This is a genomic window from Psychrobacter coccoides (assembly GCF_017498085.1).
In the GTDB taxonomy this organism is placed as follows: domain Bacteria; phylum Pseudomonadota; class Gammaproteobacteria; order Pseudomonadales; family Moraxellaceae; genus Psychrobacter; species Psychrobacter coccoides.
This window is the reverse complement of sequence record NZ_JAGBKM010000002.1, coordinates 1-57,671: the sequence shown is the minus strand read 5'-3', so window position 1 is coordinate 57,671 and position 57,671 is coordinate 1. Positions and strand designations below refer to the sequence as shown.

Sequence of the window (57,671 nt, the reverse complement as noted above, 5' to 3'; positions counted from 1 at the left end):
AGCTACATTATGCAAAAGCACGTCAGCTAGCAGACTCGCAAGATTGCCAGTTAGCATTATTACGTCCGCCTCTTGACCCTTATTATGCCAACGCACCTTTAAGCGCTGAAGAGGAGGCGGCACAAAAAGAAAACACCAGTGCTTGTCTTATCAACTATCAAACTCAGCTTTTTGATGCCATTAAGTCCAGCTATACCTATCTGTTTTTTGACAACCTAGCTCATGACTTTGAAGAGGTTGAAGAAGAGGATACAGACCAAGCCGTCAGACGCCAAACACACAGTATCCCAAGCGATGTCGATATCCAAACACAAGACATCTACCATGCAGCCAGCAACGATGTCATTACCCAATTATACGAGTCAGCCGACAGCCCTAACAAGCTGACCGGTCACATAAAAAAGCAACACCTGCAGATCAGTACCGATATCAATGATAGTGACACCGCCACTGTGGCCAACTTGGCACCTTTAAGCGGCAAACCTACCGATCAAATCAACGTCATGACGATGAAAGTTGATAACTATAGGTTAGATATTCACTTGCCTAATGAAAACAACTACCTACAAAACGCACAAAACCAAACCTCTGCGCTTGCAGAGCTGGTATCCACCTCACAACTTCGTCTTAACGGCTTAAACTCGATCAGCAAACGTCCTGGGCTCGGGGTTACCTTGGTAGCATCATTGAATGAACGCTATACCACCACCGTACGCCAACTGCTGGCCTCATCTTTATCAGGCAGACTGTCCAAGACAGTACATGCTGCCAGTAGTGATGACAGCGACCCTAGTACTCGCATCTACCCAACTGGCCATCTGTTGATAACAGGACTCATAAAACCCAAAGGCGATAGCGTCTTAGATGTGCTTAGCAGTGACCAGCTTGATGTTCACTTATACAACCCCTATCGCAGTAATAGCATAAATATCTTGGGTAACGACTACCCACTTGCTGCGAACTTTTCTGCCGGCTATGGACTCTGGCTAGCAGAAAACCAGCTTGACAGTGTCGGCTACTTAAACCTAATCACTCGGCGACCAGAAACCACTCTCCCTCGATTATTCATGCTTGAGCCTTATGATCCTGATAAACGTGTGCTGATCATGTTACATGGATTGGCCTCTAGTCCTGCCACTTGGGTAAACCTCACCAACGATATTTTGAACGACGATGCTTTGCGTGATAACTATCAAGTGTGGCAGATTTTTTATCCAACCAATCTGCCTATTTTAGAAAACCGCTATCAAATTCAGCGTTTGATTAATACCACTTATGAGCAGACCGACCCCACAGCACAAAACCGTGCCAGCAAAAATAGTGTCATTATTAGTCACAGTATGGGTGCCATCATCGCTCGCATGATGCTGTCAGATGACAATTTGCTCAACGATTTGGATAGGCTGGACAATCAAGGCATGCTCTCAAGTAGCGAAAAACGCCAAATCCGTGAGGCACTAAAAGCATCGTTTGGCAAGCAGCAGCTACAAGAGCGCTTCAAACTACAAGCATTACCACAAGTGGATACAGCCGTGTTTTTGTCGGCACCTTTTAGGGGCACAGATTATGCAGATCGATGGTTTACTCGTGCCTTACGTCGTATCGTCTATTTGCCCGTCGGTCTGGTAAAGACCATCACTGACAATCTAGCGACTATTGCGACCCAAGGTGAGCTAGCAGAGAGTCCGCTTGGCGCTTTGTATCTAGAAAATGGTGCCAGCCAGCTGAGTGACAAATCATCCTTCATTCAGCTAACCCGTGACATCACCATCAATGAGCGCATCACCTATCATTCTATCATTGCTAACAACGATGCAGATATCACGAAAGGGTTGGCGCAAATGCAGTCCGGCAGTATCAAAATTGATTTGTCCAAAGCTGCAACTGCTGCAAAGAGCGATGCAGAAGACACAGAAAAAAACAAGCCACTTGTCGCCGCCGTATCAGTAAATGAAGACATCAGCCAAGCACTTACTGAGCGTCTATCGGACGGTATCGTGCCTTATACCAGTGCTCACCTCGATGGTGCCGCATCGGAGACCATAATTAATGGCGGCCATAGTATCCAAACCAATCCGCAAACCATCCTTACTTTGCGGCGTATTTTGCATCAGCAGTTACAACAATAACGCTCGGTAACAGCAATCAAAACGTTCTTCACACCTTACTGCCATACATTATTAATACATAATAATGTATGGCGTGTTTTCGCCTGAAACTGCCAACTTGTCGCCTTGCTTGACGTAGACAGTCCTATAGCGGTCATCGCCAGATGCTTGCGCATCATTATCTTGAAGCGCATAATATTTAGATATTTCATGGACTATAGTCAGTTTTAAGCAAAATCGACGCCTAAATGACCCTGCGCTACAGCTATAAATATTTTTTATGAGCTGCGATTCAAAAGTTGCGGGCGATGACTGGGTCGTATGATGGAAGCTAACGCTATTTGGCCAACCAATAAAGGCAAGCGCTTATGTTCGCTACACTTATGATAGACCAACTCGATGCCTTAATGCTCGCACGTATCCAGTTCGCTTTTGTTATTTCATGGCATATTATTTTTCCAGCTTTTACGATTGGCCTTGCCAGTTGGTTAACGGTTCTTGAGTTCCGCTGGCTCAAAACAGGCGACTCTATTTATGCCGAAGTGTATAAACATTGGGTAAAGATTTTTGCGGTGACTTTCGGCATGGGCGTCGTCTCAGGCGTTGTCATGTCCTACCAGTTTGGTACCAATTGGGCCGTGTTTTCTGATAAAGCTGGTAACGTCCTAGGACCTTTACTCGCTTATGAAGTATTGACTGCGTTTTTTTTAGAAGCGTCATTTTTAGGTATTATGCTCTTTGGGTGGGGCCGTGTCAGTAAGCGCATGCACTTTGCGTCGACCGCTATAGTAGCTGTCGGCACACTTATTTCTGGATTTTGGATTTTATCCGCCAACAGCTTCATGCAGACACCACAAGGCTTTATGATTGGTACTGACGGTCTGCTCTACCCAGTTAATTGGCTTGAGATTATATTTAACCCCTCTTTTCCTTATCGCTACGTCCATATGATAACCGCTGCGTTTTTGACGACAGCTTTTGTGGTGGGTGGTATCGGTGCCTATTATTTACAGTCCAAGCGCCATACTGAACACCGTAGACATGGCCAAGTGATGCTTGGCATGGCAATGATCATGGCTATATTTGTGGCGCCTGCACAGGTACTGATTGGTGATGAACATGGCTTAAACACCCTAGAGCATCAACCAGCAAAAGTCGCTGCCATGGAAGGCATCTGGGAGGACGAACGTGGCGCAGCTTTACGTCTTTTTGCTATTCCTGACCAAAAAAACCAAACCAATAAATATGAGATCAGCATTCCTTATGTATCCGGATTGATTTTGACTCATTCTTTTGATGGAGAGGTAAAAGGCCTTAAAAACTGGGCACCAGAAGATCAACCGCCAGTTGCTATTGTGTTTTGGGCGTTTCGCATCATGGTCGGTATTGGCACGCTGATGGTGTTGGTCGGATTATTTAGTCTTTATAAGTATTTCAAAAAACAACAGTTTAGCCCTAATAGCAAGACTTTTCACCGTGTCTGGATGCTGATGACACCGATGGGGTTCATAGCATTACTGGCTGGTTGGTTTGTCACCGAAGTTGGCCGTCAACCATGGACGGTTTATGGGGTGATTCGCACAGCAGAAAGCATCTCTCCTGTGGCAGCTCAGCAAGTAGCAGCAACTTTGATTGGCTTTATTGTGCTCTATGTTTTTGTTTTTGGTGCAGGCAGTTTTTATATCCTGCGTTTGATTGCTCAAGGCCCCAAGCCGTATGAAGACCCCGCTGATGATAACTTCTATGAACATTCAGTTACTGAAGGTCAAGGTCGTACCTTAAGTGGTGACAGTCGCCCAGCAGCGCACTCTAAAAAAGAGCCAGAGGATTTAGATACCCCTGCTAATGACAGCGATGATGGAGGGTTACGCTAATGTTTAACTACGGTGATGTATTAGATTTGCCCTTAATCTGGGGCGGGCTCATTGCACTTTCGGTTTTTATCTATGTGTTACTCGACGGCTTTGATTTAGGCTGTGGTATTTTATTTCCATTTGCAGGCTCAGATAAAAACCGTAGTCGCATCATGAACTCTATCGCTCCATTTTGGGACGGTAACGAGACCTGGCTGGTGCTTGGGGGTGGTGGGTTATTTGCAGCCTTTCCTGTGGCTTACGGTATTATCATGTCGGGTCTTTATTTACCCGTCATTTTTATGTTGTTTGGGCTGATCATGCGCGGAGTGGCATTTGAGTTTCGCTTCAAATCTTCTTCTATGCGCTACGTATGGGACAGTTTCTTTTTTGTTGGCTCCATTGCTGCTGCATTTTTTCAGGGCGTGATGTTAGGCGCACTGATAACAGGGCTTGAGGCGAGCAATCGCTTGTATGCTGGTGGCGACTTTGATTGGCTCACGCCGTTTTCTTTACTTTGCGGTGTGGCCGTCATCATAGGTTATGCGTTGCTTGGTTCTACTTGGTTGATTATCAAGACTGAGCACAGCTTACAAGCATGGGCACGCAAAGTCTCAGGTTGGTTGTTGACGGCGCTGCTTGTCGCTATGGTGGTGGTTACCATAGCCACTTATTTCTCTTATATTGAAGCGCTTGAGAGCTGGTTTACTTTGTCTACCTTAGTTTATGTGGCGCCCCTACCTATTATCGCTGTGTTGGTATTTATCCTGATGCATAAAGACCTAAAAACTGAGCGTGAGTACCGCCCTTTTCTATTGACCGTGGCACTATTTTTGACCGGTTACTTGGGTGTGTGTGCGGCGATATTTCCTTATATCGTACCGTACCAGATGACGATATATGAAGCCGCTGCTGCTGACACTTCGCTATCTTTCATGTTGGTGGGCGCGCTCATCATGCTACCGATCATCCTAAGTTATACTGCTTATGCCTATTATACGTTTAAAGGAAAATCTGATCATAAACCTATGTATTAAGAATCAGCCACAAATACTTTTTTATATCGTTATGAAGCAGGTAGGTGCCATGAAAAAGCTCAGTAAGAAGCAAGCACAATGGGCATGGTTTATTGGTCTATACTTAGCAGGGTTTTTGGTTGTGTTTACTATCGCTCAGCTGATTAGACTAGCGATGGGGGTTTAATGAACTATTTAAACTAAAAGCTATCTTTGTTTAAGACCATCAGCCGACAGCCTTATATATGGCTTACTAAAAATCCCTAACGACAGCTTTCACTATCGTTAGGGCTGTTATAGTAGATACAATTGAAAAATGTATACCAGTAGCGCTTTCGGGCTAATCTATATACCGCGATGAGCCACTGCATCTTGAGTGGCGAGAAACGCATTTATCTGCTCTAAGCGTTCAGGCGTACCAACGTCTACCCAGTTATCGTCAATGACCTCAGCAGTGATTTGCAGCTTTAGCATCGCCTGCTTAAGCAGGGGCGCAAGCGCCGCAGGTTGACCTTGCACCAACCCATCGACCAATCGTGGTGACATGACGCTGATACCTGCAAAGGTAAACTTATCTGCATCGGCAACTGCTTGTTCGCTAGCCAGTCCACTATTGATCGCAAAATCGCCACCGCTGTTGTGCGCTGGATTATCAATCAATAATAGATGTGCTTTTTGATCATGACTGAGGTCATAATTGTGCAGTTTAGCAAAGTCATAAGTCGTCCAAACATCTGAGTTTACTAAAATAAACGGCGCATCCTTTAGTTTGTTGTTTTGTAGCGCTTGAAAAATACCACCAGCAGTCTCTAACGGCTCGTTTTCTTCTATCGACCAATGCAAATTCACCCCATACTGTGTCCCATCACCAAGCACATTGATCAGCTTGTCAGCCAACCATGATGCATTTATGGTGATATCAGTAACACCTGCAGCTTGTAGCGCTTTAATATGCCATACAATTAGTGGCTGCCCGCCTACCTCCACTAAAGGCTTAGGCGTCTCAAGCGTCAATGGACGTAAACGTGTCCCTTTACCTGCAGCTAAGATCATGGCTTGCGTGATTACGGACATAGTCTTTCCTTTTTTAAAGCGTAAAAATATAACCCTAAGAAGCAGCTTATTTGCAAGCTACTGAGCAAACGTATCTTGATAAGCTGGCAATACAGTCTCTTTTAGCCATGCATTAAAAGGCAGCACTGCTTGCTTTATATCATCACTGCCTTGCTCAGCAAGCCAATTGAGCTCAAAAACCAGATCACGCATGACCTTAGGAATATCAGCTAAATAGCGGTCTTTACCATCACGCTCAGACAAGCGAACAAAAATCCCCAGCACCTTAAGATGCCGCTGCACACCCATGACATTTACATCGTTTTCAAGCTGCTCTATATTTTCTGATGTGATTAGACCGGCCTGCTTTTGCATCTGCCAAAAGTCATTTACCCATTGTTTGATTTGACTCTCAGGCCAGTCAACATAAGCGTCCCGCAGTAGTGAGACCAAGTCATAAGTATAAGACCCTATCACGGCATCTTGAAAATCAATCACACCTAAACGCTGATCATCTGCTTGGTCTTGCATCAGATTTCGGCTGTGATAGTCACGATGAACGACCACTGTAGGCTGTGATAAAACTTGTTCAATCAGTGCTGACTTCAAGTTTGTCCATAGCGACGCCTCAACGCTGACACCAATAAAAGGAACAAACCAATCACAAAACAAGTCCATCTCTCGATTGAGCAACACCGTGTCATAATCGGGGAGCTGATGCGCTATGCGTGCCCGCTCTACAGAGATTTTTTGTAGCTCAATGAGTGTTTGCATCGCCAACTGATAGTTGTTATTGACTTGTTCAGGCGTAGCGTTTACCAGCAAATGTGCAAACTCTACTGTCCCAAAGTCTTGTAGTACCAAAAACCCTTGGGTTAAGTCCTGGGCAATAAGCTCTGGCACATTGACGGCTGGGGCCATGAGTGTAGTGACATTGATAAATTGTCGCATTGCATCTTGTTCATCAGCAGAATCCATGACAATATAGCGCGCCGAAGGTTGTTGCTCTACACTGCTATCAAATAACGCTATGCGATGATATCGTCGAGCACTAGCATCCCCTGGTAAGCTGTCTAACTGAAATGTCTGATGAGGGAACTGTTGTTGTAGCCAATACTCTAACTGCTGCTGACGAGTATTGACATGAGCGCTATCTATAGACGGTGAATTTTTGGGCGATAAGATGGTATTATTTGTCATAAGTGGCATCTCAGATTAATAATAAAAATGATAAGCATGGCGTATGATTGTGACAGTTTTAGACGATACTATTTGATACTGTATGACTCACATAACAATTACGACAAATACTTGCTAAAAAACTGCTCAATAGTGTAGCTGATTTGGTTTTTTTTGACTATGATAAGTCGTCAATATATGTAATATCGATAAACTTTACACTTCACCCTATTATATAGTAGCCAAATATTAAACCATTTTTAGAGCGAGTGCGGTATTATAGCCCTAGTCTGCACATAGTAAAAACAAACAGTGAATCGTTAGAGCGTTATAATTATAATATTAAGTTGCTTGACTGCGCTCCCTGCTGACCGATATGACCTCTTATGCTTAACAGCTTAATACATATTATCAAACCCAATAGCGCAGCCCCATAGGCTCGGCAATCATAGGTGTGCCCTTGTTATATTCTCCGCTCTATCAAAGTATTCGTTTGATTTTATTTGGTGCCTTAAGCGTGACAGGCTTAGCAATAAGCTCTGTTGCGGTAGCAGACAGTCATCCACAGACGGCCGCACCTTTGGTTGCTGATCGCCCTAATATTATGGATGACAGTGCCGCCACCGATCAGACAGTCGATAGTGATATCTTCGATGCTGACGCAGTTGCTACACATAATCTAGAAAACAGCCGCCCTATCAATCAAGCTGAACTGGCGACTGGTAGCACAAACATTCACATCACACGCTCCATAGTGAGTAAGGCTAAGGATCATACCACCACAGCAAAGCCGGTAGAACCAAGCTTAGACCAAGACATAACGCTAGATCGCCTTGATGACCCAAGTACAGACTATCAGACTACGCCTCAGCATCTTGATACCCCTACCTATGCCACGACAGTTCAGGATACTGATGTTGCAAGTGTCGAAACGAAAAATATTGAAGCAGAAAATATCGAAACAGGCAGTTTGAACCATACTTCTGCCAATGATGTGAGTGACTCAGACCATAGCTTGACCCGTGCTCAATATAGTAAAACCACAGATCCTGCGATTGATAACAGTCGCCTTGATGTTAGTGATGAAAGCATACAAGAAAGCCTGATGCGTCTGGCAGAGTTTTATGAGCTGACGCCAGATAGCGATACCTCCTCATCAGCACAGACTCAAGAGACTGTAATCGATACAGCGCCTTCATTAGACCATAATCTAACCGCTACGGACCTAGCGCTCACTAACAGTCAGCGCATTAATAAACGTGGCACTAACTTAGACTTGTTTTCTCATAGTGTGGATAGCTCTCAGCGCTGTGAAGGCCGCTGGGTCTACCCTCAGCGTAACCCGAACTATCAGCGTGCGGCACATGAAGCTGGCTATCAGACAACCAAGGGACAGCAGGATATATCGTCAAGCGGTAATGTTGATGATAATAGCCAAGCACCTTTATTTGCAGAGTCTGATTATGGCTATTACGACAATGTAGATTACGCTGAGCTTTCAGGCAATGTCATATTAAACCAAGGCACTCAGCATATCGAAGCTGATAAAATCGTACTGGATTTGACCAATGGCATCGCTGGTGCACAAGGCGAAGTGATGTTCACCGATCAGGCGATTGGGCATAGTCAGACGGCGGCAGTGTTCAGTCAAGACCATAGCGCTTCTCTGACTGAAAAAGCGGCTCAAGGAGGACTTATTGGGGTAGCAGATAGTCTGGCTTATAGCACGGAATCTGGACAAAGCACGGCTTACGGCGTGGCTTTTGCGAGTGTGCCATTACAATCCCATGGTTATGCTAAGCGTTTAAATCGTCCTAATGAGAGCGAGTATGAGCTTGATGACGTGATGTTTAGCACTTGCCCGCCGACCAATCGCAAATGGCAGTTTGATGCCAAAAGCATTGATTTAGATATGGATACTGGCCGTGGTAAGGCTTACGACACAACCTTTAGCATTGCTGACGTTCCTGTGTTTTATTTGCCTTATTTTAACTTTCCCATTGATAGTCGTCGCAGCAGTGGGTTTTTATTACCCAGTGCTAGTATTGATAGCGAAAGTGGTCTGGAGCTTGATATTCCCTATTACTTTAATTTAGCCCCCAACTATGATGCGACATTAAACACACACCTCTATACCAATCGCAATCCTATGCTCTCAGGTGAGTTTCGCTACTTAACCGAAAATTATGGCGAAGGAATACTGACAGGCTCATACTTACCAAATGACAGACAATATGACGACGAAGATCGAAGCAGCTTATTCTACGATCATTATTGGTCATCCAAATATATACCACGGTTAAGTGCGGATGCTAAATATAGCTATGTCTCTGATGCCAGCTATCTCGATGATTTTGATACGCTTGGTTTATCGGATACGACGCTGAACTTACCCAGACGAGCCCGCCTAAACTATTACAATGACTACATCACAGGTGGCCTTAAGGTTGAAACCTTCCAGACCCTTGACGGGCTTCTTAGTACAGGTGAGCCTTTGGAGGATAAAGACAAACCGTATTCTCGCTTGCCTCAGCTGGAGCTTAACTATCGGTTGCCTTGGCTAAAAAACTTCGATATCACGGGCGTCCATGACTCCGCTTATTTTAAGAAATCTATTGATGACGGTTCAGAAGCAGAAAAAAGTGGTGTACGCGTCTATAATAAACTCAGTACCAGCTACCCTCTTGAGTCTTCGTGGGGATATATAAAGCCTAAAGTCAGCTTACAGCACTTATATACTTCATATGACCAAGACAGTCTGGCTGACAACTCGCTGAGTAAAGAAGATGGCAGTCAGTCCGTTTTTGTGCCACAGGCCAGTATCGATGCAGGTCTAAATCTATATAAGAGTGGCTCACCATTTGGCGCATTTGATGACACCATGGGCGGCTATCAAATCCTCAGTCCAAGACTCAAATACATCTACTCTCCATATGAAGATCAAAACGAGCTTCCTAACTTTAATACTCGCATTGCCTCTATCAATTATGAGCAGCTTTATTCAGACAGCTGGTTTTTGGGGCATGACCGTTTGCAAGATTTGCACGCCATTACGCCAGGTGTTAATTATCGTTACATCGATGCAACGGGTGTGACACGTTTTGATGCTAGCATTGCAGAGCAGTTTTATATCGATGATGGGCGTGTCACTCTCGATGATCAGCAATCTGTGTTTAACAGCTCGTCATCAGGGATGGTATGGGACGCTAGCACACAGCCCTACAATAACGTTTGGTTCGATGTGAGTGGTGCACTGACCAACAGCTATGACCTGAATTATGTCACTACTGAGATACGCTATCAGCCATCTGACAACAGCCTATTTAATGTCGGTTTTGTCAAACGTATGCGTGATGACAACACCAATCAGCTGCCACTGTCTGCATTTACTGCCTCGGCGATATTCCCCTTTGACAATAACTGGCGCGTACTGGCACAGGGACAGTACGACTATAACAGTGATAAAATGCTTGATGCCCTAGTTGGCGTCGATTACGAAGATTGTTGCTTCGGTTTTGCTGTTTATGGTCGACGTTATTATAATGACCTGAATACTAGAAACAAGCCAACGCAGGCGATTATGGCCGAAATTAGATTAAATGGCTTGGGCAGTAATAATAGCCGCCTAACCAGACTGCTAACAGACAAGGTACTGGGGTTTGAGCCGGTACAGACCGCTTGGAAGGATGAATAGCCATTTTTCAAGTGATCAGCTCAATTTTAAGTAAGCTATATTGTCAAAGCTTAGCGAACAACCATGCAAAAGTATGATGGGTCAGACTATTTAATAGCTGATTACTTACCATAAAGTCATGCATAATATTATGGATAACATTGACCAAACGCCATCCAATGCGATGACATTGATGAGGAGCATCATGAGAGTTTTTTCTTTACGACAAGCCAGCCGTGCTGTATTAGTTTCTATGAGCATGAGTGCAGGTATAGCACTTAGCTTGAGTGTGAATGCAGCGACGTCTACACAGGCTCAAAACGACATGAGTCCTGCTGCCAACCAAACCAATAGCACTCGGTTGACGCCAGCGAACAGCGCCGATGGTATCATAGCACTAGTCAATGACAACGCCATTTTAAAGAGTGATTTGGCGGCGGCTATGGCACAAAGCCAAGCACGTGCACAAGCTGCAGGAGAGCCAATTACTAACCCAGCTCAACTGCAGTCTGAAGTGTTAAATGCGCTTATTTTACGCGAGCTACAATTGTCATTGGTCAACAGGATGGGACTCAAGCCTGATGAAGCCGCTATCAATCAAAGGCTGGCACAAATTGCACAAGCTGAGGGGCTAGACAGTATTGCGACCTTACAGCAGCGCTTAGATAGTGCGCAAGCGGGCAGCTATGCAAATTTACGCAAAAAACTCATTGAAGATGCGGCCATTCAAGCTTTACAGCAACGTCAAATCGCCAATCGTGTGCGCATCAGCGAGCAAGATATCGACGCCTTTTTGGCCTCTCCAGAAGCCAAACGCCTTAATCAAAGTGAATACCAAACCATCCACGTTCGTGTGCCTTATGTAGATGACTATAATCGTCTGTCGGCAGCTCAGCGTAGCGAAGCATTGGCAGTCGCTCAAAGATTACGTACCCGCCTACAGACACCTAATATAGATGTTGAAATGGCCATGAATGACTCTCAAGGTGATTATCCCATAGCTCTACAGGGGGGCGATATGGGTTTTCACAGAGCTGCTGCCCTACCTACTGAGCTATCAACTGAGATAACCAAGCTTGATATTGGCGCAGTTAGTGAGCCGCTCATTACTCCTGAAGGTATTGATGTGATCAAACTTGCCGATAAAAAAACCAGCGACACGATGATTATCCCGCAGTGGCATACCCGTCATATCTTGGTAAAAGTTGATGAGCTACAAACAGATGCGCTCGCTGAGCAAAAGATTAATGACCTGTACGAACAGCTGCGTCAAGGGGCTGACTTTGCAGATTTAGCAGCCACCTACTCTGACGATCCAGGCTCTGCAGGCCGTGGCGGCGATCTTGAATGGGTCAGCGAAGATGATATGGTTGCACCCTTTGAAGCTGTAATGAAAAACACCAGCGTCGGCGACTATTCTGCACCGTTCAAAACCCAGTTTGGATGGCACATTCTCAAAGTTGAGGGTCAACGTCAACATGATGTCAGTGACCAGTATCGTCGCAATATGGCCCGCCAAGCACTGTATCAACGTTTAGCACCGCAAGCTCAAGAAGACTGGTTACAAGAGTTACAAGCCAGTGCTTATATTCAGGTATTAGCACCTTAAGCGCTATTACGCCTATCATAACCTCTATCGAATATAAAAAAGACACGCAGTGGCGTGTCTTTTTTTATGTCACTTGAAAATGAAAGCAGCAGACAAATAAAAACCCGAACCTAGGGCGATTGGTTCGGGTTTAGGGCGCTGCATATTATTGTTATTATTTCTTCCATGACGACTTATCCTAAGTCATAAACAACAGCCTATCATACAGTGGGCTGACCTGTACTGTTAGGGCTGTTTCAACACTGCATCCATGCCTATCCTTGTGTTGATGATGCTATTATATGCTGAACCCAATTGGGTAGATAGACGCCAAAAGCATGATTGTTTGTACGCTTTTGCTTACACTATTACCTAGGCTCTTACATGCGCTCGAATGTCCAACACGCCTTAATCAGTTATTGCTAAGACCGCTGCTCCTTTGCGTGCTCCTTTGAGACTTTATTCCCTTCTTTCTCTCCTTCTTGAATCTTTTTCTCAGTTTCTGCAAAATCCTCTGACTGTGGCGTAGGCGCATTTTCTGCCTGTGTACTCGCCTCTTCTGGCTCATATTGTAAAGTAGTTAGTACAGGAAAATGATCAGAGCCAATAGATGGCAAGCGCTCAATGTCGACTACAGTAAAACAAGCACTATGAAACAGATGGTCCAGAGCCCAGCGTAAAAACGGATAATCAACATGAAAAGTATTGATAAAATGCCTACCCACACGAGGATCTAATAGGCCCGAGATGCGCTGAAAACGGCGGGTCGTCTTTGACCATGCGACATCATTAAGGTCTCCTGCTAGTATCGCCGTTTGACCTTGTTCTTTAATATGACGCCCAACCATCAGCAGCTCAGCATCTCGCGTGGTCGACTTGTCTGCCTCGGTCGGACTTGGCGGCATTGGGTGCAAACAATACAACCAAATCACACGGCCATTTTCCAAGCGTAGCTGAGTATGAATAGAGGGTATATCATCAATCATTAGATATTTAACTGTAGGATCTATCAATTCAAGTTTTGAATATAAATGCATACCATAAAGGTTATCCAATGGCACCTTAACCGTATAGGGATAGTCTGGTTCAATTTCATTTAGCGCATTCTGCCATTTTTCATCTGATTCAAGCGTGATTAAGATATCAGGCTGCTTTTGCTGGATTAAATCAACCAATTTATGAGTCTCATCATTGGGGGTTAACACGTTTGAGACCATGATTTTTAATTGATAGGCCTCTGCTTTAGACTTTTTTTTCGCTGTTTGGACTTCTTTTTTCCACAGCTTGGTATAAGGCAGTACCATTCTTAGCTGAAATATCAAAGTGATGTTCAAAGCTATAAATAAGACCCACTGCACCATTTGCCACTGTGAAAAAAAACTTAGCATACCTAACCAAGCTATCACCCCGAGCACCATAATTTGAATACGTGGAAAATCAACAACACGTACCCACCAATAATCTAGAGGCAACCACCCCCAAACGGTAACAAAGGTAATAAATCCTGCTAATAATTGCATACCATAAAATAGTAAAGATATATCCATAAATTTTATTAACCATTTATTAAGTAGATACTAGATCCAATCGCTGTGGAAACTCGAGTTTGAGTCACTCTTATAAAGTATATTACCCTATCCGAAAACAATACTTTACCTTAACACTTTGTATGATTTGTGCCTAATGCTCATTATACAAAGCAACTTGTATGGATATACTGTCTAACGTCAGATGCAATACCATCAATATACTTGATGATTGGCATGAATATTCGTAAAAATAACCTAAAGTTATGATTAGTATCATTAATAGTCGGATAAAAACAGACAAAACCGTCTAAAACCCCTTGCTTTTTCGGGTCATTCACGGCATTGTTATCGGTTGGCGATGCTACAATTAATTGTAAAAAGGATTAAGTTTCATGAGTAATGTTACAGTAGGTTTGGTAGGTTGGCGCGGAATGGTAGGCTCAGTACTCATTGAGCGTATGCGGGCAGAAAAAGACTTCGATGGTATCACACCTGTGTTTTTTTCAACCAGTAATGCAGGCGGCGATGCGCCAAAATTCGATGGTATAAAAGCCAGCCAACTGAAGGACGCTCATGATATCAAGGCACTCGCTGCTTGTGATGTGATTATTACCTGTCAAGGTGGCGACTACACCTCTAAAGTGCACCAGCCATTACGTGATACTGGTTGGGACGGTTACTGGATTGATGCGGCAAGCACCCTGCGTATGGAAGATGACAGTATCATCATTCTAGACCCGGTTAACCGTCACGTCATTGATGACGCTTTAGCCAATGGCAAAAAAGACTTTGTTGGTGGCAACTGCACAGTGTCCCTCATGATGATGGCGATTGGTGAGCTGTTTAATAAAGGCTGGGTGGAGTGGGTCAGTGCTATGACCTATCAAGCGGCAAGCGGCTCTGGTGCTAATAATATGCGTGAGCTTATCGAGGGTATGGGCGTGCTCCGTGATGCGGTAGCAGATGAGCTTGCCGATCCTGCCAGTGCAATACTAGATATTGATAAAAAGATCGCTCAAACTCAGCGCTCAGATGATTTCCCTAAACAGTACTTTGGTGTACCTTTGGCTGGCAGCTTGATTCCCTATATCGACGCCCAGCTAGAAAACAAGCAGTCAAGAGAGGAGTGGAAAGGCGGCGTTGAAACCAATAAAATTCTTGGCAATAGCGCTGAAAACAATATCCCTATCGACGGTATGTGTGTCCGTATTGGGGCGATGCGCTGTCACGCACAAGGCTTAACCATCAAGCTAAAAAAAGACATTCCGCTAGAAGAAATCGAAGCGGCACTAAAAAACAGCGGTAATAAATGGTTAGACTTGGTCGAAGACGATAAAGAAGCCACTATGAACCGTTTAACGCCAGTGGCAGTCACAGGCACATTGACCGTTGCGCTTGGTCGCTTACGTAAGCTCAATATGGGACCTGAGTATTTAGGAGCGTTTACCGTTGGCGATCAGCTATTATGGGGTGCAGCCGAGCCGCTACGTCGTATGCTAAATATCATCCGTGAGCAAAACAGCTAACGGCTTACTATCGTTTGACTCAAAAAAGACAGCATATGCTGTCTTTTTTAGTTTTAAAGCGAATCAACTATTCTAGCGTCTATTATTTCGACAATCACCCCTCACCCCATAAAGTCGCAAAAATGCTATAATCATCCACATTTTCATGGCTCAGATAGCGATTATTATATGCAATTTATTCTCCATAAAACCGCAAGCGGTAAAACACGTGCACGACGCGGTACCGTTCATCTTAATCACGGTGACGTACAAACTCCAGCTTTCATGCCCGTAGGTACCTATGGTACCGTTAAAGGTATGCTGCCACGCGATATTAAAGACATCGGTGCTGATATCATTTTAGGTAACACTTTTCATTTATGGTTACGTCCTGGTACTGAGATTATTGATAAGTTTGGCGGCTTACATCAGTTTATGCATTGGGATAAACCGATTTTGACTGACTCAGGCGGCTTTCAGGTATTTAGTCTCGGTGCTATGCGTAAAATTACCGAAGAAGGTGTGAATTTTAAATCTCCTATCGATGGTGCGAAAGTCTTTTTATCTCCTGAAAAATCGATGCAAATTCAGTACAGCTTAAATTCAGATATCGTCATGCAGTTTGATGAGTGCACACCCTACCCTGCGACACATGAAGAAGCCAAAAAATCTTTAGAGCTGTCACTGCGCTGGGGGCAACGCTGTCTCGATGAGCATCAAAAACTTGGCAGCACCAACGCCCTATTTGGTATTATTCAAGGCAGTATGTATCCTGATTTGCGTCAGCAGTCACTCGATGGCTTACTAAAAATTGGTTTTGACGGTTATGCAATTGGTGGCCTATCTGTCGGTGAGCCTAAAGATGAGATGATGGATGTTTTAGACTATATTCCTCACGCCATGCCAGCGGACAAGCCACGCTATTTGATGGGAGTCGGTAAGCCTGAGGACATCGTAGAAGCCGTGCGTCGCGGTGTCGATATGTTTGATTGTGTCATGCCTACTCGTAATGCACGAAACGGCCATTATTTCGTCACAGGTGATGCTGATAATGCGGGTGTGGTGCGCATACGCAACAGTCAATACCGAGAAGATGAAGGCCCGCTAGACCCTGAATGCGACTGTTATACTTGTCAAAACTTTAGCCGTGCCTATCTATATCACCTAAATAAGTGTAAAGAGATGCTAGGAGCGCAGTTAGCGACTATTCATAATCTTCGCTATTATCAGCGTCTGATGCAAGGTATTAGAGACGCTATTGAACAAGATAGCTTCGATGAGTTTGTGAGCGAGTTTTACAATAAGCGTGGTCAAAGCGTTCCTGAATTAAACTTGCGTTAGTCGCTTTCAACATCGACTCACAGGTTCACATACAAGTTAGATAAAATCCAAAAAGGGCTTAAGAATCATCTTAAGCCCTCTTTATTATCTATTAATTTTTAGAACTAAGCAGTCAGCTGCTATTGATAGATGTCTATATTAGCTCATTAGTGTGGTAATAAAGACGACGACTACTGCAATTGGCGCAACAAACTTAGCGATAATCTGCCAGATCTGCCAACTACCGTCAGACAATCCAAGCTCTTCTTGGATACTGCGTTGGTCCATTTTCCAAGCAAGGAAGATAATGGCGGCCAGTCCAGTCAATGGTAGAATAAACTTACTGGTGAGCTTATCTAAGGCATCGAAGATACCATTACCCATAATGGTAAAGTCGCTCCATAAATTGAATGATAGCAATGCAGCAATACCAAGCAGCCAAATAACAATACTGGCTGTAATCGTTGAAACCGTTCGGCTCATCGGCGTGCGCTCTTCTAAAAACTCAACGGTAGGCTCAAGTAAAGAGATCGATGAGGTAATGGCTGCAAAGGTAATCAACAAGAAGAACAGCGTACCAATAACAGTACCTGCACCCATGCTGCCAAAGGCTATCGGTAAGCTCACAAAAATAAGACCTGGGCCTGCAGCAGGATCAAGACCATTACTAAAGATAATCGGGAAGATAGCGAGGCCGGCTGCCAACGCAATCACTGTGTCTAAAATTACAACGGTGCGTGCCGTCTTTAGCAGATTCACCTCACGACCCAAATATGAGCCGTAAGCGACCATAATACCCATACCGATAGAGAGCGTAAAGAATGCGTGACCTAGTGCGGCAAGCATCACATCAGCAGTTAATTTACTAAGATCTGGGGCAAATAAATAAGCAACAGCCTGACCGAAGCCACCATTGACAACGTTGTAACCCACAATAACAAATAAAATAAGACCCAATAATGGCATTAAAATTTTGGCGGTTTTTTCGATACCACTTGTCACACCGATACCCACAATAATGGCCGTAATAATCATAAAGACAGTATGCCAAATGGTTAAGGTGCCAGCTGATGCGAGCATGGCATCAAAAGTTGCAGCGACAGAGTCACTACCTTGACCTGAAAAACTCCCGGCTCCAACTTTAGTAATATAATTCAGCGCCCAACCACCAATCACACTATAAAAGGAGAGGATTAAAAAACCGCCTAAGATACCAGAAGCACCAACGATGCCCCAACTTCTTGACTTTCCTTCACTGGCTGCGACATCGGCATAACTGTTTACAGGGTTTTTTTGTCCACGGCGACCGATTAACCACTCTGCGACCAGTATTGGAAAACCAACCAGTGCAATACAGAAGAGATAAGCAATAACAAAAGCGGAACCCCCACTTTCACCGACCATATATGGGAACTTCCAAATATTCCCTAAGCCGACTGCCGACCCTACTGCTGCAAGCACAAAGCCAAAGCTTGAGCCCCACTGTGCATGTTCTTGTTTATTGCTAGCCATTTTTTTGTCCTCGTGCTTTATTTAATATTGTCTATAATCATCCCTGATTATCTTAAATAGCATCATCAATCATAGGCTATTTAAATTACGCATCAATGTGACGCGCTCAGCAACATTACGAAAGAATTGTTTACAATATCGTAGACGCTAAGTTTCTGCTAAGCGACTTAAAAAGTCAAGTAGTCATAAACACAAAAAGCCATAACAATTCGTTATGGCTTAATAAAAAACGACAGATATTGACAACGAGCTAAGCTTTAAATAAAGCCGCCCTACCATATCTACAGGCATACTTTAGCGTACTACCCCACGTTGACTGTTTTGTAAAGAATCAATCAACAACTGGATTTTTGGCTCTTTAGGCAGCATTTCTTGCTGTAGCACTTCAAGTGCTTGCGCTTTTGTCAGCCCCATTCTAAATACGGCTCGGTAAGCCTGTCGTAAGACATCAATAGTATGCTTCGACCAATCCTTACGGCGCATGCCTTCGGTGTTTAGACCATGTGCACTGGCCGGATTACCTGACACCATAGTGAAGGCTGCGACATCTTTTAAGATTAAGCTGGCACCCCCGACTAGGCTATAGTCATCTACTCGGCAAAACTGATGAATACCTGAGTTGCCTCCGATAATAGTGTGATCACCTATGATGACATGGCCTGCAATACCAACGTTATTCGCCACAACGTTGTGATCACCAATCACACAATCATGAGCGACATGGGTATTCACCATCAATAAATTATGGCTGCCAATCTTGGTTATGCCTTCATCTTGCGCTGTACCTCGGTGCAAGCTACAAGCCTCACGAATATTATTGTAATCGCCAATCTCAAGCCAAGTTCGCTCACCAGCATACTTTAAGTCTTGCGGATCTTCACCAATACTCGCAAACTGATAAATCTGATTATGACTGCCGATACGAGTCAATCTCGTCACTACAACATGTCGATGCAAGATGGTATGAGCGCCTATCGTTACCTCATCACCGACGATACAATACGGCCCGATAACTGCGGTTTCATCAATCGTAGCAGACGGTGAAACCAGCGCTGTAGGGTGGATCTGACTCATAATGCAGGCCTTTGTATCATTTAATACCAATAAACTTTAGAAACGAATAATAATCATAGATTAATAATCATAAATGATAATTATAAACACTTTACTAATCAATAAATGACTAATCAAAACTAACCAGTCATTTATTGCTCTTGGCGAGCAATCATCACTTGTGCACTGGCAGCGAGTTCATCGCCCACATGTACCGTACAATCAAACTTATATATACCATGGCGCTGCATCACTGTTTTCGCTCGAATGATCAGCTGATCACCTGGTATGACCCGGCGTTTAAACCGCACCTTATCTACACCAGCAAACAGATATAAGTAACCATCTTCTGCCGTCAAGCCAGCACTGATAAAGCCCAAAACACCAGACACTTGAGCCATCGACTCTACCATCAACACCCCAGGCATGATCGGCTCATCTGGAAAATGACCATTAAAGAATTCTTCATTAATCGTCACGTTTTTGATACCTGTAATACATTCACCTGGCTTACAGGCTGTAATTCTATCTACCAACATAAAGGGATAACGGTGTGGCAGATAGTGCTTCAAGGTATGATAAGTCAACGGCAGTGTCAGTCCCTGCTCAGATAGTGATTTAATGTTTTCGTCTGTCAGTGTTTCGATATCGATTTCGCTCATTATAGGGCTTCCTTGCGTCGGTGATTGATGTTAATAAAGACTGATCGTTATTAACAATAACTTGTATGTATTATAATAAAAAACTGCAGCTTCTTTCTTTATAAGCATCTGACTACAATGCTAAATCGTAAGGGTTGATATGCTCTAGTTATTGCCTAGCTGACGAAAACGAACAGCAGCACGGCGCCATTTAGCTGTTGGCATAGCTACTGTCCCAGATGAGTAAGAGCCGGCCACTTTAATGGATTTTGTTACCATTGCCATGCCTGATAATGTGACATCATCAGCAATCTCAATATGACCTGTGATACCGACTGCCCCACCAATAATGCAGCGCTTACCGATAGTCGTGCTACCAGCAATACCCGTTTGCGCAGCGATCGCTGTGCCAGCACCAATACGGACATTATGTGCAACTTGAACCAAGTTATCAATGATCACATGATCGCCAATGATCGTATCGTCAATGGCACCGCGATCGATACAGGTGTTGCTACCGATGCGCACATGATTACCAATAACCACTCGACCAAGCTGGGCTATTCGCTCCCAACCACTGCTACTAGGATCTCGGGTTGGCGCAAAGCCAAAGCCCTCTGCCCCAATACTGGCACCTGCATGTAGCCTCACATGATCACCTATGATGCAATTGTACCCAATAAAGACTTGCGACTTTATGACACTATGAGCACCGATACACGTATCAGACTCAACGACCACATGTGAGTCAAGCCTACTGCCTGCACCAATACGTACACGTTCTCCTATAACGCAAAAAGGCCCAATAGCGACGTCAGCATCTATAATGGCACTCTCTGCGATGACTGCTGTCGGATGAACTGCTCTTTTGGACAGCTGAGGCACAAACAACTGGCTGGCGCTGGCATAGGCTAAATAAGGTGTTGCTACGACCAGTGGCAACGTCGTTGCTGGTACTTGCTCACTGTATTGCTCAGTGACCAATACAGCGCCAGCATGGCTGTCTTTTAGACTGGAGACATACTTTGGGTCTGCTAAAAAGCTCAGCTGCTGATTAGAAGCATCATATAAACCACCCACACCATCTAAGGTCTGATGCAGCTGCGCAGCACTCAACTCAGCCTTATTCAATACCGGCTGACGCTGCTCGATTTGAGAGATAAGTTGCTTGATCGTTATCATAGTAAAATCAATACGGCTTAATAAACATAAAAATGACACCAAGCTAAAGCAGTTAACTTGGTGACCTATCGTCAGTCCTAAATAAAAAAAGCACGAACATTACTAGAAGGTACTACCAATCTGGAATTGCACTTTCTCAGTCTCGTCACCTTCTTTGTCACCGATGGGCACGGCATAGCTCAGCGAAATTGGCCCAATCGGCGTATACCATGTAACACCGGCACCGGCACTAAAACGCAGATCGTTATCTTGGTACAATAAAGGTATATCGACAGGGTTGCCATCTTGATCTACAGGACGCTTACCTGTATTAGGATCAATAAAGCTACGATCTTCTTTGTCAGTGGTGTCAAATACTTGACCGCCTTCGGCAAATAATACCGGACGCACCTGATCGGTCCAATCACCTTTGAACGGCATCGGTAAAATTAATTCAGCACCAAAGGTTGCTAGCGCGTTACCACCGACTTCTTCGTCCTTAAGGTAGCGTATCTCATCAGTGATCGCATCATAATAACTTTGTGATCTAGGACCGAGTGTTGAGGATTCATAACCACGTACCGAACCATAACCACCAGCATAGAAGTTTTCATAAAATGGCAAATCATTACCATAACCCAGCTTAGTATAACCCCGTGCTACCCAGTCTTTATAAATGGGATAGTAAATATTACCACGGTAGATGGCTTTTTGATAACTTGAATCACCAAAGCCTAGGGTTGCATCAATAGTATGGCTCATGCCTTTGGTTGGAAACACCGGACGATCCAAGGTGCTATAGTCCCAGCCAAATAATAAATTGTAAGTGGTATATTCATTACTAAATCCGGTACGACCGTCAAACTCGCCAGTGAACCTCTCGAACTTACCACCGTCATCAATAAGTTGCTGAACGTTAGAGACTCCCAAACGGTTACCCCCACGTACTTCGGTATTATCAATATTCAAACCAGCGCTCACGCGTTTGGTTTCATCAACAGGATAGCTATAATTTAAGGTCGCACCGTAAGAGTCAGTGACATAGTTACTGACGTTTCTACTATCGTATTTAGTTTCACGGTAGTAAGCACTGACGCCTTGCGAGACACCGTTTTCAGTAAAGTAAGGGTCGGTATAACCCAAGCTGTATGAATCACGTGTTTGTGAACGTGATAACGCTGCCTTGACACGGTTACCTGTACCCATAAAGTTGTTTTGTGTCAGATCCAACTGAAAGGTCACACCGCCACTTTGTGAGTAGCCCGCAGCGATGGTCGAGCTGCCAGAAGGCTGCTCTTCTACCATATAGTTGACATCGACTTGATCTGGCTGATTGGGTACTGGTTTCACATCTACATTTACAGATTTAAAGAACCCTGTACGCATCAGGCGTGTACGGGACAGCTGGATTTTATCGTTAGATGCCAGCGCGCCTTCTAGCTGACGCATTTCACGGCGCAGTACTTCGTCTTGCGTCTTGATATTGCCATTGAAGTTAATACGGCGGACATAAATGGGCCGTGCAGGGTCGATATAGTAATCGACATCGACTACTTTGGTCTCGTCATCAATACGTGGTACAGGGCGTACCTGAGCCAAATAGTAACCTTCATTGCCATAACGGCTTTTTAGAGCGGCGGTGGTGGCATCCAGTTTGGCTTGTGAGTATTGCTCATCGGCAGTAAAGGCGACCAGTTTATTGAGCTCATCGGTATCAAACTTTGGATCACCTAAAAAGCTGATGTCACCAAATTGATACTGCTCACCTTCGCTGACACTGACTTCGATAAACACGCTGCGCTTATCTTCACTGATATTGAGGACCGCATTATCAACGGCAAAGCGTACATAGCCATCATTCTGATACAGGGCGGTTAAGTTCTCTAAACTGGCAGCCAGTTTTTCTTTGGCATAACGATCTGACTTAGATAGCAGACGTGTCCATGAAGATTCTTTTACTGCAAAGACATCTCTGATATCTTCATCGCTAAAGTGTTTATTGCCAATAATATTGATATCAACAACTTTGGCCGGCTTACCTTCGATAAAGCGTACATCTAGTTTGACACGGTTGCCATCAAGTAATGTTTGATCGACTTCGATATTGCTGTTGTAATACCCTTGACTGATGTACTGCTGTTGCAACTCGTTTGCAACGCCCTGTAGCGTCGACTGCTTGAGCACGTCTCCTACAGATAGGCCCGCATTGGCAAGCCCTTCAGTCAGTCCTTCTTTAGGAATCAGCTTATTGCCTTCAAAGTTAACTTCAGCGATCGTTGGACGTTCAACAACATCAAAGCGCAACGCCCCTCCCTCTATACTGCTCTGAATATTAGCAAAATTGTCAGTGGCATATAACGCCTTGATACTGGCTGCTAGATTGCTATCAGTGACCGTATCGCCTACCGTAATAGGCAATACTGGATAGAGGCTGTCAGGGGTTAAACGTTGTAAGCCAGAAAACCCAATATCGGTAACCACAAAGTCTGCGGCCTGTGCCGAAACACTCATCATCGCTACAACTAACGGCAACCCAGCCGCGCTCATAAATAAAGGCGTACGCATAAACACTATCCGTCAATAAAAAACTTGCTTAAGTTAAGTTAAAAAGCATAATTTGTCTAGTCCCATGACCAATTTTATGCTGTTGGCGATTTATTGTGGGACGACTCAAGACACTTTATATAAAATGCATTATAAAATAAACTAAAAAGTACGATTAGTATAGTCGTAGCAAAAGCTAACGTACTGCCATATTACGCTCACAGCGACAGCGTGTATTTCGCTTACACGTTATTGTAGCTTACCTTACTCTATCAGTCGCATGATATCTACCTAAAACAGCCGACTAATATCATTACCAATTGCTAACACCATGAAACTTAGCAGTAAGAGTAAACCGATATTCAACCCTACTATCTGTACCTTTTCTGATAAAGGTTTGCCACGAATAAGCTCAATCACATAATAAACGATATGACCACCATCCAACACAGGAATAGGCAGTAAGTTTAAGACAGCAAGACTCAAACTGATTAACCCTGCCGTAGATAATACCATCTGCCAACTGATGTCAAAGCTTTGTTTGGCGACCTTTGCTATAGTAATTGGACCTGATAGATTATCCAGACCTATCATACCTGAGAGCATTTTGCCCATTGAACTGACCGTCATCACCGCCAGCTGTTCTGTCTTCTCAAACGACTTTATCAGCGCCTCACCAGGACCATATACTACTGTTGTTTTATACTCATCAGGAATGACAATCTCAGTTTCTGCCACCATAGCACCGATCTGACCATAAGTATGACCTAGATTGTCTTTTTTGCCTTGCGGCATAATCTGTAGCTGTATAGTTTTATCATCTCTTAATACGGTAAAATCCAACAGAATCTCGGGGCTGTCACGGATGATACGGGTCACACTGAGCCAATCTGTCACCACAGTTCCATTAATCTCAGTAATGCGGTCGCCAACTTCTAACCCTTGGCGAATGGCAGCGCCATCCTCTGACAACCCTCCGATAATGGGCGCAATTTGAGGCTGCCAAGGCAACATACCAAAGCTGGTCAACGCATCTTTACCTTGCGCATCACCTTGCATAAAGTTGACCACAGGCGCTTGGTATGTCTGCGTAGTAGCGCTCGCTGGATTGGCTGATTGCAGGGTGACGCTGATATTATCCGTCTCTCCCATACGCCCTGCCAAGCGATAGTTGACCCCTTCCCAGGTTTGTACCTCATGCCCGTCAATCGCTACAATCTCACCTCCAACTGGTAGCTGTGCCATCGCCGCTGGCGACTCTGGCAACACTTGGCCTACCTTAGTCGCTAATTGCTCAGAGGGGGTCATAAAAAGCACCCAAAACAGAGCAATGGCGATGACAAAGTTCATGACAGGACCAGCAGCGACGATAGCGATTTTCTTTAGCGGGTGTTGACGATTAAAAGCCAAGTGCTGCTCTTCCTCTGCCACCTCACCTTCTCGCTCATCAAGCATTTTGACATAACCACCAAACGGTAGCATGGACAACCGATAGTCGGTGCCAGTCTTTTTGCTGGTCCAACCGGTAAGCTTGGGACCAAAGCCGATAGAGTACGTCAAGACCTTTACGCCGCACAGACGTGCCACGATATAGTGACCCCATTCATGTAGAGCAATCAAGGGCCCTAATACAAAAATCGCTGCTAATAGCGTGAGTAAAAACGTCATTACCTTCTCTCGTTTAGGTCATTTTGGCAATAATGTCATGAGTATGGCGTCGTGCCTTATCATCAATGGCTAAAATATCCTCTATATCTGCACTGGCATCTAACGACGGTACTGCTACTTGCGTAAGCGCTTGCTCATTAATATCAGCAATATCTGTCAGGCGTATTTGTTCGGCCAAAAACGCAGCGACAGCAACTTCATTGGCCGCATTGAGCACGATGGTCGACTGCGTACCTGCTTGCATCGCTTGACGTGCAAGACGCAAACAAGCAAATTTTTGTAAATCAGGCTTGATAAACTCTAGATCATTTAAGGCAAATAAATCAAGAGGCTGCGAACCACTATCAATACGATTGGGATAACTTAAGGCATGAGCGATAGGGGTTTTCATATCTGGGCTACCCAGCTGCGCTAAGAAGCTTCCATCGCTATATTCTACCATCGAATGAATGATACTTTGAGGATGAATGACCACCTTTATCTTATCTTCTGGTAAGTCAAACAAATGACACGCTTCGATTAGCTCAAGGCCCTTATTCATCATCGTTGCCGAATCAACTGATATTTTTTGTCCCATTGACCAGTTAGGATGTTTGACCGCTTGCGCCACCCCTGCTTTTTGCATCTGGGCAAACGACTGCTGTAAAAACGGTCCGCCAGAAGCGGTGAGCCATAATCGGCGTACACCATGACTGACTTGATGAATTTGGCTGTTATTTTGTTGAATAGACACCGGCAAACACTGAAAAATGGCATTGTGCTCTGAATCAATCGGCAGTAAAGTTGCATTATGGGCTTTGACTGCAGCAATCATGACCTCGCCTGCCATGACCAGCGCCTCTTTATTGGCAAGTAAGATACGCTTGCCTGCCCTAGCAGCGACCAGCGTTGACGGTAACCCTGCAGCGCCAACGATCGCTGCGACCACAGTATCAACCTGTGGGTCTGTGGCGATTTCTATCAACCCAGCAGCGCCGCCCACCACATCGATAGCTAAACCAACATCACAAAGCCTTTTGGCAAAACTATCGACATCTTTACTCGGCACACAGACACGTGTCGGCTCAAACTGCTGACATAGTGCCAATAGCTTATCTAAGCGCTGGTATCCTGATAGCGCATAGACATCATAGTCATGCGGATGTGCCGCTAGAATTGATAAGGTACTGTCTCCAATAGAGCCTGTGGCGCCAAGTACGGCGATGCGTTGCGTCATAACCATTAATGCCCATTCATATGATTAAAAAGGTATCGTAAAAAAGATAAAATAAGAGAGGCTACATCAGTAAATTATGTAGAGTTATCATAAAAAAGAGACTGATGTAGCAAAGTACCGAATAGAAAACCACCGATTGACTGAGTGTGGTTTGGGTTACATGCTTAGGCCACGATAAGACCTAAATACTGCAACCCCCAAAACCCTAGCGCAAATATCGGTGTGGCGGACAATAAAGAATCGATGCGATCAAGAATACCACCATGTCCAGGCAAAATCGTTCCTGAATCCTTGACACCAGCACGGCGCTTTAGCATGGATTCAAACAAATCACCAAGTACTGAAGCTAGGATTGTGAGCGCTGACAGTGCGACGAAAGCCAATAAAGCGCTTCCTGTAAGTTGCAGCTTAAAAACACTAATGACCACGACCACAAGTAGCCCCGTTATCAAACCGCCAGCCAGCCCTTCCATGCTTTTGTTGGGAGAGACATTGGGCGCCATTTTACGCCTTCCTAGTTTGCGTCCAACGAAGTAAGCACCGCTGTCTGCACACCATACCAACAAAAACACATACATCAGCCACCACGCAGACAGCTGCCATAAATAAAACATAGCTGTGATAGAGGCGGTCAGTATCACCACTCCCATCAAGCTTAGTTTTTTACCATACCAGTTGGTATAAGTGGGAAACTGGCCGACCCAAGACAGCGCCATTAACCATATGATGATCGAAGCCACCCACCAAAACACCCATGTCACGCTAAACATCAAGGAAACCAGCGTAATCGCTAATACCAGTGCGACAAAGACGGCAGGTTGACGCCATTTAGGCATCAACTTGGTCCATTCATGGGCAGCGATGGTGACCCCTATTGCCAGTAACGGTGCAAAGAAAATAGGTGTTTGACTCGCAAACAGTGCAATACCAACAATAATCATTAAAATAATTGCTGTTTTAATCCGTTGCCACATACCAATCAGGCCTTATAATAAGAATTATCTGCTCAATATTACATTATATCAGCTAGGCCGTGTTGAACATTCGCTGATGGATTTAGGTCGAAGTCTATGCTTAAGCGCTCAACACAGCAAGCTTTGTGTACATTATCTATGGCAATGTTTGCGCTTCAACTTGCTCGCTGGTCTGACCAAAGCGGCGTTGACGCTGAGCAAACTCCGTTATCATCTGTGTCAGCTCATCGGCACCAAAGTCTGGCCATAACGTCTGGGTAAAAAACAGCTCAGCATAGGCAGACTGCCAGAGTAAAAAGTTAGAAATACGGTATTCCCCGCCCGTACGAATCAGCATATCTACCGCTGGCGCATCTGCCAGTTGCACATATTGACCAAGTAACGCCTTATCAATCTCATCAGCACGCAGCTCACCCGCTTGTACTTGCTGTGCGAGCGTCATAGCGGCATTGGCAATATCCCATTGTCCGCCATAGCTGATCGCAATGACCAATGTCATCGCATCGAAATGCGCTGTTTTGGCTTCTGCATCGAGCATCAGCGCCTGCAAGTCCTCGTCAAGCTGGCTGCGATCGCCAATAAAGCGTAGCCGAATACGGTATTTATTCATCCGTGGCATCTGCTCATGAATGGTTGAGGTCAATAGTCGCATCAGTAGCGCCACTTCATTGGGCGGCCGTAGCCAGTTCTCACTTGAAAAGGCAAATACGGTCAGTACTTCAACCCCAGTATCTAGGCAGTGCTCAACGATGGGATCTAGTGCATCCTTGCCTGCAACATGACCTTCACCACGGCCAAGGCCTTTGGCTTTACCATAACGGTTATTGCCATCCATAATAATGGCGATATGACGGGGGATGTGCTTAGAGGGTAAAGATGGAGATGTAGGCATGGACTATACTACTTATTATGGAAATAAATTGATCAGCGATATCGACTAAAAAACTGGATTAAAGATACAACACTTTTGTCATAACGTGACACATGACCGTTGATAGGCTTTGTGCTCGTGAGTCAGCTCTATTTCATGGTCGTCACTTTTAAAATAAAAGCTGTAGTAATAAACAGCCAATAGTGGTCTACTATTGGCTGTCAAATTACAACATAGCAAAGAATGAGCGAATTAAACTTCCATCAATTCTGTTTCTTTATTATTTAGCTTTTTATCAATAGTATCGATAAACTTGTCAGTGATTTTTTGAATGTCATCACTGGCACGGCGCTCTTCATCCTCTGAGATTTCTTTCTCTTTTGCCAAGTCTTTGATGTCATTCATCATATCACGGCGGATGTTACGAATAGAAACACGGCTGTTTTCGGCTTCAGCGCGCGCCAGTTTTTGCATATCACGGCGGGTTTCTTCAGTTAAGGCTGGCATGGGTACACGAATGACGTCAGCACTCATAGGGTTAAGACCCAAGTCCGCCTCACGAATGGCTTTGTCTACCGCCTGCACCATGCTACGCTCAAATGGCTGTACTAATAATGTACGTGAGTCTTCGACGTTGACGCTTGCAACTTGGTTAAGGGGTGTGTCTGCACCATAATAGCTGACCATCACGCCTGAGAGCATACCTGGATGTGCACGGCCTGTACGAACCTTACTAAAAGCGTTTTCTAACGCTTCTAAGGTTTTATCCATACGAGCTTCGCCGTCTTTTTTAATCTCTTTAATCATTGTGTGTCCTTATATATCGCTTCCGATAATACTGAATATATGGGTTATTGGGTGTTATGTTCTAGAGTTAGCACTACATAAAACCGATACATTAATAGTGACATGCTATAGCGGTTTTGAAGTAATTTGACTATATAATTTTACTACCGAGCAACTGCTTTTTTCTTTTGCAAATGTTGCTTATATGTTTAATGATACACTCGTGTGCCTTCATTCTCACCCATTACGACATTTAACAAGGCGTTGGGTTTTGTCATATCAAACACTTGCAGGGGTACGTTATGCTCACGGCACAGAGCAATCGCTGTTAAGTCCATGACGCCAAGCTTTTGCTCAAGCACCTCATCGAAAGTTAAGCCGTCATACTTGGTAGCATCCACATGCAAGCTTGGGTCTTTATCATAAACCCCATCAACTTTAGTCGCTTTAAGGATCAAGCCAGCTTCAATCTCAATACCACGCAGACAAGCTGCGGTATCGGTCGTAAAGAACGGATTACCTGTTCCGGCGACAAAAATACAAACCTCACCGTTTTTTAGATAGCGAATCGCATTACGGCTACTATAGCTTTCGGTGACTTCGCCAATGGGCAGAGCTGACATAAGGCGGGTTTTGATGTTGCGACGTTCCAGCGCATCACGCATTGCCAGTCCGTTCATCACTGTTGCAAGCATGCCCATCTGATCACCGGTGACACGGCCAACCAAGCCTTCTTTTTGTAGCTGTGCCCCACGATATAAGTTACCCCCACCAACGACAATACCTACCTGTACCCCAAGACCACGCAAGTGTGCGATTGATAAGCTCATTTTGTCAAGCACTTCGGTATCAATACCCATGTCTTTGCCGCCAGCTAAGGCTTCGCCAGAGAGTTTAAGTAAGATACGAGAGAAACGTGGATTTTTGTCAGACATGAAGGCACCTTTTATCGATAAACAATGGTTATAACCAATAAGATTGGAGTACAAACTAAGACATGCAGTCCCAAACAAACAAGTCGCTAAATTGGGCTAATTGTAGCAAAAACTGCCCAAGATTGGGCAATTTTCATCAGGAATGAACGATGGGTTTTCATTTAATGACTGATTTTATCTGCAACACTAAAAACATATCGCACTTTTTTTAGTCTACGTCGCATGCACTGGTATGACCTAGCCTTGATAGCTGGCAAATAAGTCATATTCACTAGCATCATCAATAGTGACCGTCAAGAATTGTCCGACTTTGACATGAGTGCTAATCTCATCAACATAGACATGACCATCAATCTCTGGTGCGTCGGCGTAGCTACGACAAATTGCGATACTTTCTTCACTGTCGATCTCATCAACCAAGACCGTTAAGGTTTTGCCGATTTTCTCTTGTAGCTTTTGTGCTGAAATCTCTTGCTGTAGCGCCATCAAACGCTCATAGCGAGATTGCTTGATGTCTTCAGGGACAGGATTGGGCAGATTATTTGCCACTGCACCCTCGACTTCTGAATAAGTAAAAGCGCCTACCCGATCGAGACGAGCTTCAACCAACCAGTCAAGTAAACATTGAAAGTCCTCTTCCGTCTCGCCAGGAAAGCCGACGACAAAAGTGGAGCGAATGACGATATCAGGACAAATCTCACGCCAAGCTTTGATACGTGCCAAGGTATTTTCACTATGTGCTGGACGTTTCATGGCCTTTAAGATGCGATGGCTGGCATGCTGAAACGGAATATCAAGGTAAGGCAGCAGTTTTTTCTCACTCATCAGCGCTACGACCTTGTCGACGTGTGGATAGGGATACACATAATGTAGGCGCACCCAGATACCCAAGTCGTTTAATGCCTGGCACAAGTCATAAAACTTAGACTTTAGTGGCATACCATTCCAAAAGCTGGTTTTATACTTTAAATCTAACCCATAAGCAGAGGTATCTTGCGAGATGATCAATAACTCTTTCACACCAGCGTTTTTTAGTGCAAGTGCTTCATTCATCACATTATCAATCGGACGCGAGACCAGATCCCCACGTAAGCTTGGAATGATGCAAAAAGTACAACGATGGTTGCAACCCTCTGATATTTTTAGATAAGCATAATGACTTGGCGTAAGCTTAATGCCTGCCTCATTGATTAAGTCAATTTTTGGGTCATAATTGCTAGCTGATTCACGCTTTGGTTTGGGCACATGCTGCGAGACAGCGGTAATCACCTCATCATAAGCATGTGCACCAGTCACTGCTAACACGGCTGGATGCATTTCACGGATTTTTTCTGCTTCTTTACCTAAGCAGCCTGTCACGATGACTTTACCATTTTTGCTAATGGCTTCACCGATTGCATCTAAGGACTCTTGTACTGCTGACTCGATAAAGCCGCACGTATTGACCACGACCAAATCTGCACCCTCATAGTCGCTGGCCACCTGATATCCATCACGGCTCAGCTCTGTAATAATGCGCTCGCTATCGACAAGTGCTTTAGGACAGCCTAAAGAGACAAACCCAACTTTTGGTGCTGTACTGACAGGCGCATCGACCGTTGCTAAAGCGGCGTCACTGCTCTGGGTGATACTGCGGTTTTGATTGTGATTGGCTTTATGATGGCTATTATTAGTCATACTAGGCTGGACACTGGCTGTCGAGCTTTGTACTGACGCTGCTGTCGGCTTGGTAGGGTTAAAGACGCTAACAGTGTCTTTGACGGCAGAAGATACTGATGGAGTAGACGTTTTGGGCATGGCTGACCTTGCTTGAATAAATTGGCTGTGCGCATTGTACGTTTTTTTGCTGATAAGCACCAGTTTTACCACGCTATAGTGTTGATTTATGGTTAAATATTCATTCAAACACAGTTAGTAATCAGGCTTACTATATTTATGTCGTCGCAAACAGCAGTCAATACCATGCCAGACTTGGCTTTTATCTCTCAACATTTATATACCGCTGTGCTGTGGGTCAGCAATGACCTCAGTATAATATGGCTCAACGCTCAGACTGAGCAGCTGCTAGCAATCAGTCGTGAGCGCTTGATAGGCCAATCCATACTGATGTTACTTGCGCCTAATGAATTGGGTGATGCGTTTCATCAGCACACAGATATCACTACAAGCCAGAGTTCAAACCACGGCCTCAACAGCCCATTGAAAGCTGACTGCAATAAAAGCATGCATAGGAGCGGTTCGTTAACCGCACGCTTTGCGCAAGCAGCCAAATATCAGCAGCCCTTTATCGATCATGACCATAAGGTTAGACCACTAGCCAGCAACACGACAGTAGTGACTATCGACTATAGTGTTACTCCTGTCGTCTATCAACAGCACTCTTTTTTTATTATCGAAATGTGGGGCAAAGACCGCCAAAGTCGTATCACAGAAGAACAACGCCAACAACAGCAATACAATGTCGCTCGCCGTATGCTACGCTCAGTCGCCCATGAAGTAAAAAACCCTTTAGCAGGGATCCGCGGGGCGGCGCAGCTCTTACAACGGCAATTTATAAACACTAACGACACTTCTTCTCTAAAAAACCAGAGCGCCACAACAGCGGCTAAACCTAATAACGACAACAATATAGTAACCACTCATAAAAAACCACATCGCTATACCGACATCATCATCTCAGAGACGGACCGCTTAACACAGCTCATAGAACAGCTGCTTGGCTCGCCTCAACTACCCGACTGGCAACTGATCAATATCCACAAGCCACTAGAGCATGTTTTAACTTTGGTAATGAACCATTATCCACAAGTCACTGTCAAACGTGATTATGACTTATCTTTACCTGAGCTGGAGGCAGATGCAGACCAGTTGATTCAAGTGTTTTTAAACCTCATCAATAACGCTTGCGAATCCATGGCTGAGTACCAGCAACAACAAGCCCGTCAAAACAAGCATCTGCCAGAGTCCTATGCCCAAATGAACACTCATTACACTCCAAAACTAGACATTCAAACACGTGTCGCTTTTCAGCATACGATCGGTAGTCAACAACATAAGCAAGTACTGCAAGTGACCATTACTGATAATGGTGCAGGAATTGACCCCGCCCTCATTGAGCAGATATTTTTTCCAATGGTGACCAACCGTGCAGCAGGCACAGGGTTAGGCCTATCTGTCGTACAAGATATTATCAATCGACATCATGGTATGATTGACGTTAGCACCACGCAATCTGCATCTGACACGTATGACTGTCAAACATGTTTTACGCTATATTTACCTTTTGCTCAGCCAGCGCTTAAGACGCAGACAGAGTGATTAAGTAAACGTCCTTGGCAACCCTAAATCACCAACAACCCTAAAACCCTTGCTTATTAGGCCTGATACATGACTGAATATAATGACACCCATCATCCTAACAACGACAGTCAAACGTTGCCTGAAACGTCAGCAAATGAACCAGCTGCCAACACCATCTCCAAAGCACCTACTGCAACCTTATGGCTCATAGAAGATGATGCCGCTTTGCGCTTAGTTTTGGTGGATACATTTGAGGCAGCTGGTTTTTGTGTACTCAGCTTTACGCAAGCGCAGGCTGCTTGGACTAAACTCAACGATATATTGCAGCAATCGACACCAGAGGCGTCATTACCAGATGCGATCGTAACGGATATTCGCATGCCCATCATGGATGGCTTGTCTTTTAGCGACTGGGTACATAACCATTTCCCTCAACTGCCCATCATTATTATGACTGCCCACTCAGACCTTACCTCTGCTATCAACAGCTATCAGGCAGGCGCATTTGAGTACCTACCCAAACCCTTTGACTTGGATGAAGCCGTTGCAACGATTTATAAGGCCATTCATTATCAGTCCAAAACACCAACAGGTAACAAACACACCAAAACCGACACCAAGGCTCAGGCGAAACAACAACCTCATCCTGATCCTGCTTCAAACAAGTCACCCATTACCCAATCTAGCAAGATAAATAACACAAAAGCGACCAATCAGACCAACAACCCTAACGGCATCATCGGGCAGTCGCAGGCCATGCAAACGGTCTTTCGAGCCATTGGACGACTGGCACACTCCCCTGTTACCGTACTGATAACTGGTGAATCTGGTACAGGTAAGGAGCTGGTCGCTAGTGCGTTACATCAGCACTCACCTAGGCAGCAAGAGCCCTTTATCGCACTTAATATGGCAGCCATTCCACATGACTTAATTGAATCTGAGCTGTTCGGACACGAAAAAGGCGCTTACACAGGAGCGACGACTCGTCGGCAAGGACGCTTTGAGCAAGCAGATGGCGGCACACTGTTTTTAGATGAAATCGGCGACATGCCCTTTAGCACCCAAACACGCTTATTACGTGTACTGGCAAATGGAGAGTTTTATCGTGTTGGTGGTCAACAGCCCATCAAAGTCGACGTACGCATTATCGCTGCCACTCATCAAGACCTAGAGCATCTTGTACAGCAAGGCAAGTTTCGTGAAGATTTATTTTATCGTCTCAACGTCATTCGTTTGCCCTTACCACCGTTACGTGCACGTCGTGAAGACATCCCTGCGCTGGCCGAACACTTTATGCAGCGTGCAGCCCAACAAATGAACACTGCCACCAAGCAACTCCATCCGCAAGCGGTACACCTAATGCAAGATTTTGACTGGCGAGGAAATGTGCGCCAGCTCGAAAACGTTTGCTTATGGTTAACTGTCATGGCAACAGGTGACACAGTCTTGATTGAAGACCTGCCTCCTGAGTTATTAACCAATCGCCATACTGCTTTAGCACAGCCTTCCACTCACCTGCCTACTGATCAGCATGATGACGCCAATAATAATGCGATACCTCCTACACCACATCTTCCGTACTCTAGTGCTACAGTGACTTGGCAAAAGGCGCTTGCCGATTGGGCGACAGAGTCGCTACAGGCGGGTAATAGCGATATTTTACAGACAGCGGCACCTGAGTTTGAACAGGTGCTTATAAACGCAGCGCTTCTTCATAGTGGCGGTAAAAAGAAGGCTGCCGCCAAGCTTTTGGGCTGGGGGCGCAATACTCTGACCCGTAAATTACAGCAGCTCGATACTCACTCTATAGATAAGGCTTCAGATTCCTAAAAGCCCATAAAATATAAATAACACAGTATTGTAAATATAGGCACCAGCGACTGGCTAAATACTTAACAGCCCTTTTAATAAAAAAAACGCTATAAATCAAATACCTACGATTAAAGACGTAAAAAAAAGCAATAAACTTAAAATTAATTGCAAAAAGGGCTTGCCAAAACATTTAAACTCTATATAATAGCCAACCACTGAGACGCACTACCGAATCAGTTATCTGTTTAGATAGTATTTGAATTTAAATGCTTTTGATGATAGAGTAACGAAAATGGGGATGTGGCGGAATTGGTAGACGCACCAGATTTAGGTTCTGGCGCCGAGAGGTGTGAGAGTTCGAGTCTCTCCATCCCCACCATTTTCGGATAGTTCTTCTTAGATCAAATATTAAAACCCACTTATTAGTGGGTTTTTTATTGTCTAAAATTCAGCGATGCTTCTGTTTTATAAATAAAAAGCCCCGAGTACATACATACTCGGGGCAAACACACTTCCTCGATATTAAAGCTGGATAAAAACCGACTGGCTAATTGATAGCACTGTCTCTATTTAAGATCAGCATCGCTCACATTTAATGCCGCCTCAATACGCTTTTTAATCGATGAGAGTGTGGGGTCTTGTGCCACTAATTTGTCACCAACCACATAGTTTACCAATTCTAATGCTTCAATACGTTTGGCTTTGGTCTTTAGCAGTTTGCTTAGCGACTTAATGGACTCATCTTCAGCAAAACGCACGATAATCGTTTGTGTATGTATTTTAGCGGCCAACTCAGCGTTTGTCAGATGCTTAAATGGCGCACGTTGGGTCAGTACTTCAGTCAAACGCATCAGCTGTTCACGATCTATGGTATCGTCAGCCACGATATTACCCAAGATCAGCATTCGTACCACTGCTTCATTGAAGTCGCCTTCATAGATTTTCGCCAAGGCCTTATCTACTGTCGGCATTTCATGCAGTTCATCCTTATCCAACAAGCGACGAGAGCCTACTGCTTTTCCATATTGGCGAAACCAAGGCATAGACCATATGGCAAAAAACAGGGTTTCTGTATATCTGCCATGCCAGTCTCGCCAAAAATCAAGCGTCATCCTGGTGCTGTCCATAAACATCTTTTCTATTTGCAAAAAAAGATTGTCCTGCTGAATAGACTCAATAGCAGGCAGTCTTACTCTAGCATAGGCACCAGAAGGCTTAGGCTTGGTTTCATCCTTTTCTACAGGAACAAATTTTTCACTCTTTTGGTCATTAATCGTGCGGCTAACCACCTTATTTAGATTACTCGTGGCTATGGCCAATGGGTTTTTACTACTCCATATACTTCTTTGTAATCTAAGCGGGTGGATCGTCCGTAGCAATTGGGCCGAAGTTTCATTGCTCATGGCTTTTACAAGCGGGCGCATATTGTGCTCATAGGCTTGTGTTTGCGACATAGAATAACGATGCACCGCCTTAAAGGCCTCTTCATCAGTACGATTGTTACCTATCGCCTGACTCAAGTCCTCAAACGTGCGGCGTTTTAAATCAACCGTAAAGGTCTTTTCTTCACCAGATCCTTCGTAACTAACCACCTGCATTTCATATAGACCCGGTGGTAGCACTTCAATCATATCCATAATGGAAGCAATGCCTTTGTGCTCATTATTGGCGATTTTGGAGCTGACGAAGATTCCCAAGTGCCCCACTTGCTCATGAATCATGTAGATTATACGCTGACCACAAACCTCGACATCTCTTTCGTCACTATAAGCATCCAAAATCCATGATAATGCTTGTTGTGGCGGGGTAATATCATCCCCATGTGAAGCAAAAGCGATAATCGGTGCTTTAACATGACGCAAGTCAATATTCACCCCTTTTTCCAACTGGGCGGTATTGCGGGCAATTCGGTTACCGATAAAGATGTTTTCTACAATCCACTGGATCTCTTCATCATTCATCAAAAAGAAACCGCCCCACCAGCGTTCAAAGTCCAGAAAGCGCTGACGGTTGGCTTGTGGGTTTTTATACAGATCGTAATACTTGCCGACATAGTTACGATAGGGGGTCATTTGCTCAAAGTTATGTACCAGCGCTGCTCCATCAAACACACCGTTATTCATATCCGCACTAAGCATAGAGAGCCAAGCTCCACCATTGACGCCTGCTTTGTAGCGCATCGGGTTGACCCCAACCTCACCACTCCATGCTGAGACCGGTGCACCATTTAGGACGATAGGTCCTGTGATGTTAGGGTTGGTTGCCGCTAATATCAGCGCAGCCCACCCCCCTTGACAGTTACCTATGATGGTAGGCGCATCTGAGTTTGGATGTCGTTTTGCCACTTCCCGCGCAAACCTTCCCTCCGCATAGGTCACATCAGCGATGGTTTGCGTTGGCTCTGGCAGCCGTTTAAAGGCTACAAAATAAACCGGATGCCCTTGGCTTAGCGCGACCCCAACTTGGCTTTCGTGCTTAAAACCACCAATACCAGCCCCATGTCCTGCTCTGGGATCTATAATGATATAAGGGCGTTTCTTCTCATCAGTGACACAGCCTTTTGGCGGTATGATACTCAACAATACATAGTTACAAGGACGCTCAAACTCACTAGCGTCCATCACCACTGTATAATCATAATCTAAAACTGGTGGGCAACCAGCTTGCTCATGCTCTAAGAAAATATCCCCACGCTCTTTGAGCACATCAGCAGTTTGCAGCAGACGCTTACTACTATCGGTGCTATAACTCAGCCACTCTTTCCAAAGCTTATTAGGCGTATACGCTTTCTTAAAACTTTGTGTGATGCTTTTAGCATTTTGATTTAGCGTTCGTACATTTTCTTGAATTTGCTGATGATTTTGCTGCAGATGCTTGGAGGTCACTTCAGTTAATAGCCCGACACTATCAGCTTTATAGTGGTTGCGCTGAACATACTGCTCAATATTATTTTCATTTTGATAAAACTGATGCTTTATCATGTCTTTAAAAGTTGGTATCGAGCCCGTAATTCTATGATGTGGGTTGTCACGACTTAACCAGATCTCAGCTTTGTCTGGGTTTTCTATGTTTTCTTCAATGATGTCTGTCATTTGATTATTCCAATTTTAAGTTAAAAATACGACTTTGCAGTGTCTCTAAATGGATTTTATATACAGACAAAACTAAGTATCTACCGAGCGTAAAGCTTCATCTGCTCTAACATGTACATACTCACCTGGCGCATCACTTAATACTGGCCAGTCCTTACCTTTATGATCACAACCAGGCTGTCTGGCATCGACTTTGGCTTTGGTATGTTTATCCACCCATTCAGACCAGTGTAACCACCAGCTTCTGTCTTGTTTTTCAGCCTTAGCGTACCAGTCATCAGGATCAGCAACATACTCATCATGTGTATAAAACCCATACTTACCCGTTGGGGGGTTAATAATACCAGCAATATGCCCTGATTCTCCAAGTACAAAAGTAACGTCACCACCCAATACTTGGGTGGACTGATAGCTGCCTTTCCATTTAGCAATGTGATCTTGCAAGGTTGCGACGACATAAGCAGGCGTCTTAACTTTTGATAAATCGATTTTTATACCATCAAAGTCCAATGTTCCTTTTTCGATCATTTTATTTTCTAGGTACAGCTCACGCAATACGAAGCTGTGCAGTGCAGCAGTGACATTCGTACAGTCAGAGTTCCAATATAACAAGTCAAAGGGCATTGGACGCTCGCCCTTTAGATAATTCTGTACATAATAGTTCCAGTAAAGACTGTTTTCTCGTAGCAAACTAAAGGCCACGCCCATGATTCGTCCATCAAGAACGCCTTTATTATCCTCTTCTTTTTCTAGCGCACTGACGACACGCTCATCAATAAATACGCCTAAGTCACCGGGGTCACTAAAATCAAATATTGTCGCCCAAAACGTAGCACTGGCTATGCGCTCTGACTGCTCATTTTCAGTTAGCCAAGACAGTGTCAGCGCCAACAACATACCCCCGATACAATAACCGATGACGTTTGCATCTGGCTCACCTGTGATCTCTTCAATCACGTCTAAGGCAGTAAGTAACCCTTCATGCATATAGGTTTCCATGCCGACATCTTTATAAGCTGGCGTGGGGTTTACCCATGCAATGACAAATACACTATGACCTTCATCCAACGCCCAACGGATGTACGAGTTTTTTTCTTTTAAGTCTAAGATATAAAACTTATTAATCCATGGCGGTACAATCAACAAAGGACGCTTTTTTACTTTAGAAGTGGTTGGCGTATATTGAATCAACTCAAACATGCGATTGCGAAATACCACCTTACCAGGTGTGGTTGCAATATTCTCACCAAGTTTAAAGGCTTCATCATCTGTCATACGAATACTAAGCATCTCTGAGCTTTTTTCCATATCCTCTGACAGCTGTTTGAGTCCTTGTAGCAGGTTTTGCCCACCAGATTCTGTGGTCAGACGTAAAACCTCAGGGTTGCTCCATAAAAAGTTACTCGGTGCCACTGCATTTAACCACTGACGGGTAAAAAACGACAAACGTTGCCGGGTTTTTTCATCAATACCTTCAGTATTATCAATGGCTTCCATCATATTATTGACGGTTAACAAATAGCTTTGTTTGATAAAATCAAAATAAGGATTATCTGACCAATCCTCATCCGCAAAGCGCTTATCACCTTTTTCTGGAGTAATGAGAGGTTCAGCCTCACCACCTGTCACCTTCATTAAGGTATTTTGATAAAGCTTAAATTGCTGTTGCCAAAGATCCATTTGTTGTTCTAATAGTGCAGTTGGACTCTTCTCTGTAACGCCGGTAGTAAAGTTTTGCCAACCATCTATGAGGTTAAACATGAGTGATTGATTCACATGACCTTCTTGACCCACTCGTTTAAATGTTTCATTAAAGAGCTTTTGAGTGGTTTCATTAAGCACATCCATGGGGTTCTCAATGCTCTGCTCTGATGTGGTCTGTGCGTTTTTTTGGCTTGAGTCAGTAGTATCAGGGCCTTCAGTAGCACCTGGCATCATGAAGTGACTAAAACTCTTCATAGAATCTTGCCATAGCTTCATATTGGTTTCGATTGGATTTGGTGCTTGGGGGTTTTGATTAGAAAACGGTTGGCTCAGTTGATTCAACTGATTTAGATAGTATTGACCAAGATTATTGAAATCAAGAAAAGGATTAGAGGTACTCTGCTCATTGTGAGCGCTTGATTCGCCCGATGAGTGCTTCGACTGGTTATCGGATTGTTGATTGTCCTTATCGTACTGCTTATTGTCCATATTTGTACCCATATTTTATCTTATTTATACCCTAGTGAAAGCGTATAAATACCGCTAACACAATAAAAATAAGGTGGGAGAATGCCTTCTAGCCCACCTTTTTAACATAATGACTATATGATACCGCCTCTATAATCATCAAATAGAAAAACACATTAATGTGTCATTCCGTTGATGTTTACAGTACCTAAGTATCTACTTACTGGCTGACTTAGTATTGCTACTGGTAGACGCCGTTTTAGCGTTAGAAGACGCTGTAGTAGATGCTGATTTTGCAGCAGTTGCAGGCTTTGCCGTAGTGGCAGACTTTGCAGCAGAGGCAGACTTTGAAGCTTGCTGAGAAGCTTTAGTCGCCGCTGCTGTTGCTTGCTCAGCAGCCTTAGTTGCTGCGGCTGTTGCTTGTTCGGCAGCTTTAGTGGCTTGTTCAGCAGCTTTAGAAACTTGTTCAGTTGCTTTTTCTGCCATCTTATTCATGTTATCTGTATATTCTTGGGCTTTTTTCTTGGCTTGGTCTGCAGCTTTTTGCATGTTGGCCTGAACTTGTTCATTGGTTTCACCATGAACTTCACTCAAGACTTTCATGACTTCTTCTTGCATATTATTGCCAAGCTCTGTCATGCGTTTGGCATCTGCTAGCATTTGCTGGCTAATAACATTCAGCATCTCAGCTTGCTTACTATTAAAATCTTTTGCTGATTCTGGTGAGTCGATACCAGCCACTTGACGCATGTTTTCTAAGCCCATTTCAGAATAAGACTTAATCGTATTGAGTGAAAACTCAGTCATTGTTTCAGCATTTCTTAGAAAAGCTTGGTTAAGCTTAGTCCAAGGCTCAAACATTTTTTGTGTGTTTTCGTTGAACTGGTTGATAAAATCCTGAGGATTTGATTGTGACATGTATTGCTCCATATGTGGATAGTTGGTGTATAGGCGATTGAGATAACATTATAATGCTATTTAAATCAGAATGTTACTTAGTAATGTAACAAATATAACTTTATTTTTACTTATTCTATGGCACTTGGGCTAAGACATATACTGACCACCGTTAACTGAGATGGTCTCCCCTGTGACAAATATGGCATCGTCACTAATAAGATACATACAAGCTGCAGCGATTTCGGTTGCGCTAGCCAGGCGATTCATTGGAATGGTCTCTTTAATTTTATCCATGATATGTTCAGGAACTGTTTCTACCATAGGGGTATGAGTGTAACCAGGAGCCACTACGTTGGCCGTAATAAAAGAGGATGCACCTTCATAGGCAAGTGCTTTGGTGAATCCAATAATACCCGCTTTAGCAGCAGAGTAGTTTGTCTGGCCATATTGACCACGTAAACCATTGATTGAGCTAATATTGACGATACGACCTGTCTTTTGTTGCAGCATTTTTGTGAAGACAGGATGTACCACTGTATAAAGTGAGGTTAGGTTGGTATCGATGACTTGCTTCCACTGAGTATAGCTCATTCTTTTGAAGCTACTATCGCGCGTGATACCTGCGCTATTTATCAAAGCGTAAACACTGTCATATTTATCAAGCGTTTGCTGAATCGCTGCCATTGCTTTTTCGTGATCGCTTAGGTCAACGGCCAGAAATTCGAAATTATTCTGGTCAAATCCATTATCATCGCACCATTTCTTAGTTCGCTCTGGATCGTCATTACTCAGGGTTGCGATGATATGATAGCCTTTTGCCAATAACTTTTCACAAACTGCAGTACCAATTCCACCCAGTGCACCAGTTACCATAGCAACCTTTTTATCTGATGTGTTTGATTTTGACATAGATGACCCCCTAGTTAATTTACAATTCCATTAGTATTAGTATTACACTTTTCCATGACGAAAGTATACTAAAATGGTAACAAATTAAGAATTTCTCGCTTATTTACGTTAAAAATAAAGGGAATGCTAAACAAAAGATTAGTTATAATATCGTAGTTATGTGTCTTTTATAGCAGTGTATTTGATTATTGATATCTGCCCAAAATAAGAGGTAAAAACCTTATAAAACAGATACGATCATTCTGAACCTACTATACTTAACTTACAAGTTTTACAGACACAAAAAAACCCCAAACAATCTAATGTTTGGGGCGAAACTTGCTCAGATTTAACATCTGAATTCGTTTTAAATATGGCGCAGCGGACGGGACTCGAACCCGCGACCCCCGGCGTGACAGGCCGGTATTCTAACCAACTGAACTACCGCTGCTTAGGTCATCTTTAGCGTTTTGCTCTTTATAGCCAGAGCCCACTTCGCTAAATGAGTGGTGGGTGATGACGGATTCGAACCGCCGACATTCTGCGTGTAAGGCAGACGCTCTACCAACTGAGCTAATCACCCTGAAGAGCGTATAAAAAAAGCAATGCTTTTTTAGCTCTGCAAGGAAAATCCTTTAAATAGGATTTTCAAAAGCCTTGTATCTAAACGCAATACTATAAGTATCACTGCAATTTTAGCTTCGCAAGAGAATTTTCCTTAAAGGAAAAATTCTAAAAGCTTTGATATTCAAAGCTGTCACCCTTTGAAAGGCTTTTAACAGAAGCTGGCTGACTAAAGCCTCGCTCTGTGGGTGTGTATTATATACATTTACACATGCCTGTCAAATGTTATTTTATCTTTTTTGCATTATTTTTTACTTTATTGTCCATAATGCCAGTAAGTCTTTGTTTTTATTGACTTTATGTTTTTTTGTGATAATAAATAAACTTCTTTGACAGGGACATACAGTGTCTCAAATTATCTTATCTCTGATAAAGCCTGTTCGATATCTGCTGTTAATGATTCTGGCTTGGTCGTTGGCGCATAGCGTTCAAGCACTTGCCCATCTTTTCCCACTAAAAACTTAGTAAAGTTCCACTTAATACCATCAGTGAGCACACCGCCTTTTTGTGCTTTTAACCACTCAAAAACAGGATGTGCATCTTGACCATTAACGTCTGTTTTAGCCATCATCGGAAAAGTCACGCCATAGTTCTTTTGACAAAAGGCACCAATCTCATCGTTGCTTCCAGGATCCTGACTTCCAAACTGATTGCAAGGAAAGCCAATGACCACAAGTCCCTGATCTTTGAAACGCTGATACAGCTCTTCTAAGCCCGCAAATTGTGGGGTAAAGCCACACTTACTGGCTGTATTGACTATTAGTAACACGCTATCCTGATAGTCAGTAAAGGCTTGCTGCGTACCGTCCATGCGCTCTGCTGTAAAATCATAGATACTGCTCATTAGACTTCCTTATATATCATCATTTTTACTTAGCTGTTTTATCCAAGTCGATAGCTACCGAGTTAATACAGTAACGCATGCCAGTAGTCTCACGTGGACCATCAGGAAAGACATGCCCTAAGTGTGCATCACAATGACTACAAGTCACCTCGATTCGGCGCATTCCTAAAGAGTCATCAATATGCTCATCGATTGCATCGCTGTCTACCCCTTGATCAAAACTGGGCCAACCACAACCCGCATCAAACTTGCGCTCTGAATCAAATAGCTTAGCGCCACAGCCTTTACAGCGATAAACGCCTTCATCGTTGATATCGTTGTACATACCAGTAAATGGGCGCTCTGTGCCTTTTTCTCTCATCACCCGATACTCCTCACTACTGAGGCGTTCTTTCCAGTCAGCTTCTGTCAACTGCGCTATCTCTTCTGGACTAAGTTGCTTGTCTTGCATGGTTTATCCTTTGTTGGTTAATCATCTAGTTGGTTAAACACTTCTTAGGGTCAATAATCTAACCTAAGATATGATAGTTTTTACTTAAGTTACAAGGTCAAATTATCCTTATTTACTAAACTTAAACGAGAGGCATTTCAGCTGGTTTAATGACCAAACACTAATTGCAAGATAATCTTGCAATTAGTATTCAATTATCCTCTTGCAGTCTTACAACTAATGCAATAAAATCTTGCATTAAGTGAACAATAACACATACAGGCGTTTGAACAAGCTTGTCAGTGAAATAAGGCGAGATAGTTATGAGTGATAATAAAGAACGGCTGGCACAAGCTGAACGCTTAATACAGCTGCGTCGTGATAAAGGATTGACAGCCGAACAACTGGCGCAAGCCATGACCAAGGCGGGAGCCAAAGTGAGCCGGGGCGCCATCTCTAATTGGGAACGTGGAACAAATGGTATCGTTTCTTCAAAACTGCCAACGCTTGCTCGTATTTTAGGATGTAGTGAAGGTTACTTGTTACGTGGTGAGATCAAATCAAAAGACAGCCAAGCCAATAACGAAACACCCACCAACACAGCTGACAAACAAGACAGCAAGTCGGTAGCAACAACAAATTATAACGAAGCGTTTAACAATAAGACAACGACAGGTAGCACGACTATGGCTTCACTAAAAAAATCCACAAAATTACAAAATGTTTGCTATGACATTCGAGGTCCGCTACTAAAGACTGCTGTACAAATGGAGGCAGAAGGCCAGCGTATTATTAAGCTAAATGTGGGTAACCCTGCTCCGTTTGGTCTAGAGGCTCCGCACGAGATATTACGTGATGTATCCATGAACCTGCCGGAAGCGACGGGTTACTCAGATTCACAAGGGATTTTTTCGGCACGTAAAGCCGTCTTACAGTACTATCAATCAAAAGGCTTGCTGTCTGCTGTTGATGTACGTGATGTTTACTTGGGTAATGGCGTCTCTGAGCTGATTGTGATGACCATGCAAGCGCTGATGGATGACGGTGATGAGGTATTGATTCCTATGCCAGATTACCCTTTATGGACAGCAGCAGCCAACCTTGCTGGAGGTAAAGCGGTGCATTACCGCTGCAATGAAGATGACAACTGGCATCCTGATATCGAGGATATTAAAGCCAAAATAACCAGCAAAACCAAGGGTATCGTAGTGATTAACCCTAACAACCCAACCGGCGCCCTGTACTCAGATGATGTCCTCAAACAGCTTATTGAAGTGGCTAAAGCACATGACTTGGTGTTGATGGCAGACGAGATTTACGACCGAGTCCTTTACGATGACTGCGTACATACTCCGATGAGCACCTTGACAGATGACGTACTGGTACTTTCTTACAATGGCCTATCAAAATCGCACCGAATCGCAGGGTTTCGAGCAGGGTGGCTCATGGTATCGGGCAAAAAGCAGCATGCCACAGACTTTATTGAAGGCTTAGACATGCTTGCGTCTATGCGTCTATGCTCAAACGTACAAGGGCAATATGCCATTCAAACGGCTATGGGTGGCTATCAAAGCATGCAAGCGCTCACAGCGGAGTCTGGGCGGCTATACAAGCAACGTGAAATGGCAGTCTCTCGCTTGAATGCCATTCCTGGTATCTCCTGCACCATGCCACAAGGTGCATTTTACTGCTTCCCCAAGATAGATCTTGATATTTATCCTATTCAAGACGACATGCAATTTATGATGGATCTTTTGCTTGAAGAAAAAGTGCTGATGGTACAAGGCACAGGGTTTAATTGGGACACTCCTGATCACTTCCGAGTGGTATTTTTACCCAACCTTCATGACTTAGAAGACGCTATGGATCGCTTGGATCGCTTCTTTGCCAAAAAACGTCAACAGTTTGGTACTGATGATGCTAAAAGCACACCGTCTGATAGCGCTCATGCTTTAGAGGCGTAAGTTTGCTTTGGTACTTGATAAAAAGCGCCTATCGGTCTTATACCGGTAAGCGCTTTCAAATACTCAACAAATCCTAGGGGGTGTCCTCATTTTAAAAATAGAGATAAAAACGAGATAAATTGCCGTCAAACAAGGAAAGTAGCGCAGATAATATTGGGATATGACCTAGCTATTTAACGCTGTTTGGCAAGGTTTAGCCATTTTTTAGCCCATTTAGGTATCCTTCGATTGAATTGAGGACGCACCCTAAGTGTTTTAAAATATCTTTGTCAGAATAACAAAGCTTAGCGCTGACATACCTGCTGCTGCTGGCAAGGTAATCACCCAAGCCATGCCGATAGGCTTCATTAGAGCCCAGTTGGTATTTCGATTGACAATACCAATACCCAAGACCGCCCCAACTAAGGTATGCGTACTAGATACAGGTAGTCCCATCGTAGAAGCTCCCATAACAACTGCTGCTGCGGCAAGTTCAGCCGAAAACCCAGAAGCTGGATGCATCTTTGCCAAGTTGGTGCCGACGGTCTGAATGACTTCTTTACCAATAAACCAAAGACCGACAATGAGCGCCACACCAAAGGTTAGCATGACCGCTGGAGGTACGGCAGCTTCTGAAGAGATTTGATTGGTACGAATCACATCCATGATAGCGGCGAAAGGACCGACTGCGTTGGCAATATCGTTTGAACCATGGCTAAAAGCAAAAGCTGATGCGGTAAATACTTGCATCCAACTGAACAAGATAAAAGTAGCTTTGGTCAAATCTTCTTTATGCTTACCACGAATACTTTTGGTATAAATAAAGGCAGCGAGCCATACCAAGGCACCCACCATGCCCATGAATAAAAACCCATGTAAAGTGGTAAAATTGCCATTGACGTTTTTGAGACCTTTAAATACAACCAATGAGGTCATCACCACCCCACCAATAGCAGCGATAATAGGTACCCACTGCTTAATTGCCTTTAGGGTATCTAAACTGCTACGCTCACGATCGATGGTATAAAGATGTTTGTAATAATCAGTTTCTAAGTCATCTACCTTACAGTCGTCGTCTTTATAGATGTCTTGATCACGTAACATCGCTGAGGTATAAATCAGTTGCTCTGACTCAGACAATGCCTCAAAAAACGCTTTATGCTCCGCTTTTACGGTCTTTTTCTTGGCTTTTAATGTGGCTACTTGTGCTTCTGCTTTATCATTATAGTTAATGATGTTCTTTTTGATTTGCCCATAGAGGATATAAGCCAACACCCCGCCTAATACGGGTGACAACACCCAAGAGACAGCAATCTTACCTATGGTCCCCCAATCAACAGTAGAAAGTACGGTGGCACTACCTCCTAAGTCAAAGCCCAATACGATAGAGCTACCTACCACACCGCCAATGATGGAATGCGTGGTAGAAACAGGCAAGCCTTTACGCGTAGCAAACAACAACCAAAAGGCGGCTGCTATCAATGCTGAGAGCATCACGTAAATAAACTGATTGGGACTGACTGCCAACCCATCTAGATCGACAATACCACTTCGTATGGTATCAGTGACCTCCCCCCCTGCTAGAACTGCACCTGAAACCTCAAAAATTGCGGCAACACCAAGCGCTTGTGGTATGGTTAACGTGCCTGCTCCTACCGAAGTACCAAAAGAGTTAGCAACATCGTTACCCCCGATGTTAAACGCCATAAACACACCAAAAGCGGTAGCCACGATAAATAGTGTGGTCTGCTGACGCATGGTGTAGTCAAGACCCCACCATAAAAAATAAGCAGTCATCGCAATCAGTAAAATGGCAAAAAATAGATTGATTCTCATAGTGCCCACTGATTTTGTCGGCCCTTTAGAACTGCTAATAATACCCATAGAGTGATACGCCCTGCGTAAGCTGGTTTAAAGATACTTGCAATTGATAATGATGCTATAAAAAAATAAATAGCAGCTTTTAACATACCATTAAGCCGCAAGGGTAAACGCTAAATCATCTGATTAGAGCTTCTTGCGGCTTAAGTGTTTGAATCTAACAATCTGACAACGAACGGATTTTCAAGACATCGATAATAAAATGGCGGCACTGTAAGCGAGCTTAACAGCCTAGACTCTGGCAGTCTTATGAGCACTTATGACCTAGCCATTATTACCATTTGCCTATTATATTAAATAATTGCACACAATGCATGATGATACTGCAAAATTTGTAACTGTAAATGTAAGCACCAATTGTGACTCTAAAGAGCGTACTCAAGCGAATAGATATCTTGACAGTCATATACTCTGATTAGAGATTTTGAGCGCTTCATTAATTACTCGCCTATTATGGTTATTCACAGCAGATTGTCAAAGACAAACTGCACTATCTTTATATATCCGAGTAGTTTTCTTCATTATTTTATCTTTATCACAAATACGGCTCAGCTTATTGACAAATGCGCCTCTAACTGTGTGATAGCATAGTCCAGAACAGCCAAGCGCGCCGTCCGCTTATCATTGGTCGCCACCACACACCAAGGCGCTGCTTGAGTATCGGTGCGTGCCAACATATCTGCTGCTGCCTGCACATAATCTGACCACTTTTTTCGATTACGCCAGTCATCTTCTGTCAGCTTAAACTGCTTATGCGGCGTCTCTTTTCTATCCTCAAAGCGCTCAAGCTGCTCTTTTTTGTCTATCGCGAGCCAATACTTTAGCACTATCGTACCTGACGTTACGAGTTGAGACTCGAAGCGATTTATCTCCTCATACGCTCGCTGCCACTGAGCATCTGTGGCAAAGCCTTCGATACGTTCGACCAACACCCGACCATACCAAGTACGATCAAAAATGGCGATACGGCTCATCCGATCCTCACGCTCATTAGGCAATCGTGTCCAAAATCGCCACAGATAGGGATGGTGTAGCTCATAGAGCATGGGTGCACCGATATTATAAACTTGATACTCACGGGGATCGAGAGGTGCTACTAGACGTTTTATGGCACCGCCTTTGCCAGCAGCGTCCATACCTTCAAAAGCAAAGACCACATGGCGACCCTGACGCGCTCGTAAGAGCTGGGCAAGTCTGGTTTGTTTTTTGTCCAGTTGTTTATGATAATCTGACTTATCCATATCTGGATCATCGATATCTATCAGCTCATAAGGTATCTTGACAGCTTTAAACCCTTGCTGACCATCATTACTATGTTGCTGCTTGATCTCTTGATCATTCACTCTTTGCTGGTTTTTATCCCTATCATCTGTCGACTCAAGAGCACTATTTGCAGACACGATATTACTGGCCAAAGCTTTTTGCATGGCCTGCAGCACATGATGACAGAAGTCAGTTGCCGCTTGCGCCTTGTCGCTGCCATCAATGATGATCCAGTCGCCTTGCTGCCTCAACAGCTCGGTTGCTACCTGATTAAACTGTGCCAACACCTCTGCATCACTCCAATCTATCTGATACAAGTACTCAGGGTCCTTTTTTTCATCTTGCAGACGTTGCTGTAATACCTCTGTATCGACATGGAACCAGCATTTAAGTACTTCAGTCTGATTGGCGGCGAGATCCTCTTCAAAGACACTTAATGCCTGTAGTTGCTGCTGTAAGTAGGCACGCCATTTTGCAGTCGGTAGCTTATGAGTATGACCTACCTGCTCACCATCTGTTTGTCTACTTTGATAGTCACTTGCAGCCATTTGCATGACGTTATACAGCAGATCAGCATACCAGTTGCCAAAATAAACCATCACATCTCCATGACGTGGCAGAGACTTGGTGTGCACTTGCCAAATGGGCTGATGCGCAAGTGGTGGATAGCCAATGGTGGCTTCAACCTTTAACAACCGAGGATCAACCCACTGTCTAAGCTGCTTGACAGCCATTCCCTTGCCCGCTTGCTCCATACCATTGACGAGTACCAAGAGGCCTGTCGGTTCATTGATGGTTGGCGGCTCTTGTTGACGTGTCGCTCGCAGCGCATATTGAGCGGTCACCAGCGCCAGTCTTAGCTCATCTTTATCCAAAGAGAACTGGCTTAAAAGATTGGGCTTTAGACGCTCACTAGCCCCATGCTTAGCAAACTGTTCGCTCACTGTTTGTAATGATGTCTCCTTACTCATTTTTTGCCTCCATTTTATTTTTATAAAAGTTTAGATTGGTAGTTTCCTAATATTCGTTATAATGGATAAATGATAGTATTTGCTTAGCCGGTAGATAATCCTACCATTTAACCGTTTGCTATTTGTATTATGTTTTATTTTCTTTTAAGGTAAGTGCCTATTTATTTATGCCTGTTATTTAGGCATGCTTTATTTGTATATGTCTAGCATATCTATATATAGATTAGGGTCACGCCCATTTTTTTATTAACTTAGGATCAATCGCCATGTCAGCTTTATCCCAACTGCAACAACACTTAGATCACTACTGGTCATTACCCACGCATGAAGATGCCGAACTTAAGGCTAAGCTTCATGACGTTCAAGCATGGCAACGTGCTCGTATTCAACAAACTCATAGTGATGTTTTTGAGCAGAAAAAAAACAAACCCATGGCAAATTACTTTCTCACTCAGCTGTACGGCGGTGATGAGTTTCAGCTATTAGCCAAGCAATTGGAGCGCATTTTACCTAAAGCCAAAAGATTAGAGAGTCTGACTAAAGAGTCTGTATTACAAACTGGTAGCATGGCTATTCAAGCGGCTATCTTGGCCATCGAGCTGGACATGCATCTGGCACAGTGGCTTATAAAAGAGAACCTAGAAGTCAATGAAGACAATATGCTGGCCGCTTATCGTGCGGTCGATGAGGCAGAAGCACGCCGTACTCAGATTAACAACTTAAAAGAAGTCTGCTATCGCACTGACAAATACCTAAACTCATTTATATTACGCAAAGTATTTTCATTAACTAAAGGCACAGCCTATCGTCACAACTTCCAGCCTTTGTATGACTTTATTGATGCAGGCTTTACGGCTATGAAACCTTTAAAGAGCGTTGGTGGCTTTATCGAACCATTCTGTAAGCGTGAGCTTATGATTATAGATCAAGTTCACAACATGGATAATAACGACAATAAATCAGCGTTTGATGTATCATAGGAGGCACTCTAATTTTTAGATACTTATCAAAGCAAGCAATAGGATACCTCTATGGCCAATACCTCCAGTACTGATGGCGCACATAATAAAACAGCCAACAATGGGCAGCTACAAGACAAGCTGGTTCAAGACAGTATCACAAACAACAAAAACATCACTGCTCAGGCAAAAGCAAGTCATAGCAGTGACTTTACTCAAGTGCAAGATTTGCCCACGGGTACCCCTCAAGGTCAACAAACCATTATGTCAAATAATACCGATCAAACTTCAGCGTCAAACAAGGCTCAGTCATCGGCACACACGGCTTTTAATCAGCGTGATGATATCAACAACCCCCACACTGCTGATACTGATGGCGCAGAAGAGACCCACTTCGGCTACAAAACAGTAAAAAAAGCTGAAAAACAAGCTCGGGTGGCAGATGTTTTTACTTCAGTCGCAAAGAAATATGACATTATGAACGACTTGATGTCTTTTGGTATTCATCGTCTCTGGAAGCGTTTTGCCATTAGCTTATCAGGGGTCCGCGCCGGCCAACAAGTGCTCGACATTGCTGGCGGGACTGGTGATTTGGCGAAAGTGTTTAGCCGTGAAGTCGGTCGGCAGGGTCATGTCGTTTTATCAGACATCAACGCAGCCATGCTTGAGGTGGGTCGTGAGCGACTGATCAATGCTGGCTGCAATAATGTTGATTTCGTCTTAGCCAATGCTGAGACTTTAGCACCATTTGAAGATGAAAGCTTTGATTTGGTGACCATCAGCTTTGGTCTACGTAATGTTACGGATAAAGATGCCGCACTGCGCTCTATGTACCGAGTCCTAAAACCGGGTGGCCGCTTACTGATCCTTGAGTTTTCAAAGCCAGTTTTTGAACCCTTATCAAAAGCTTATGACTTATACTCGTTCACTGCTCTACCGCTTATGGGCAAAATTGTGGCCAACGATGCAGAAAGCTATCAATATTTGGCTGAGTCGATTCGTATGCATCCTAATCAGCAGACGCTCAAGCAAATGATGGAACAAGCAGGATTTGAGAATTGCGACTATCATAACTTGACGGCTGGTATCGTAGCGGTGCACCGTGGGTTTAAAGCTTAAAACCTTTTGAACACGTATATTCTTTAAAAGCCAATCCCATTGTAAGGAAGTGAGAGTATTATGCTGACTGTATTACTTTTGGCCAGTGCCGAAAAGCTGATTAATATGGCTATTGCTAGTGATGAAATTACCAAAGCTGGACTAAAACCGCTTACTGGCAAAGTGCTACGGTTAAATATGGCAATGCCTGAAGTGCACTTAGACGTGTTGTTTAATGATGAGCATTTACGTTTTGAGCCTCTCACTGCCAATACAGTGTTTGAGCCCCGTGGACAAAGCTTTAAGGCTGGTACTAATGAGCGCCAACAAGCGGATGCAGAAATAGCACGTATCGGCCATACAAGCCCAGATTGTACCATCAGTGTCGAAAACCCTGCTCAGTTACTCAACCTGATGCGCGGTGCTGAAGGCAATCTTCCCATTACTGGTGACTACAAGGTGCTCATGCAGCTAAAACAGCTGATTTCTGGATTTGATCCGGATATCGCAGGTCAGCTTGAGCCCTTTATTGGCAAACCAACAGCAAGCCAGCTACAGCTGCTGATATCCCAGTTAAAAGGAAGCTTTCGTGATACTGCCAAGCGTGCGTTTGACGACGTCAGTGACTGGGCCAATGATATCGCTGGTCATAGCGAGCCTGACCCTGCCGAAAAAGCAGAGGCGGACAGCCTTAAGCAGCAGATTCTTAAGCTTCGTGCTGATATCGAACGTGAAGAGGCACGTTTGGCTGCCATAAAAGCGGAGCAAGCACGTTTGCGCCATATGCAAAATCAGCAATAGTCAATAACAGACAAGCTTATTATTTGCCTTACTTTCGTTTTACTTTAGAGTATTCACCCTCATGCTATTATCCCATCGTGCCCGTTTGTTTGAGCTTTGGCGCATTGCGGCAAGCTATCGCATTGACACTCACCTGCCTATAGATGAAGCGCCGCAGCTACAGCCTATCGCCCACTTGATTCGTATGCACCCTGCCGCTTGGGGTAAAAAGCATCAGTCCAATGCTATCAAGTATGCACTTGAAGACATGGGCACGTTATTTTTAAAGCTTGGGCAACTCCTCTCTACACGCCGTGACTTGGTAACACCAGAGATTATCGAGCAACTCGTTCAGTTACAGGATAGAGTAAAACCCTTTGATAGCGATATTGCCGCCGCACAAGTCGAGGACCACAAACATGGTCTGGGCCAATCTATCGAAACCTTATTTGCCCGTTTTGATGTCAAGCCTTTAGCGGCTGCCTCTATTGCACAAGTACATACGGCGGCGCTACCGGATGGTCGTGAGGTTGTCGTCAAAGTGGTGCGCCCTGATATTCGTGACACGATCATTGCTGACTTTGAGCTATTGCGTGAGCTTGCAAGCTGGGCCTCTGCACGTATAGAAGCTGCCCGTGCCGTACATATCATTGATATCGTAGAAGACTATCGGCAAGTGATGCTCAATGAGCTTGATTTGACTTTAGAGGCCGACAACACCACGCAGATGCGTAATAACTTTTTGGGCTCAGCATTGATGTATGTCCCTGAGGTATACCATGCCGCACAAAACGTCATGGTAATGGAGCGCATTCAAGGTGTCCCAATCTCACAAGTTGACGTGTTTGATCGGCTTGGCTATGACAGAGCGGCACTCGCTGAAAAAGGCTTAACGATATTTTTTACTCAAGTCTTTCGTGATAACTTTTTTCATGCCGACATGCACCCAGGCAATGTGTTTGTTGAAACACCGCCTATTCAGACGCTTGACGCAGATGTAGCCTCTGCCACTCTAGGTCACGAACCTCGCTATATTGGTCTTGATTGTGCCATTATGGGGACACTGTCTAAAGACGATCAAATGATTGTGGCACGCATGCTGCTGGCCGTTATGAATAACAACTTCACAGCACTTATTGATATCGTCAGCCGAGCGGGCTGGATACCGCCCAATACTGACAAACATGCCTTGGTGCGTGATATGCGTCGTACTGTAGGGCCGATGCTACAAAAATCCATCAATGAGATCGATTTTGCCGGGGTGCTCATGCAAATACTGGATATTGCACGCCGGCATCATATGAGTATTCCACCACAATTGATGCTATTGCTAAAAACCCTAGTACATGTAGAAGGCTTAGGTCGTGAGCTATATCCTGACTTGGACATTTGGTCACTTGCAAAGCCTATACTAAGTGGCTGGATTAAGGAGCAGCTTGATCCTGTGCGTAATTTGCAGCAACTTCGGACACAGCTGCCAGAGATTTTATTATCGACAACTGATATTCCTAAGCTATTAGATCAAGGCTTGCAAAGTCTTGCTTCTCAGGGTGCACGTCAGGATAGCCAACTGCGAGAGATGCAACAGATACGCGCTGATATACTCAACGATCGCCGCCGTGACTGGTTGGCATTAGCCGGTTTTGGGATAAGTATTGCTATCGCTATACAAGTTGGCTGGTTTGCACCCATTTTTTATTTATTAGCGCTATTAGTGATTGTGTGGCGTATTTTGGCCTAAATTTTACTAGGAATTATCTATGTCTGATACTCAAAACACCTCTTTTATAAATAAACCTGATAACCATTCAAAGAATGCGCTTAAAAGCCCTGACCGCAGCGCAGCAACACATCAGTACGATGCGGCTATTCAAGCGTTGCAGGCGCAGTTTGGTGACAAGCTAAGCACTAATATGACAGTACGGGAACAACATGGTCATACTATGACTTGGCTAGCCAATCAGCCGCCCGATGCTGTCTTAAGCGCCCAGGATAAGCACGATGTTGCCAAGGCAGTTGAGATCTGTCATCAGCATAAAATGCCTGTGATTGCCTTTGGCATAGGCTCGTCCCTTGAAGGTCAGCTAAACGCTCCTTATGGTGGCTTATGCATCGATATGCATGCGCTTGATGCGGTTTTGCAGGTCAACAATGAAGACTTAACTGTCACGGTACAGCCTGGCGTCACCCGAGAACAGCTCAATCATTACTTACGTGATACGGGGTTGTTTTTTCCCATAGACCCAGGTGCCAATGCCAGTATTGGCGGGATGGTTGCCACCCGTGCATCAGGTACCAATGCTGTACGCTACGGTACGATGAAAGATGTGGTACTCGCTCTTGAAGTAGTCACAGCAAGCGGAGAGATTATAAAAACAGGAACACGGGCAAAAAAGTCAGCGGCTGGCTATGATCTAACACGTCTAATGGTTGGCTCTGAAGGCACGCTTGGTATCGTCACCGAAATAACACTCAAGCTGTCTGGCATCCATGAATGTGTCGCTAGTGGACTTTGTCACTTTCCGACCATCGAAGACGCCTGTCAGGCTGTGATGCTCACTATTCAGATGTGCCTACCCATTGCCCGTATTGAGCTGCTTGATGCACTACAAATCAAGGCCTGCAACCAGTATGCTCATCTAAACCTAGCCGAAACGCCAACGCTGTTTGTTGAATTCCATGGTACAGAAGCTGGTGTACATGAACAAGCACAAAGCTTTAGCGATATTATCGAAGAGTTTGGCGGTACTGATTTTGTCTGGGATACCGATGAGACCGAACGTAAACGACTTTGGGAAGCTCGGCATAATGCGTATCATGCTAGTTCTGCGCTACGCCCAGAGGCAAAAGCCCTCTCAACGGATGCTTGCGTGCCTATCTCACGACTGGCTGAATGTGTGAGCGCTACTGCCAAAGACATTGAAGATGCTGGTATGATTGGGCCCATTGTCGGTCATGTCGGTGATGGAAACTTTCATGTATTACTATTGGTAAATACAGATGACCCCGATGAGGTGAGCAAAGCAGAAAATATTATCGATCGTTTGGCCAAGCGAGCGATCGAAATGGATGGCACCTGTACTGGCGAGCATGGTATCGGTCAAGGCAAGCAAAAATATATGCAACAAGAGCACGGCAGTGCTTTGATAATGATGCAAGCCATCAAACAAGCCTTAGACCCTCATAATATTTTAAACCCTGGCAAGATATGGCCATCGCTGCCATAGGGTTTGCCGCTCAATGACTAGGGCGTACTGTATATTCGACCGTACGGCTGATAACGTTTAAAACGATTTTGGCTATCAGCCGTACTTTCTTCTGGTGTTCAACACACCCTCAATCCAGTCAAATCTGATCAATCGCCATCTGAGTCAACACACGCCCACGAGCAGTACGCAATACATAGCCTTGCTGGATGAGATATGGCTCAATCACATCTTCAAGCGTGCCACGGTCCTCGGCCATAGCCGCTGCTACTGCCTCAACACCAGCCGGACCCCCGTCAAAACGGTCACGTAATATCTCAATATAGCGTCTATCGAGATGGTCTAAGCCCCGTCTATCAACCGCCAACATATCGAGCGCACTGGCAGCAATCACCCCGTTTACACAGCCGTCGCCTTTGACCTCAGCATAGTCACGTACACGACGCAGCAAACGGTTGGCTATCCTTGGCGTGCCTCTCGCACGGCGAGCAATCTCTATTGCCCCATCCTCGCTCATTGTTACCCGCATCAGTCCTGCTGCACGCTTCACAATCGTCGTCAGATCTGCAATGTTATAAAACTCAAGACGCTGAACAATACCGAAACGATCACGCAGCGGTGAAGTCAACAGACCTGCCCGTGTCGTGGCAGCTACTAGTGTAAATGGCGGTAAATCCAGCTTAATAGAACGTGCTGCAGGCCCCTCGCCAATCATAATATCCAATTGAAAATCCTCCATCGCTGGATAGAGAATCTCTTCAATCACAGGACTTAAGCGATGAATCTCATCAATAAATAGCACATCACCTGCTTCTAGGTTAGTCAGCATGGCTGCCAGATCGCCAGCACGCTCAAGAACAGGCCCAGACGTTGAGCGCAGGTTGCCACCCATCTCACGAGCAATGATATTGGCAAGGGTGGTTTTTCCTAATCCTGGAGGGCCAAAAATCAAAGTATGATCCAGCGCCTCATCACGACCTCGAGCAGCGCCAATAAACACTTCCATCTGCTCACGCACAACTGGCTGTCCTATATACTCAGACAGTAATGCTGGACGAATATTAGCATCTGGCGCATCAGCTGCTGCTTCTAGCGGATTAATCAAGCGATCTTGCATCATATCTCTTATCATTATTTAAAGGGTATTAATAGCATAACCAAGCCTAGCTTAGAAGTCATGCACAAACTACTCAAAACCATTTATAGAATTGACTTCCTCCCCGACCTAAAAGGAACGAGGATTCCTACTAAAGACGGCCAAGCCCGACCGCGAGAATGTTTTTTGCTCCATTAACATCTCTGTTATGGGTCGTTTTACAAGAA

40 protein-coding genes and 3 tRNA genes (1 of these 43 running past the window's edge) are annotated in these 57,671 nt (G+C 44.3%); 17 read left to right on the top strand and 26 right to left on the bottom strand.

Annotation, left to right across the window (positions count from 1 at the left end; translation table 11 throughout):
• The 4 genes from J3492_RS01750 to J3492_RS01735 form a co-directional block, all read left to right on the top strand.
• A protein-coding gene (locus tag J3492_RS01750; protein WP_243453047.1) for an esterase/lipase family protein crosses the window boundary here: on the top strand, positions 1 to 2,129 show its 3' portion. Its footprint begins 328 nt before the window's first position; only the last 2,129 of its 2,457 coding nucleotides appear in the window; its start codon lies off the left edge, out of view; its stop codon occupies positions 2,127 to 2,129.
• A gap of 347 nt (positions 2,130 to 2,476) precedes the next feature.
• Complete coding sequence (locus J3492_RS01745; protein ID WP_424108368.1) at positions 2,477 to 3,982, top strand: cytochrome ubiquinol oxidase subunit I; 1,506 nt, start codon at positions 2,477 to 2,479, stop codon at positions 3,980 to 3,982.
• A complete protein-coding gene (gene cydB / locus J3492_RS01740) occupies positions 3,982 to 4,998 on the top strand; it encodes a cytochrome d ubiquinol oxidase subunit II (RefSeq protein ID WP_207989132.1) in 1,017 nt (338 codons plus the stop codon). The genes J3492_RS01745 and cydB overlap by 1 nt, the downstream gene beginning before the upstream one ends.
• A 49-nt stretch (positions 4,999 to 5,047) precedes the next feature.
• Positions 5,048 to 5,164, top strand: coding sequence for a DUF2474 domain-containing protein (locus J3492_RS01735; protein WP_207989126.1), 117 nt, complete (start codon positions 5,048 to 5,050; stop codon positions 5,162 to 5,164).
• 158 nt (positions 5,165 to 5,322) lie between these two features.
• Here the strand turns inward: J3492_RS01735 and murU are convergent, their stop codons facing one another.
• Both murU and J3492_RS01725 read right to left on the bottom strand, forming a co-directional pair.
• Positions 5,323 to 6,051, bottom strand: a complete 729-nt coding sequence (murU, locus tag J3492_RS01730) for an N-acetylmuramate alpha-1-phosphate uridylyltransferase MurU (RefSeq protein WP_207989123.1) — start codon at positions 6,049 to 6,051, stop codon at positions 5,323 to 5,325.
• 57 nt (positions 6,052 to 6,108) lie between these two features.
• Entirely contained in the window at positions 6,109 to 7,230 is a 1,122-nt protein-coding gene (locus J3492_RS01725; RefSeq protein ID WP_207989121.1) for an aminoglycoside phosphotransferase family protein, read from the bottom strand.
• A gap of 439 nt (positions 7,231 to 7,669) precedes the next feature.
• Between J3492_RS01725 and J3492_RS01720 the strand changes: the two genes are divergently transcribed.
• Both J3492_RS01720 and J3492_RS01715 read left to right on the top strand, forming a co-directional pair.
• Entirely contained in the window at positions 7,670 to 10,903 is a 3,234-nt protein-coding gene (locus J3492_RS01720) for an LPS-assembly protein LptD (protein ID WP_243453046.1), read from the top strand.
• 184 nt (positions 10,904 to 11,087) lie between these two features.
• Positions 11,088 to 12,491 (top strand): peptidylprolyl isomerase, encoded by a 1,404-nt coding sequence (locus J3492_RS01715; RefSeq protein ID WP_207989119.1) that lies wholly within the window; start codon positions 11,088 to 11,090, stop codon positions 12,489 to 12,491.
• 401 nt (positions 12,492 to 12,892) lie between these two features.
• Here J3492_RS01715 and J3492_RS01710 read toward each other — a convergent pair whose 3' ends face one another.
• Entirely contained in the window at positions 12,893 to 14,017 is a 1,125-nt protein-coding gene (locus tag J3492_RS01710; protein WP_207989116.1) for an endonuclease/exonuclease/phosphatase family protein, read from the bottom strand.
• 374 nt (positions 14,018 to 14,391) lie between these two features.
• Between J3492_RS01710 and asd the strand changes: the two genes are divergently transcribed.
• Positions 14,392 to 15,525 carry an aspartate-semialdehyde dehydrogenase gene (gene asd, locus J3492_RS01705; RefSeq protein ID WP_207989114.1) on the top strand — a complete coding sequence of 378 codons (1,134 nt, stop codon included), beginning with the start codon at positions 14,392 to 14,394 and terminating at the stop codon, positions 15,523 to 15,525.
• Between the two features lie 168 nt (positions 15,526 to 15,693).
• Positions 15,694 to 16,845, top strand: coding sequence for a tRNA guanosine(34) transglycosylase Tgt (tgt, locus tag J3492_RS01700; protein ID WP_207989112.1), 1,152 nt, complete (start codon positions 15,694 to 15,696; stop codon positions 16,843 to 16,845).
• Positions 16,846 to 16,983: 138 nt separating this feature from the next.
• On the opposite strand, the gene J3492_RS01695 is transcribed toward tgt, so the two are convergent.
• The 12 genes from J3492_RS01695 to rimO form a co-directional block, all read right to left on the bottom strand.
• Positions 16,984 to 18,336 carry a sodium-dependent transporter gene (locus J3492_RS01695; protein WP_207989110.1) on the bottom strand — a complete coding sequence of 451 codons (1,353 nt, stop codon included), beginning with the start codon at positions 18,334 to 18,336 and terminating at the stop codon, positions 16,984 to 16,986.
• A gap of 294 nt (positions 18,337 to 18,630) precedes the next feature.
• A complete protein-coding gene (gene lpxA / locus J3492_RS01690; RefSeq protein WP_207989108.1) occupies positions 18,631 to 19,410 on the bottom strand; it encodes an acyl-ACP--UDP-N-acetylglucosamine O-acyltransferase in 780 nt (259 codons plus the stop codon).
• Between the two features lie 131 nt (positions 19,411 to 19,541).
• Positions 19,542 to 20,051, bottom strand: a complete 510-nt coding sequence (gene fabZ / locus J3492_RS01685; RefSeq protein ID WP_207989106.1) for a 3-hydroxyacyl-ACP dehydratase FabZ — start codon at positions 20,049 to 20,051, stop codon at positions 19,542 to 19,544.
• A gap of 144 nt (positions 20,052 to 20,195) precedes the next feature.
• The gene (gene lpxD / locus J3492_RS01680; RefSeq protein ID WP_207989104.1) at positions 20,196 to 21,212 is read right to left on the bottom strand and encodes a UDP-3-O-(3-hydroxymyristoyl)glucosamine N-acyltransferase; all 1,017 of its coding nucleotides are present in this window, start codon (positions 21,210 to 21,212) and stop codon (positions 20,196 to 20,198) included.
• A 102-nt stretch (positions 21,213 to 21,314) separates the two neighbouring features.
• Positions 21,315 to 23,756, bottom strand: a complete 2,442-nt coding sequence (gene bamA / locus J3492_RS01675; RefSeq protein ID WP_207989102.1) for an outer membrane protein assembly factor BamA — start codon at positions 23,754 to 23,756, stop codon at positions 21,315 to 21,317.
• A 270-nt stretch (positions 23,757 to 24,026) separates the two neighbouring features.
• Positions 24,027 to 25,403 (bottom strand): RIP metalloprotease RseP, encoded by a 1,377-nt coding sequence (gene rseP / locus J3492_RS01670; protein ID WP_207989100.1) that lies wholly within the window; start codon positions 25,401 to 25,403, stop codon positions 24,027 to 24,029.
• 13 nt (positions 25,404 to 25,416) lie between these two features.
• On the bottom strand, positions 25,417 to 26,625 hold the full coding sequence (gene ispC / locus J3492_RS01665; protein ID WP_207989098.1) for a 1-deoxy-D-xylulose-5-phosphate reductoisomerase: 1,209 nt from the start codon (positions 26,623 to 26,625) through the stop codon (positions 25,417 to 25,419).
• A gap of 158 nt (positions 26,626 to 26,783) precedes the next feature.
• On the bottom strand, positions 26,784 to 27,593 hold the full coding sequence (locus tag J3492_RS01660; protein WP_207989096.1) for a phosphatidate cytidylyltransferase: 810 nt from the start codon (positions 27,591 to 27,593) through the stop codon (positions 26,784 to 26,786).
• A 136-nt stretch (positions 27,594 to 27,729) separates the two neighbouring features.
• Positions 27,730 to 28,485 (bottom strand): polyprenyl diphosphate synthase, encoded by a 756-nt coding sequence (uppS, locus tag J3492_RS01655; RefSeq protein ID WP_207989094.1) that lies wholly within the window; start codon positions 28,483 to 28,485, stop codon positions 27,730 to 27,732.
• Between the two features lie 231 nt (positions 28,486 to 28,716).
• Complete coding sequence (gene frr, locus J3492_RS01650; RefSeq protein WP_207989092.1) at positions 28,717 to 29,271, bottom strand: ribosome recycling factor; 555 nt, start codon at positions 29,269 to 29,271, stop codon at positions 28,717 to 28,719.
• A gap of 188 nt (positions 29,272 to 29,459) precedes the next feature.
• On the bottom strand, positions 29,460 to 30,185 hold the full coding sequence (gene pyrH / locus J3492_RS01645; RefSeq protein ID WP_207989090.1) for a UMP kinase: 726 nt from the start codon (positions 30,183 to 30,185) through the stop codon (positions 29,460 to 29,462).
• Positions 30,186 to 30,422: 237 nt separating this feature from the next.
• The gene (gene rimO / locus J3492_RS01640; protein WP_207989088.1) at positions 30,423 to 31,982 is read right to left on the bottom strand and encodes a 30S ribosomal protein S12 methylthiotransferase RimO; all 1,560 of its coding nucleotides are present in this window, start codon (positions 31,980 to 31,982) and stop codon (positions 30,423 to 30,425) included.
• Between the two features lie 138 nt (positions 31,983 to 32,120).
• On the opposite strand from rimO, the gene J3492_RS01635 reads away from it, so the two are divergent.
• The 3 genes from J3492_RS01635 to J3492_RS01625 all read left to right on the top strand — a co-directional run bounded on the left by J3492_RS01635 (position 32,121) and on the right by J3492_RS01625 (position 35,676).
• A complete protein-coding gene (locus tag J3492_RS01635) occupies positions 32,121 to 33,503 on the top strand; it encodes a two-component system sensor histidine kinase NtrB (RefSeq protein ID WP_207989085.1) in 1,383 nt (460 codons plus the stop codon).
• Positions 33,504 to 33,572: 69 nt separating this feature from the next.
• Complete coding sequence (locus J3492_RS01630; protein ID WP_207989083.1) at positions 33,573 to 35,315, top strand: sigma 54-interacting transcriptional regulator; 1,743 nt, start codon at positions 33,573 to 33,575, stop codon at positions 35,313 to 35,315.
• A gap of 276 nt (positions 35,316 to 35,591) precedes the next feature.
• A tRNA-Leu gene (locus J3492_RS01625) sits at positions 35,592 to 35,676 on the top strand.
• Between the two features lie 187 nt (positions 35,677 to 35,863).
• Here J3492_RS01625 and J3492_RS01620 read toward each other — a convergent pair.
• The 8 genes from J3492_RS01620 to msrB form a co-directional block, all read right to left on the bottom strand.
• Positions 35,864 to 38,389, bottom strand: coding sequence for a DUF3141 domain-containing protein (locus J3492_RS01620; protein WP_207989081.1), 2,526 nt, complete (start codon positions 38,387 to 38,389; stop codon positions 35,864 to 35,866).
• A 72-nt stretch (positions 38,390 to 38,461) separates the two neighbouring features.
• Complete coding sequence (gene phaC, locus J3492_RS01615; protein WP_207989079.1) at positions 38,462 to 40,594, bottom strand: class I poly(R)-hydroxyalkanoic acid synthase; 2,133 nt, start codon at positions 40,592 to 40,594, stop codon at positions 38,462 to 38,464.
• 183 nt (positions 40,595 to 40,777) lie between these two features.
• Positions 40,778 to 41,479, bottom strand: coding sequence for a phasin family protein (locus J3492_RS01610; protein WP_207989077.1), 702 nt, complete (start codon positions 41,477 to 41,479; stop codon positions 40,778 to 40,780).
• A gap of 129 nt (positions 41,480 to 41,608) precedes the next feature.
• Complete coding sequence (gene phbB / locus J3492_RS01605; RefSeq protein ID WP_207989075.1) at positions 41,609 to 42,370, bottom strand: acetoacetyl-CoA reductase; 762 nt, start codon at positions 42,368 to 42,370, stop codon at positions 41,609 to 41,611.
• Between the two features lie 353 nt (positions 42,371 to 42,723).
• Positions 42,724 to 42,800, bottom strand: a tRNA-Asp gene (locus J3492_RS01600).
• Positions 42,801 to 42,856: 56 nt separating this feature from the next.
• Positions 42,857 to 42,932 (bottom strand) — tRNA-Val (locus J3492_RS01595).
• 396 nt (positions 42,933 to 43,328) lie between these two features.
• Positions 43,329 to 43,817 (bottom strand): glutathione peroxidase, encoded by a 489-nt coding sequence (locus tag J3492_RS01590; RefSeq protein ID WP_207989073.1) that lies wholly within the window; start codon positions 43,815 to 43,817, stop codon positions 43,329 to 43,331.
• A 25-nt stretch (positions 43,818 to 43,842) separates the two neighbouring features.
• Positions 43,843 to 44,268 carry a peptide-methionine (R)-S-oxide reductase MsrB gene (msrB, locus tag J3492_RS01585; protein WP_207989071.1) on the bottom strand — a complete coding sequence of 142 codons (426 nt, stop codon included), beginning with the start codon at positions 44,266 to 44,268 and terminating at the stop codon, positions 43,843 to 43,845.
• A 302-nt stretch (positions 44,269 to 44,570) separates the two neighbouring features.
• Between msrB and J3492_RS01580 the strand changes: the two genes are divergently transcribed.
• Positions 44,571 to 46,211 carry an aminotransferase class I/II-fold pyridoxal phosphate-dependent enzyme gene (locus J3492_RS01580; protein ID WP_207989069.1) on the top strand — a complete coding sequence of 547 codons (1,641 nt, stop codon included), beginning with the start codon at positions 44,571 to 44,573 and terminating at the stop codon, positions 46,209 to 46,211.
• Positions 46,212 to 46,466: 255 nt separating this feature from the next.
• Here J3492_RS01580 and J3492_RS01575 read toward each other — a convergent pair whose 3' ends face one another.
• Together J3492_RS01575 and J3492_RS01570 are read right to left on the bottom strand one after the other, a co-directional pair.
• A complete protein-coding gene (locus J3492_RS01575) occupies positions 46,467 to 48,074 on the bottom strand; it encodes an inorganic phosphate transporter (RefSeq protein ID WP_207989067.1) in 1,608 nt (535 codons plus the stop codon).
• 545 nt (positions 48,075 to 48,619) lie between these two features.
• Positions 48,620 to 50,305 carry an ATPase gene (locus J3492_RS01570; protein WP_207989065.1) on the bottom strand — a complete coding sequence of 562 codons (1,686 nt, stop codon included), beginning with the start codon at positions 50,303 to 50,305 and terminating at the stop codon, positions 48,620 to 48,622.
• Between the two features lie 266 nt (positions 50,306 to 50,571).
• Here J3492_RS01570 and J3492_RS01565 point away from each other — a divergent pair, with 266 nt between their 5' ends.
• From J3492_RS01565 to J3492_RS01545, 5 genes are all read left to right on the top strand, one after another.
• Positions 50,572 to 51,285, top strand: coding sequence for an FFLEELY motif protein (locus J3492_RS01565; protein WP_207989063.1), 714 nt, complete (start codon positions 50,572 to 50,574; stop codon positions 51,283 to 51,285).
• A 51-nt stretch (positions 51,286 to 51,336) separates the two neighbouring features.
• On the top strand, positions 51,337 to 52,383 hold the full coding sequence (gene ubiE / locus J3492_RS01560; protein WP_243453045.1) for a bifunctional demethylmenaquinone methyltransferase/2-methoxy-6-polyprenyl-1,4-benzoquinol methylase UbiE: 1,047 nt from the start codon (positions 51,337 to 51,339) through the stop codon (positions 52,381 to 52,383).
• Positions 52,384 to 52,443: 60 nt separating this feature from the next.
• Entirely contained in the window at positions 52,444 to 53,163 is a 720-nt protein-coding gene (locus tag J3492_RS01555; RefSeq protein WP_207989060.1) for a ubiquinone biosynthesis accessory factor UbiJ, read from the top strand.
• A 61-nt stretch (positions 53,164 to 53,224) separates the two neighbouring features.
• Positions 53,225 to 54,883 carry an ABC1 kinase family protein gene (locus J3492_RS01550; protein WP_207989058.1) on the top strand — a complete coding sequence of 553 codons (1,659 nt, stop codon included), beginning with the start codon at positions 53,225 to 53,227 and terminating at the stop codon, positions 54,881 to 54,883.
• Positions 54,884 to 54,902: 19 nt separating this feature from the next.
• Complete coding sequence (locus J3492_RS01545) at positions 54,903 to 56,369, top strand: FAD-binding oxidoreductase (RefSeq protein ID WP_207989056.1); 1,467 nt, start codon at positions 54,903 to 54,905, stop codon at positions 56,367 to 56,369.
• Positions 56,370 to 56,487: 118 nt separating this feature from the next.
• On the opposite strand, the gene ruvB is transcribed toward J3492_RS01545, so the two are convergent.
• Positions 56,488 to 57,465 (bottom strand): Holliday junction branch migration DNA helicase RuvB, encoded by a 978-nt coding sequence (gene ruvB, locus J3492_RS01540; protein WP_207989447.1) that lies wholly within the window; start codon positions 57,463 to 57,465, stop codon positions 56,488 to 56,490.
• Positions 57,466 to 57,671: the final 206 nt, after the last annotated feature.

Bases quoted from the DNA above. Each gene is read 5' to 3' on its own strand.
- J3492_RS01660 (WP_207989096.1), bottom strand. From the start codon at position 27,593: ATGTGGCAACGGATTAAAACAGCAATTATTTTAATGATTATTGTTGGT.
- rseP (WP_207989100.1), bottom strand. From the start codon at position 25,403: ATGACGTTTTTACTCACGCTATTAGCAGCGATTTTTGTATTAGGGCCC.
- cydB (WP_207989132.1), top strand. From the start codon at position 3,982: ATGTTTAACTACGGTGATGTATTAGATTTGCCCTTAATCTGGGGCGGG.
- murU (WP_207989123.1), bottom strand. From the start codon at position 6,051: ATGTCCGTAATCACGCAAGCCATGATCTTAGCTGCAGGTAAAGGGACA.
- bamA (WP_207989102.1), bottom strand. From the start codon at position 23,756: ATGCGTACGCCTTTATTTATGAGCGCGGCTGGGTTGCCGTTAGTTGTA.
- J3492_RS01555 (WP_207989060.1), top strand. From the start codon at position 52,444: ATGCTGACTGTATTACTTTTGGCCAGTGCCGAAAAGCTGATTAATATG.
- tgt (WP_207989112.1), top strand. From the start codon at position 15,694: ATGCAATTTATTCTCCATAAAACCGCAAGCGGTAAAACACGTGCACGA.
- phbB (WP_207989075.1), bottom strand. From the start codon at position 42,370: ATGTCAAAATCAAACACATCAGATAAAAAGGTTGCTATGGTAACTGGT.
- J3492_RS01735 (WP_207989126.1), top strand. From the start codon at position 5,048: ATGAAAAAGCTCAGTAAGAAGCAAGCACAATGGGCATGGTTTATTGGT.
- lpxD (WP_207989104.1), bottom strand. From the start codon at position 21,212: ATGATAACGATCAAGCAACTTATCTCTCAAATCGAGCAGCGTCAGCCG.
- J3492_RS01745 (WP_424108368.1), top strand. From the start codon at position 2,477: ATGTTCGCTACACTTATGATAGACCAACTCGATGCCTTAATGCTCGCA.
- pyrH (WP_207989090.1), bottom strand. From the start codon at position 30,185: ATGTCTGACAAAAATCCACGTTTCTCTCGTATCTTACTTAAACTCTCT.
- J3492_RS01565 (WP_207989063.1), top strand. From the start codon at position 50,572: ATGTCAGCTTTATCCCAACTGCAACAACACTTAGATCACTACTGGTCA.
- lpxA (WP_207989108.1), bottom strand. From the start codon at position 19,410: ATGAGTCAGATCCACCCTACAGCGCTGGTTTCACCGTCTGCTACGATT.
- frr (WP_207989092.1), bottom strand. From the start codon at position 29,271: ATGATTAAAGAGATTAAAAAAGACGGCGAAGCTCGTATGGATAAAACC.
- J3492_RS01635 (WP_207989085.1), top strand. From the start codon at position 32,121: ATGTCGTCGCAAACAGCAGTCAATACCATGCCAGACTTGGCTTTTATC.
- J3492_RS01630 (WP_207989083.1), top strand. From the start codon at position 33,573: ATGACTGAATATAATGACACCCATCATCCTAACAACGACAGTCAAACG.
- J3492_RS01715 (WP_207989119.1), top strand. From the start codon at position 11,088: ATGAGAGTTTTTTCTTTACGACAAGCCAGCCGTGCTGTATTAGTTTCT.
- J3492_RS01725 (WP_207989121.1), bottom strand. From the start codon at position 7,230: ATGACAAATAATACCATCTTATCGCCCAAAAATTCACCGTCTATAGAT.
- ruvB (WP_207989447.1), bottom strand. From the start codon at position 57,465: ATGCAAGATCGCTTGATTAATCCGCTAGAAGCAGCAGCTGATGCGCCA.
- J3492_RS01545 (WP_207989056.1), top strand. From the start codon at position 54,903: ATGTCTGATACTCAAAACACCTCTTTTATAAATAAACCTGATAACCAT.
- J3492_RS01590 (WP_207989073.1), bottom strand. From the start codon at position 43,817: ATGAGCAGTATCTATGATTTTACAGCAGAGCGCATGGACGGTACGCAG.
- phaC (WP_207989079.1), bottom strand. From the start codon at position 40,594: ATGGGTACAAATATGGACAATAAGCAGTACGATAAGGACAATCAACAA.
- asd (WP_207989114.1), top strand. From the start codon at position 14,392: ATGAGTAATGTTACAGTAGGTTTGGTAGGTTGGCGCGGAATGGTAGGC.
- J3492_RS01575 (WP_207989067.1), bottom strand. From the start codon at position 48,074: ATGGGTATTATTAGCAGTTCTAAAGGGCCGACAAAATCAGTGGGCACT.
- J3492_RS01570 (WP_207989065.1), bottom strand. From the start codon at position 50,305: ATGAGTAAGGAGACATCATTACAAACAGTGAGCGAACAGTTTGCTAAG.
- J3492_RS01580 (WP_207989069.1), top strand. From the start codon at position 44,571: ATGAGTGATAATAAAGAACGGCTGGCACAAGCTGAACGCTTAATACAG.
- msrB (WP_207989071.1), bottom strand. From the start codon at position 44,268: ATGCAAGACAAGCAACTTAGTCCAGAAGAGATAGCGCAGTTGACAGAA.
- J3492_RS01550 (WP_207989058.1), top strand. From the start codon at position 53,225: ATGCTATTATCCCATCGTGCCCGTTTGTTTGAGCTTTGGCGCATTGCG.
- ispC (WP_207989098.1), bottom strand. From the start codon at position 26,625: ATGGTTATGACGCAACGCATCGCCGTACTTGGCGCCACAGGCTCTATT.
- ubiE (WP_243453045.1), top strand. From the start codon at position 51,337: ATGGCCAATACCTCCAGTACTGATGGCGCACATAATAAAACAGCCAAC.
- fabZ (WP_207989106.1), bottom strand. From the start codon at position 20,051: ATGAGCGAAATCGATATCGAAACACTGACAGACGAAAACATTAAATCA.
- rimO (WP_207989088.1), bottom strand. From the start codon at position 31,982: ATGCCCAAAACGTCTACTCCATCAGTATCTTCTGCCGTCAAAGACACT.
- J3492_RS01695 (WP_207989110.1), bottom strand. From the start codon at position 18,336: ATGGCTAGCAATAAACAAGAACATGCACAGTGGGGCTCAAGCTTTGGC.
- J3492_RS01710 (WP_207989116.1), bottom strand. From the start codon at position 14,017: ATGGATATATCTTTACTATTTTATGGTATGCAATTATTAGCAGGATTT.
- uppS (WP_207989094.1), bottom strand. From the start codon at position 28,485: ATGCCTACATCTCCATCTTTACCCTCTAAGCACATCCCCCGTCATATC.
- J3492_RS01610 (WP_207989077.1), bottom strand. From the start codon at position 41,479: ATGTCACAATCAAATCCTCAGGATTTTATCAACCAGTTCAACGAAAAC.
- J3492_RS01620 (WP_207989081.1), bottom strand. From the start codon at position 38,389: ATGACAGACATCATTGAAGAAAACATAGAAAACCCAGACAAAGCTGAG.